We start from the raw sequence: 57,671 nt of genomic DNA, 5'->3' as shown, positions 1-57,671 counted from the left end.
TGGAACAGGCCAAGGGCTTGTCTCAAGTGAGCAAGGATGTGTGCCTGATGCATCATGAAAAACTCGATGGTCGTGGTTACCCACGGGGCCTGACTGGAGATGCATTGCCGCTGCATGGGCGTATGAGCTGTATCGTGGATATCTATGATGCCCTTACCGCCACCCGCTGCTATAAAGAGGCGATGAGCCCGGCTGCAGCCTTTAAAATTCTGCTCAGTCTGACGCCCTTTCATCTGGATGAGAGCCTGGTGTATGAGTTTATTCGTTGTATCGGTGTCTACCCGGTCGGTTCATTGGTGCAACTGTCCGATGGCCGGGTGGGCATAGTCTGGGAGTCCAAGAATAGAGATGCATTACATCCAGTAGTTAAGTGCTTCTATTCATTGAAGTTTAAGCGGTATACCGATGTGACCATGGTGGATCTGCAAAAGTCGGATCTCAACATAGACAGAGGTGTATCGCCCAGCTCTTTGGATGTCGACCCCAAGCCCTTCTATTGATCTGGCGGTAAACTGGGTAAACTGATGGGCCCGCCGAGTGGTGGGCCTTTTTGTTGAGTTTGTGGAGTGACCCCAATGCGCCGAATTTTACCTATCATGACCCTATTATTGTCGCTGGCCTTGCTGATCCCCGGGGTGACTCAACCTATTTTGACTGTCAGCGGCACGGTAGAAAAGGCCGAGCTGACCGAAGCCGGGTTGGACATGATCGCCGAAGCCGTCAGTGATGGTTCCGGGCGCGACAGTGCCAGGGGAATGCTGGCGATGATTAGCGGTATGTTGGGGCTTAACAACCTTCAAGGTGAAATGGAGGTGTTCAACAAGACCCGCAGTATCTGGGGCACAGTGACCGAGCTGCATCAACACGGCAATACCCTGGTGGCGGCGCTGGTGATGTTGTTTTCCGTGATAGTGCCGGCCTGCAAGCTGGGGCTGATGCTGCTGGCTCAGGCGCCGCTGTCCAGTAAGGTGCGGCAGGCCATCGACAGTATTACCGCTGCCATCGCCAAATGGTCCATGGCCGACGTATTTGTGGTGGCACTTATTATCACTTATATGGCCGGCAACGCCTCGGCCGGCATGGGCGATTTGGTTCACACCCACGCCAGCCTGGAGTCGGGCTTTTGGTTCTTCCTCGGTTATTGCCTGTTGGCTATTGCCGGCCAGTATTGGCTTAAATCCCGTCAGTCCTGACCCAGCACGCCGTCTGTCGCTATCGGTACTATCCAATAGCGGCAGGGGTTGTGGCGGCAGACCTCCGCCAGGGTTTGCAGCAGCGCCTGCTGTGACTCTTGCGGGTGCATCACCTCAAACTTGTAGAATTCCCGATAACCTTCCACCTGTTCCTTGAGATTGAAGTGGCTGTGCTCGCGGCTGAAGCCACAGATATTGATCAGGCTGAAGCCGGAGAGGTAGTCCAGCGACATCAGGGTGTCGACCACATCGTCTTTTAGATTGTGCTGCACTATCAGCACCAAGAGTTGTTTCATTGGCGTTTCTCCAGGGTTTGATACAGCAGCGGCAACAAATAGAGGGTGGTGATAGTGGAGGTGATCAGCCCGCCTATGACCACGATTGCCAGCGGCCTTTGAATTTCGGCGCCGGGCCCGGTGGCAAAGGCCAGCGGGATCAGGCCGAACATGGCGGTGGTGGCCGTCATCAGAATCGGCCGCAGTCGGCGGGCCGCACCTTGTTCGACCCGCTCACAGAGGCTGGCAAACAGATGCCGCGACTGTTCATAGTAACTGACCATCACCACGCCGTTGAGCACGGCTACCCCCAGCAGGGCGATAAAGCCCACTGAGGCCGGCACCGACAGGTATTCGCCCGAGATAAACAAGCTGAAGATACCGCCCATCATGGCAAAGGGGACGTTGGCCAGGATCAGCAAGGCTTTGGAGATATTGCCGAAGGTGGTGAACAGGATCAGGTTGATCAGCATCAGCGCCACGGGCACCACCAACAGCAGGTTACGGGTCGCCCGTTGCTGGTTCTCGAATTCGCCGCCGAAATTCAGGCTGTAACCGCTGGGCAGAGACAGCTCAGCGGCCAGCTTGCCCTGTAGTTCTTCAACAAAGCCGACGATATCGCGGCCGCTGACATTGGTGGTGACCACGGCAAAGCGGTTGCCTTGCTCGCGTTCAATCAGTATCGGCCCTTCGCGATAGCTTATTTGCGCCAGTTCACCAAGGGGCCTGAGGCTGGCATCCGGCATCACCAATAGCCTTTGCTCCAGTTGCGGCAGGCTGTTGATACCATCTGCTGCCTGGGCGATCAGCACGGGAGTTCGCTTCTTGCCCTGGATTATCTCAGTTATGGCCAGGCCTTCCAGTTGGCTCTTGAGATATCGACCAAATTCATCGGCACTCATGTTGTAACTGCGGGCCAAACCCTCCTTGAGACGGAGGTTGATAAAGGGGCTGCCTTCGGTCATGGCGGTTTTGACATCCTGGCTACCGCGAGTGGCGCTGGTCAGGTGTGCTGTCTCGCTGGCCAATCTTGAAAGCGTCTCAAGATCTTCACCGAAAATTTTAATCGCCACATCGCCTATGCTGCCGGTAAGCATCTCGGAGACCCGCATCTGGATAGGTTGGGTGAAGTTGAAATTGATCCCCGGAAACTTGAGCACTTCGGTGCGTATGGCATCAATAAGCTCCTCCTTGCTGGCAAAGCGCCACTCCTCCACGGGTTTAAGTTCCATGAATACATCTGTTTCATTCAGCCCCATGGGATCCAGCCCCAGCTCATCGGCGCCGGTGCGGGCGACCAACTGGCGTATCTCGGGTACAGTGGTCAGCAGGTGCTGCTCTATCTGAGTATCCAGTGCCAGCGAGGCCTGCAGCGAAATCGACGGGGACTTCTCCAACTGCAGAATAATGTCACCCTCATCCAGGGTCGGCATAAAGGTTTTACCCACCTGAGTAAACAGCCCCAGGCTCAGTACCAGTGCCACCAGTGCCGTGGCGCAAAAAGCCTTACCGTGCTGTAACACCCACTGCAGGCTGAGCAGGTAGCGGGCCTTGAGCCAGCCAATGGCCTTGGGTTCGTTGGCCGCTTTTTCATTGACCAGATAGGAGGCCAGCACAGGGATCACCGTCAGCGACAGTGCCAGTGCCGACAGCATGGCAAACACTATGGTGATAGCCACTGGGGTGAACAGTTTGCCTTCGAGGCCGCTGAGGGTCAGCAGCGGTGAGAAGACTATGATCACTATCAGGGTGCCGGAAACCACAGGCACGGCCACATCTTTGGTGGCGCGGTAGATGAGGTGCAGCCTGGGCAGGCGTTTGCCGCCGGCAATCTGGTTGACCATGTTCTCCACCACCACCACGGAGGAGTCCACCAACATGCCGATGGCGATCACCAGGCCGCCGAGACTCATCAGGTTGGCCGACAGATTGAAGTAACGCATCAGCATAAAGGTGGCCAGCGCCGCCAGCGGCAGCGACAGTGATACCACCAATGCAGCGCGCAAATTGCCGAGAAACAGCGCTAGCAGCAGAATAACCAATACCACGGCCTGAAACAGGGCATCTGAAATGGTGCCTATGGCTGTATCTATCAGGTTGGCCCTGTCGTAGAACACATTCAGCTGGCTGCCGGGAGGCAGAGTTTTTTCTATCTGGGCCAGCTTTTCCCGTACCAGTTTGATGACCTGATCGGTATTGGCATCCTTGAGGCCGACGATCAAGGCCTCTGTGGTTTCTTCACCATTACGGGTCACGGCGCCGTAGCGGCTGAGATGACCTATTTCGACTTTTGCAAGGTCTTGCAGGCGATAGCTGCCGCCCTGATTGGTGGCAATCACCAGTTGTTGCAGGGCCTCCAGCGAGTCGATGCGCCCTTCGGTGCGAACCGTCAGGTTATCTGTCCCGAGCGTGATGCGTCCGGCACCCGTGTTGCTGTTGTTGCTCTCAATACGGGCTATTAACTCTTCCTGGCTGATACCGGCCTGAGCCAGAGCGACGGGATCCGGGGTGATCTGCAGTGTCTTGGCAAAACCGCCGAGAATGTTGACATCGGCGACTCCGGGCACGGTACGCAGCAGCGGCCTGACTTCCCATTCCAGCAACTGACGGCGCTCCAGTAGCGACAGCGAGGGATTCTCCAGCGAAAACATAAAGATTTCACTGAGCGGGGTGCTCATGGGGGCAACGCCGCCTTCAAGATCGGCGGGCAACTTGTCCCATACCGCCGCCAAGCGTTCACTCACCTGCTGTCTGGCCCAGTAAATATCTGTGCCTTCGTTGAAGTCCAGGGTGATATCGGTAATTGCATACTTGCTGGTGGAACGCAGTATCGCCTGCTTGGGGATCCCCAGTAGCTCAGTCTCAACCGGTACTGTCACCTGGGCTTCTATCTCTTCGGCTGTCATGCCGGGAGCCTTGAGGATGATTTTCACCTGGGTCGGCGAGATATCCGGGAAGGCGTCCAGCGGCAGCCCCAACCAGGAATAGGCGCCGGCACCACAGAGCAGCAGCGCTGTTATCAGGGTAAACAGCCTTTGAGTCAGGGAGAAACGGATAATGGCACTGAGCATGCTATTCGCCCCCCAAACCCAGGAGTATGCCTTTGACGGCCGCCACTGAGTCGCTCAGCACCTCGGCACCGACCAGAGTTTCATTGGGTGCCAGGAAGTAGCTGTCGGCGCTGGCACCTATAACCTGCACGTCGGTTGGTCGCAGTTTATTTTGGCTGTGACTCAGCACCTGGCTGCCAGTGCCCCAGGAATAGAGACTCTGCTTGGGCACCACCAGGGCATTGATGGCCTGCAGCGGAATAACCTGCAACTGCTGCCCGGGTTGCAGGCCGCAGCTTGGGGGAACGGCCTGGCTCCAGGTATCGACAAAGCCCTGTTTGGCCAACTGGTCCTTGCGGCTTATCTGCAGTTGGCACTCTCCGGCCATCACGGCATTGACACTGTCTTTCTGGGCCAGGGGTAAACGCAGCTTAAGCCTGAGTTCGTCGGCGGGTAGTATCCCCAGCAGTGGGGCGCCGCTCATCAGCGGTTCACTGCTATCGCCATATTGCAGCAGTCCGGCCATGGGCGCGTGCAATATCAGAGTCTCGGGATTGTCCCCCGGCTTAAGCAATTCACTGAAATGCTGCAGGTGTTCATATTGCAGCAAAGCGTCGAAATACTGGCGGCTTATCTGCGACCAAGTTTCGGCACCTATGGCGCCGTTGGCCCGCAGCTTTTGGTTGCGATCATAGCGTTGCTTGGCGAGCTTGAATGCCGCTTCGGCGGCGGCAAATTGCAGTTGAAAGTGGGCAATTTCGGCGCCCTTAAGTTGCACCAGTGCTTGACCTTCATCGACCCATTCTCCTTCGGCCACCAACCAGCGTCGCTGTTGGATGGTTTCCGGTGCCGTGAGATAGAAGCTGCTGCCGGGCTGAGCCGCCAATATTGCCGGTACAGGGGCGGCCTCTATCTGTTGTACTTGGTTCACTGAGGTGAAGCTGAGTGTCAGCTTGCCGAGGTCAGCAACCGAAATTTCCTGCGCCCACAGCGGGGAGAAGAACAGGGTCGACACCAGTGTGCCAACCAGGGTTTTAGGGGTCATAGGGTAACTCCGAGCGCTTGCAGTTGTTGGGAATGCAGCTGGGCTTGTGCCAGCTGGTTGAGCGACAGCCTGGCTTGGGTATCCAGGGCCTCAAGGTGGCGCCGCAGCCAGGATTCATACTGGGCTGGGCCTTGTTCGGCCGTGGTCAGCAGGGTTTGGCTGAGCTGTTTGCTCAGCTGCACGGCTTGTTCCAGCCCTTGCTGCTGTTGTTGTAGTTGGGCTTGGCGCTGTTTGAGTTGTTGCAACTGCAGTTGGCTCTGCAGTAGCTGTTGTTGTTGCTGTTGCTCCAGTTGCAGTCTTTGTTGCTGCAACTCGCCAAGCTGTTGCTGGTTCAGGCCGTTGCCAACAGGCAAAGGGATCTCCAGTGCCAGACCCAGAGACTGTTCATCTTGTCCCAGAGTTGCAGTGTTTTTGGCCGTGACTGAAACCAACCAAGGAGTGTCATCTCCTTCGAGTTGGGTGTTTGTGGTGAGCTGTTGACGTTGCTGCTGCAGCGCCAGCAATTGCCACATGGGATGCCCGGCACCGGCATCATTCGGCAGTGGGGTGTCACTTTCATCCAGCGATGGCAGCTGTTGCAGCCCGGTCAGGCGCTTGAGTGCCTCATTGGCCTCTTGTCGCTGCTGCTCCAGTGGGAGCTTTGCGAGCGACAACTCCAGCAGTTCACGTTTTAATAGCAGTACCGCAGTTGCCGGCATTTCACCACTTCGGCTCAGGGCTTGTTGCCGCTGCAACAGTTGCTGCAGTACTTGTTGCTTGTGGCGCAGTTGCGCCAGTTCCTGCTCGGCTTGTGCCTGTTGCCACCAATACTGACGCAATAGTCCAGAGAGATAGAGGCGCTGTAATTGGCTCTGCAATTCCAGCATGCGTTCGTTAATGGGCTTGAGTTTGGCGTTCTGGCGCTGCATGGCCGGCGACTGAAAAGGCAGGTTGAGCGAGAGCTCCTGCTCATAGTTGTTGTGGCTTTCCAGGCTGCCAAGATGGCTCAAACTGATGCTTGGCAGCCCTGCCAGCCAGTCCGAGCTGTGATATATTGGAGCCAATTGTGCCGAAGAGGTGTGCAGCCTGTTTTGACTTAGGGACAAAAGGGCGTCTCTGTCTGTTTCCGGGGCCGCTCTCAGCTGAAACACCATTAACAGCAGGCTACAGCCCAGGTAGAGGGGGCGGATTTTCATGGGAGTTTCTCTTGGGGAAATATCTGCCGCCAGCCTGGCACTGATTTGGCTTGTCGTCTTCGGCAACATGTATCATATTTGGGCTTATGGGACATATGTACCATAATTTAACTGTATGTTTTTGAAGGTTATTAGTCGGGAGTTGTGCCAATGAAGGATCTGGTGATGATAGGGCTGCTCAGTGTGATCATGACGCTGAATTTGCTGGATGTGTTGTCAGATATGCAGCTCGGAGTGCCGACTTATCATATAGTGCAGGAGAGCATTCTGGTGGCTCTTTCTGCCTGTGGTGCCTTGTATATCAGTTTTGATCTGATCCGCCGTAGCCGCGAGATGCAGCTACTCAAGTCAAAGTTGGCCAATGCCGACGCCAGGATCTGCAACATCTCCAGCCGAATGCAAGCCGCCCGCCAGGAATACACTCAGGCGGTACAGCAACAATTTGAACTCTGGTCGCTGACCCGCAGTGAGCAGGAAGTGGCTTTATTACTGTTGAAAGGCTTGAGTTTCAAGGAGATTGCCAGTGTTCGCAGTACCAAGGAGAAGACGGTGCGACAGCAGGCCTCGGCAATTTACGCCAAGGCGGATGTCGATGGCCGCCATACCTTCTGTGCCTGGTTTATGGAAGATTTTATTCAGCCCGTTGCTAGCACCGATGCTTCACAGGCGGCCTAAGACACAATTGGCATCTGTCGTTTTGAAAGCGGTTTTATCCGCGTTTATTGAAGCCAATCCAGTGGCTGCTGAGCGAGTAGGATTAGGCATTTCCCCGGCAACTTTTCTTATTGCTACCAGACTATCGCTGTCACAGAGAGCAGGTCTTCTGCCATAAAAAGGTATAAAAAATTTTTTCTTAGTGCTTTGGGTTCTTTATTATCGAGAATCGATATTGGCACCCAGGCTCCACAGACACCAATAATAGCGGCATTATTTAACTGTGGAGGTGGCGGTGAAGCCTGGCTATATCTTGCTGTTTCTCTTACTGGTGGTACTGGCATCGACCCAGACCCAAGGCTTGTTGCGGGCCCTGATTGAACTCAGCGCCTTCGCAGGCTTTTGTTACCTGTTTTCAACCCTGCCAGAGAATATAACCAAGAGACGAACTGCCGATAAACAGCCAGAGGATCACGCCGAGAAGTAAGGGCTTACTACCACTTTGCTGTAGTTTCCTGAAGGTGATACCGCAGCCAATCAGGAACAAACACACCACCAGGGCACGCTTTGCCAGCGCAAATAGCTCCTGATAGATAAATTGGCCTTGCGGCAACAAACTGGTGATGGCGATAGCCAGGCAGTAAAACAGAATAAATCCGGGAATATTGAGTTTACCCTTGCCACCAAATAACAAGGCGCTGATAGCCGCCAGAGGCACTATCCACAAGGCACGTGCCAGTTTGATGGTGGTTGCTGTCTTAAGTGCTTCTTCACCATAGGCGGACGCGGCGCCCACCACGGAAGAGGTGTCATGAATGGCGATGGCGCTCCAAACCCCGAAGTCATGTTGACTTAATTGCAGCAGATGACCTATCACGGGAAAAACGAACAGCGCAACCGAGTTGAGTACAAAGACGCAGGCCAGTGCAATGGCGGTTTGTTCGTTGCGGGCATTGATAGCCGGTGCCACAGCTGCGATGGCGCTGCCACCACAGATGGCGGTGCCACTGGCAATCAAGTGACCGACTCGCCTATCCAACCCCAAAACCCGAGTCAACGCCGTGCCCGCCAGCAGGGTCAGCAATATTGATCCCAGGATTAACGGCAAATTGCCTACAGAGGCGTCGATCGCCTGTTGCAGCGGAATGCCAAAACCCAGGCCGACAATGGAGATGGCCAGCAGTTTTTTGGTCAGTTTCCCCAGATCCCAGTCCGATGGCAACCAGCCGAGATTAGCCAGCACAAATCCCACCAAGAGTGCCAGAGGTGAGGAGATGGCGGGGTGTAGGCAGGCGAGGGCAAGCAGGCAAAACAGCCACTTTTTCTGCAGTTGGCTCATGGATAAGAGATAGTAAAATTCCGGGAGCGTTAGTATAAGTGAGGCAAAATGCTAGGAAAACTAAAATTAACTTAATATCCAGCGTAAGTTTTGCTGAATCTCTGACTAAAACAACAGGACCAGGGAAGCCAGTTCCCCGATCCTGAGTCGATGTTATTTCTAGCACAAGTTTGCTGTGTCTTTTGCTGTGTTTAATAAGGCCAAGTGCCTATGACATTCTTCGGCGCTTAGACTTGTGATGACAACTGATACTCATGACCATCTTTGGTGGTAAAGCGCTTGCAGCACTTATTGCTGCGTGGCTGACCGCCATCATTGTGCAACAGGCTAATCCACTCACGTTTGAGCCTGTTGTCCTGACAGCGGCCATCGATGAGACAGCGTTCCAGCTGAATGTCTTCAATGGCGGCGCAGTCGCGGCTGCCGACACAGCCTTGGCGGTCGAAACTTAGCTCCAGGTGACAGTCGCGATCATCCTTGAGCAATATGGCTTCTGGTTCGCTGCGGTGGCCGCTTAGGGCAACAAACTGTTGTGGCTGTTTGAGGCCACACTGGCTGCCATCGGCAAAGCAGGCCAAGAGATGCTGATAGTAGACCACATAGCAAACCACCTCGGCATGTGAGCCGTTTGCCAGTGGGAATAGCCGGTCAAGCAGTTGCTTGGCATTGGCCATCTTGTCGGCGATATGGCGTTCACCGAGTGCTTCCACGGCAAAGACGGCTTCGGCGATGAAAGGGTTGTGCTCTTGATTGATTTTTTGCTGCATAGTGGAGATGTTCATCGTCTCGCCCTCGTGTTTTGCTTTCCTTGACCAGATGGCACCTTTGCCTCATGGCCGGACAATTCCTGTGAATTGCTTAATTTGTAGGCTAGCGGTTTTTTGATTACAATTTCACAATAAAAATTTTACAGTGTGAATTTTACAAAATGCGCCAAGACCAAAGCCTGATCCGTAAGTCACATTTTCTGGGAACTAAAATAAGAAACCTCAGAAAACGCAATCACTTAACTATGGAAGACTTGTCGGCACGCTGTGTCAGGGTCGATCCTGAGTCGGCGCCGTCAGTGTCATACCTGTCGATGATCGAAAGGGGCAAGCGTGTTCCCAGTGCAGGTATGCTGGCGGTCATAGCTGCAGTTTTTCAAAAAGAGGTGAGTTGGTTTCTGGACGATGCGCCGGAGGAGCAAGCTATCACCCCGGACAAGGGGCGACGCGGTGGTGTCAGTGGTATGCCGCTGGAGCCCGGCTTCCTGTTTTCCAATGATATTCTGCAGATAGCCATTCCCGAGATGCTGTCACAGACGGGGATCAGCGGCCGCCAGTTTGCCCACTTATTGATCCGCGCCCATCAGGAACACCATCAAAACCATTTCCCCGATCTGGAACGGGCCGCCGAAGAGGTGGGTAAGAAGCGTCTGCCCTTGTCGGTAGAAGAGATGCTGGATCTCGCCGCGGCGCAGGGACTGAAGATCCAATGGTTCGCCCGGCCGGCAAAACAGCTGACGGATGCCCAGGGGATATGTACCGGAGAGTTGGTGACCTCTTACATGGAGCCGCCGGGAACGCTATTTCTCAACGAGATCCTCAAGTCTCAACCAACCAGGCTCAAGTACGATTTGGCGGTGCATATAGGTCACTGTGTGCTGCATAACCGCGATGGGCTGAGCAATGTGTTGACCGTGGGCCGCAGTGGTTTCAGTGAAACCGATCCCCAGATCCAGAGTTCGTCTCTCAATGCCCAAGATATACTCCAGGCCTGGCGTGGCTTTGAGGCCAGTTTCTTTGCCGGGGCCTTGCTCTGCCCCAAGGTGGCATTCAGACAACTGCTGGACAGATACGGCTACGAGATAGATGCTCACCGATTGGCGGGGGTTTCTCCCTCGGTAGCGATGCGGCGTATGACAGTGGTTTCACCTTATCCTCACTGGCACTACTTCGACGCCTATGCTCCGGGCAAGCTAAAAGCAGTGTATCGCGGCAATGGTATCCCGCTACCCTGGGGTAATATGCGGGCGGTGGCCGATCCTTGTCAGCACTGGGCGGTATTTCGGATGATCACCGAGCCCAAGGAAGGCAGTTCGGCGCAGATATCCATTCTGGATGTGGAGCAACAACCCAGGATCTATTGTTGTGAATCGGTCAAGGTCAAAGACTTGGCCGGCAATCACCATGTGCTTTGTGCCGGGATAGATCTCAATCCTGCCATTGAGGCCCAAGGGGAAGATGCCTTGTCACTGGCGCAAGATCTTAAACAGGCTTGTGTCGAGCAGGGCGGAGAAGGCGCCATTCCCAGAAAGATAAAACAGCAACTGCTGACAGTAGCGCGGATCCTCAATATCAATTGGGTCGAGCGTGGGATTACCGGCGATGCCAGATTGATCTGCTCCAGAGGTGCGGTTTGCCCAAGACGCCCAACCTGTTATGGCGAACAGTCTGAGGTGAGCTTTCCCTGGCCCAAACAATAACCTTGGAACACTAGCAGAACTTTGGGTTGATAAAACAGACCATAGATAACTTATATTCACCTATTGTCTGTTTTGAGTGACGCAGTTACTAACGGGTTTAGCTCACTCGAATATAGCCATTACAAAGCCAATAGTGAGTAAAATAGCCATAATAAGCCTAAGGATGCTCTGTTGTTTCTGATAACGAATAATCACAGGATCCTGGCTGTTGGCCAGAGTGCCAGACTCCAGCGATTGTTTGACTCTTATCGCTATATTTGATGAATTTTTTTCATCTGTTTGAGCCAGTTCAGGATACTGAACCCGTATATGTTTCAATAGCTGCTGCCAACGCCAAAGCTGCAAGACAAAGAAGAGTCCTGCCAGAATAAACATCAGCCAGGCGATATGTGACAGCGCCCATTCTATCTGTGGTTCCATAAATACTCTTTTATTAGCCGAAAGATAGTTGCGGCTATGTTATACCAATCAGCAGCAAGATTCAGGAGTTGCATGTGTACTCAAGGTTTTGCGGGAATGAGGTTCAGTATTCCCAACGGCAGTTGCAAGGCTGCCGTTGGGGAACCTGAGGCTAAACCTTGAAGCGGGCGACTAAGGTATCCAACCTGTAGGCCAGATTATTGAGCGCGTCACTGGCCGCGGCGGCAGCTTCGGCGGTCTGGGCTGTGCGCTGGGTTATCTCATTGATCTCACTGACGTTACGATTAATATCTTCCACTACAGTGGATTGCTCCTCTGTGGCTGCCGCCACTTGGATATTCATATCGCTTATCTGGGCAATTTGCCCCGAGATACCGCTGAGCGCCTGGCTGGCTTCATCCACGGCCTGAACGCCTTCATGGGATCGATTGCGACTCAGCTCCATGGCACTGACGGCTCTGGCGGCTGCGGCCTGCAGCTTATCTATCATTACCTGCACCTCATCGGTTGAGGCGGCAGTGCGGGAAGCCAGGTTGCGAACTTCATCGGCCACAACTGCAAAACCACGGCCGGCTTCGCCGGCCCGAGCCGCCTCAATGGCGGCATTCAGTGCCAGCAGGTTGGTTTGCTCTGAGATGGCACGGATCACATCCAGAATGCTGCCTATCGACTTGGTATGGGTTGCCAGTGATTCGATCACCTCGCCGACCTGAGCCACATCCTGCGACAACTGGTTAATGGTATTGCGGGCACGGGTCACCACCTGTTGGCCGGTGGCCGATTCGCCGTCGGCATCTTTGGCTGTTACCGCCGCCTGGGCCGCATTGGCGGCAATCTCGTTAACGGTTGCCCCCATTTCGTTGATGGCGGTCACCACCATCATGGTGCGGTCTTTCTGATCCTGGCTGTCGCTCATGGTCTGCTGGGCCTGCGCCGAGACGTCCTTGGCCGATAACCCCAACTGTTCGCTGGTGGCGGCCACTTCGACCACAGAGTCCTGTATTTTGGAGATAAAGCTGTTGAAGCCCTTGGCCAGTTGGGCTATTTCATCTTCACCCTCGACCGGCAGACGTTGGCGCAAGTCGCCTTCGCCTTCGCCTATGTCGCGGAACATTTCTGCCACCTTGCTGATGGGGCGGCTAACAGAGCCGGCCACTATCACAGCCAGGAAGATGAAGCCGGCGGCAATCAATGCTGTCCATAACAGAATCTGGTAGGCGGCCTCTTGCAACAGGGCAAAGATTTCCCCTTGAGGAACCTGGGCTACCAGATACCAATCCATTGATGGAATATAGCTACTGGCAACCAGCATGTCGGTACCATTAACTTTGGTTTCGAGCAGCTGGAAGTCGCTTTTATCAAGCAGCTTGCTAAGATTGCCTGGGTAGAGATCCTGCAGGCTGCGCTTGCCTGTCAGGCTCTTGTCCGGATGCAGTTGGATCTTGCCCTGATTGTCGGTGAGGAACACATAGCCGCTTTGCTCTATCTTGAAGGAGTTGAGCAGGCGCACCATATCGTCGAGTGACTTGGCCAGCCCCACCAGGCCGCGACCGTTGGGCTGTTGATAGTTAATGAAGAGTTTGACCTCGCCGTTGGCTTCGGTGAACACATTCAACATGCGTTCCTGGCGGCTGTCTCTGTAGTTGAAAAACCAGCTGTCCTGCTGTTGATTGAGGATCCGCAAAAAGCCGTCCTGGGTGTAATAGGCCGCTGTTTCCCGATCGGCATAGGAAGCTTGCGCCAAGTGATACTGGCGAGTCATGTCCTTGAGTTGTGAGATGACCAAAGGGAGTTCGGCTTCGGGGCGTCCCTGTTCCAACCAGTGCCTGAGCATTTGACTGTGGGCCAGTTGCTCGGCGCCATTCATCAGCGTGCTGATTTCCAGATCTAATTTATTGCGGATCTGTAGCATTAAGCTGGGCAGTTCGGAGTCGAGCATACGTTGTTCAACGACCTTACGGGCACTGCGTTGACTGAGAACACCGACTAAAATCGTCGACATCAGTACCGCCAGAGTCACTGTCAGTAGAATCTTTTGTTTGATGGTGAGTTTGAGTTTCATAGCGACCGCCTATCCATATCCTTATAGTGTGGACAACAGCATTAACTGATTTAACGTTAATTACACTTGAGCATAGTAATTAACGCATTGGCAGGGATTTCCCCGTAAGTCTTTGTAGAGTATAGGCAGGCCAGCTGTTTTATGGGGCTGGATCTTATTGTAGAACCGGGATTATGACCAAAAAGCCTTAATGTATCAATAGGTGCTAATATTGCTTTTGCGTAAATAAAAAACGCGTCTTAAAAGACGCGTTCTTATGGCTTACAGTCACTAATTACATATTGGGATAGTTAGGGCCACCACCCCCTTCGGGGGTCACCCAGGTGATGTTCTGGCTGGGGTCCTTGATGTCACAGGTCTTGCAGTGAATGCAGTTCTGGCTGTTGATCACAAACTTGGGTTGCCCCTCGTCTTCAACCACCTCATAGACACCCGCAGGGCAATAGCGCTGCGCCGGTTCATCGTATTTCACCAGGTTGACTGCAATAGGGACATTGGCATCTTTCAAGCGCAAATGGCAGGGTTGGTCTTCCTCGTGGAAGGTATTGGACAGATAAACTGAAGAGAGCTTGTCGAAGCTAAGCTTGCCGTCCGGCTTGGGGTAGTTAATCTTGCTGTAGGCACTGGCTTCAGCCATCTGGGCATAGTCGGGATGCTCGTCTCTCAGGGTCACAGGGAACTTGCCGCCAAACCAGTTTTGATCGATGTAGTTAAAGGCGCCCCCCAGGAAGGTGCCGAACTTGTGCATGGCCGGGCCGAAGTTACGGGAACGGTAAAGCTCATCAAAGAGCCAGCTCTGTTCCAGCCGCTCCTGGAAGCAGTCGAGATCTTTTCCGCCTTCAACTCCGGCGATAAGGCCTTCTGCCAGGGTCTCGGCCGCCAGCATACCGCTCTTGATGGCGGTGTGAGTGCCCTTGATCTTGGCGAAGTTGAGTGTCCCGGCATCACAACCTATTACCAGACCACCGGGGAAGCTCATCTTGGGCAGAGAGTTTAGTCCCCCCTTGGTGATGGCGCGGGCACCATAGCTCAAACGCTCGCCGCCGCTTAAGGTCTTGGCGATGACAGGGTGGGTCTTGTAGCGCTGAAACTCATCAAAGGGGCTCAGATGCGGGTTCTTGTAGTTGAGGTCGATGATCAGCCCCACGGCAACCTGGTTGTCTTCCATATGGTAGAGGAAACCGCCGCCGCTGGCGCCTTCCTGTAGCGGCCAGCCGCCACTGTGAACCACTTTACCTTGTTGGTGTTGTTCGGCCGGGATCTTCCAAATCTCTTTGAAGCCTATGCCGTAATGTTGTGGTGTCTTGCCGTTATCCAGGTGGAATTTTTCTATCAGCTGCTTGCCCAGATGGCCACGGCAGCCTTCGGCAAACACAGTATATTTGGCGTGTAGCTCCATACCCGGCATATAGCTGTCTTTGGGCTGGCCATCGGCGCCTATGCCCATGTCGCCGATCAATATTCCCTTGACGCTGCCGTCTTCATTGAGCAGCAATTCGCTGGCAGCAAAACCGGGGAATATCTCCACTCCCAGGCCTTCGGCTTGCTCGGCCATCCAGCGGCAGAGATTACCGACGCTGATAATATAGTTGCCATGATTGTGCATGGTCTTGGGTACCAGGCTGTTGGGCAGATGTTTGCCATCTTCGGCCGACTTGAGCAGATAGATTTCATCTTCTGTAACCTGGGTATGCAGGGGGGCTCCCAGTTCTTTCCAGTCACCGAAGAGTTCTTCCAATACGCTGGGTTCAAAGACGGCACCGGAGAGAATATGCGCGCCGACTTCAGAGCCTTTTTCGACCACACAGACACTGATCTCTTTGCCGCTGTCTTTGGAGATCTGCATCAAACGGCAAGCCGTAGCCAGTCCGGCGGGGCCTGCACCAACGATAACAACATCGAATTCCATTGATTCGCGTTCCATCATGTCACCTCTATCCTTCAAAGTCCCCCGATGTAAACGGGTGTTTTATTTTTATCCAGCTCCAACCTTACCTGAAAATCTATTCAGGGCACAGTATTTGATCGGAAAGCAGCCGTTAGTTTTGATGAAATTTATGAGTGAAGCTTGTCACAAAAAGTCCACGCAGATTTGAACCAGATCGGGAAATCCATTTTTAGGGGTATGGTTCACCCCCCTTTTCGTCCTATAATTGGCGCAGACGGTTCTCCGAGCTTTTGGTCCTACGTCAGTGAAGATATGGTCCTTTAGCCGTGGCAATTTTGCCACCGGGGTGAGTAAAGAAATGCTCTCACCTCCCTGACTTGGAAAGGTGATCATGTCCCAATTACAAGACAATTTTGGTCGAAGATTTCACTATTTGCGGATGTCAGTTACTGACGTCTGTAACTTCAAATGCAGTTACTGCCTGCCGGATGGTTATCGCCCGGAGGGCAAGCCCTCTTTTCTGACGCTCAGCGAGATTGAGAATCTGGTTGCTGCCTTTGCCAAAGTAGGTACCCGCAAGGTACGGATCACAGGTGGCGAGCCTACGCTGCGCAAAGACTTTACCGATATCATTCGCGCAGTTGCCGACAACAGCGAAATTCACACTATCGCCACTACCACCAATGGTTATAGGCTCGAGAAGCACGCCAAAGAGTGGTACGACGCCGGACTGAGGCGGATCAACGTGTCTGTGGACAGCCTGGACCCCAGGATGTTTTATCAGATCACCGGCGAGAACAAGTTCGATGAGGTCATGCGCGGTATAGATACGGCGCTGGAAGCCGGCTTTGAGCGGGTCAAGATCAACGCTGTGCTGCTCAAGGATCTCAACGACAAGGACCTGCCACGTTTCCTGCATTGGATCAAACATACCCCCATAGATCTGCGTTTCATCGAGCTGATGGAAACCGGTTTGGGTCACGACTACTTCAAGGCGCATCACCTGGCTGGAGCCGATATCAAGGCCAGACTCGAGGCCGAAGGTTGGCAGTATGATCAGCCCGCGGCCGAAGATGGCCCGGCGCAAAACTTCAGCCACCCTGATTATCGTGGCCGTATTGGGCTGATCATGCCTTATGCCAAAAACTTCTGCGCCAGCTGTAACAGGTTGCGGGTTTCTGCCAAGGGTAAGCTGCACCTGTGTCTGTTCACCGAACATGGTGTCGATCTTCGGGATCTGCTTCAGAGTCCTGAACAGCAGGATGAGTTGATTGCCCGTTTGCATCAGCAGTTGCAACAGAAGAAAGAGACTCACTATCTGCACCAAGGCATTACCGGTGTAACCCAACATCTGGCCTCTATCGGCGGTTGAGGGTGGCGCTCGTTTGGGCGCCAGATACTTATCATCGCCATCTCGGTAGCATTCAGCAGCAGGAACTGACATGGGACATTGCATTCATACCCATTTTGAGCCCTTGAATATCGCCATTCTTACCCTTTCAGACAGCCGGGAGCTGCAAACAGATACCTCAGGGCGTTTTCTGGTACAGGCACTGCAGGAGGCTGGGCATAACTTGGTCGAGCGTAAGCTATGCCCGGATGATAAATACCAGATGCGCGCTATCGTCAGCCAATGGATAGCCGCGGCCAATGTCCAGGTGATCATCACCACCGGCGGCACCGGCTTTAGCGGCAGAGACAACACCCCGGAGGCGCTGCGGCCGTTGTTTGATGCTGAAATAGAAGGCTTTGGTGAACTCTTTCGCCACATCACTTACACTGAGCTGGGCACTTCTACTGTGCAGTCGCGGGCATTTGCCGGTATCGCCAATCAAACGGCGTTGTTTTGTTTGCCCGGTTCCACCGACGCATGTCGTACGGCCTGGAACAAGATCCTCAAAGAGCAGCTGGATGCCCGGCACCGGCCCTGTAACTTCGTATCCAATTTGAAAAAGGTTGCTATAGATGACTAATGCCTTTACCCATATCAATGCCGACGGCAACGCCCATATGGTGGATGTGACCGAAAAGTCGATCACTGAACGCGAAGCCCGTGCCGAGGCTTATATTGAGATGTCAGCCGAGACGCTGCAGATGATCATGAGTGGCAGCCACCATAAGGGCGATGTGTTTGCCACTGCCAGAATCGCCGGCATTATGGCCGCGAAGAAAACCTCAGAGCTGATCCCTCTGTGCCATCCCTTGATGTTGACCAAGGTCGAGGTGGATCTGCAGGCCGAGCCGGAGCAAAACCGGGTCAGGATCACCAGCCTGTGTAAGCTGGCTGGCAAAACCGGGGTTGAAATGGAAGCCTTGACGGCGGCCTCGGTTGCGGCGCTGACTATCTACGATATGTGTAAAGCGGTGCAGAAAGATATGGTGATTACCCAGGTAAGACTGCTGGAGAAACGCGGCGGTAAATCCGGTCATTTTAAGGTGTAACGATATGATTAAAGTGCTGTTTTTTGCTCAAGTACGCGAATTATTGGGAACGGCTGCCATTGAAGTCGAGAGCCAGCCGGGTTTGACGGCCGAGGCGCTGCGTGCCCAACTGGCGGCCACAGACGACAAGTGGGCCAGAGTGATGGCGTCCGACAAGCTGTTGGTAGCCGTCAACCAAACTCTCAGCCCTTGGCATACAGAGATCAAAGCGGGTGATGAGGTGGCCTTCTTCCCACCGGTAACCGGAGGTTGAGATGCAAAGCGATCGTATTTTGGTACAAACCGCCGACTTTGATGTCCCGGCCGAATATGCCCGCATCGCCGCCGATAACAGCGATGGCGCCGTGGTGACCTTTGTCGGCAAGGTACGCGACTTCAACGATGGCAGTGCGGTTACCGACCTGACGCTGGAACACTATCCCGGGATGACAGAAGCCGTTTTGGGGCAAATCGCCACTCAAGCCCGTGAGCGCTGGCCGCTGAATCAGCTGACCATCATTCACCGGGTTGGCACTATGCATCTTGGCGAGCAGATAGTGTTTATCGGTGTCAGCAGTGCCCACCGCAAGGCGGCGTTTGCGGCTTGTGAGTTTCTCATCGATTTCCTCAAGACCAAGGCACCATTCTGGAAGCTGGAGGCCGGTGACAGTGGCCAACACTGGGTTGAGGCCCGCGATGCCGACGAGCAGGCCGCCAAGGCCTGGGAAAAGTAACCGGAGCGTTTGATGGTGCTATTGGAGCGATTGCTGAATTCGACGACCAAGGCCGTGCTGACCGCACTGGCGCTGCTCGGTCTGTGTCTGCCGGCTGCGGCGGCGCAAAGCGTTCATGTGGCTGCGGCGGCCAATATCAAGTTTGCCCTGGATGATATCGCCGAGCGCTATCAGCAACAGACAGGACGCCAACTCAAGATCTCCTACGGTTCTTCCGGTAACTTTGTAGCGCAGATAAAGCATGGTGCGCCGTTCGAGCTGTTTCTCTCGGCCGACGAGCGTTATGTCGAGGCGCTGGCTGACGCCGGCATCACCCGTGACAAGGGTGTGGTCTACGCTTACGGGCGCTTGGCACTGGTGGCTCCCAAGAATTCGCCACTGAAACTGGATCAAGAATTACTGGGGCTGCAACAAGCACTGGCCGCCGGGCAGATCAAGCGCTTTGCCATCGCCAACCCGGATCATGCTCCCTATGGCGAGCGCGCCCGTGCGTTGCTCAAGCAAAAGGGTTTGTGGCAGGAGTTGCAGGCCAACCTCATCTATGGCGAAAACGTTTCCCAGGCGGCGCAGTTTGCCTTGAGTGGCTCGACTCAAGGCGGCATAGTTGCCTTGTCGCTGGCGGTAGCACCGCAGTTTCAGGCGAGAGGTCGCTATCTGGCGTTGCCGGTAGATTCCCATGCCCCGCTGACCCAGCGGATGGTGCTGCTTGAGAAAGCCGGCGACGATGCCAAAGCCTTTTACGACTATCTGCAGGGGCCGGAAGCGCGACAAGTGTTCAGCGCCTATGGCTTTGCCCTGCCCGAGGGAAGCTGAATGGATTGGCAGTCGCTATGGCTCTCGGTCAAACTGGCTGCCATCAGTGTCTTGGTGCTCTTGCCGCTTGCCATCTTGTTGAGCCGCTTGCTGGCCTACCGTGAGTTTCGCGGTAAGTCCTGGATAGAAGCGCTGATCATGGTGCCCCTGGTGTTGCCACCTACGGTGATCGGTTATTACCTCTTGGTAGGGCTTGGCAGTGAAAGCTGGCTGGGCCTATGGCTACAGCAAACCTTGGGGGTGCAGCTGGTATTTCATTTCTCCGGCCTGGTGGTCGCCTCGGTACTGGTCAATATTCCCTTTGCGGTGCAGCCTATTCAAAGGGCTTTTGAAGCTATTCCACAGGATGTGCGTGATGCCTGCGCCTGTTGTGGCATGAGTCGCACCAAGCAGCTATTCAAGGTGGAGTTGCCCTTGGTATGGCCGGGGATCCTGACGGCCCTGGTGCTGTGTTTCTCCCATGTACTCGGCGAGTTTGGTGTCGTCCTGATGATGGGGGGCTCCATCGCGGGAGAGACCAAGACGATTTCCATCGCCATCTATGACAGTGTCCAGGCATTTGACTTCGCCTCGGCCGGTACTATGTCGCTGGTACTCTTGCTGTTTGCCATCACCACATTGGCATTGACCACAGGGTTGTCGCGGCGGCTCGGGAGATTGAAATGACTCCGACAGATCTGCATGTCAGCGTCCATCAAACCAAGGGGATCCCACTGCAGGCAGACTTTGTTTGCCGAGCCGGTGAAGTCCTGGCCGTGGTGGGGCCCTCCGGTGGCGGCAAGACCACGCTGCTGAGGATGATTGCCGGTCTCAATAAGCCGCAATCCGGCAGCATCCGCTATGGTGATAAACCCTGGTTTTCCGAGACGGTGAACCTGAGCCCACAGCAGCGCCATCTGGGGTTTGTGCCGCAACACTTTGGCCTGTTTCCCAATCTGAGTGCGGTCGACAATGTTATCGCCGGGCTTGACCATCTGCCCAAGGCCGAACGCCGGGCCAGGGCGCTGGATTGGCTGGAGCGGGTTAATCTGCAAGGTTTGCCGGATCGTTTGCCTGAGCAGTTGTCCGGTGGTCAGAGACAGAGAGTGGCACTGGCCAGAGCGCTGGCGCGTGAGCCTTCGGTATTGCTGCTGGATGAGCCTTTTTCTGCCGTCGATCGCGAAACCCGTGAGCGCCTGTATCTGGAGCTGGCACGACTTAAATCGCAGCTGCATATTCCGGTGATCATGGTGACCCATGATCTCAACGAAGCCTTGTTGCTGGCCGACCGCATGGTGCTTATCAGCCAAGGGCAGTTGCTGCAACAGGGTGTGCCCCATGAAGTGTTGGCTAAACCTCGTAACGAGGCGGTTGCCCGGCAGATGGGTCTTAGAAACCTGTTTGACTCCGAAGTGGTGGCCCTGGAGCAGGAGCGGCAACTCACCTGGCTCAAGTTTGGCGAGCAACTGATTGCCTGTGACTATGATGCGCGCCTGAATCCGGGAGATAAGGTGCGTTGGGTCGTGCCTAATCAAGGCGTCAGATTCAACTCCATCAGCCGTGGCCGCCTGTGCCGCAGCTTCAACAAACTCAATGTCAGGCTCGAATCCCTACTGGTGATGGGCGAGTCTGTGCGCTTGCTGGCAGTAATCGAAGGCGTGGATCAGACTCTCAGCGCCGAAGTGCCGTTACATCTGGCACGTAAGCTGGAGTTGGTTGCCGGTATGCAGACTGAAGTAGCCCTCAAATCCGAACAAATTCATATTCTCGAACACTGATAACGACGGTCTTTATGCCTGTTGTCGGTTAGATGATCAAAACTTAATTTAGCTTCAATCCTGAGTTCAAGCGCTGAAATCTATACTGCAGCCATTGAAACAACCTCAGGAGAGAAACAAGATGCAAAAGTTGGCATATTTACTGGTATTATCCTCACTCTGCAGTGGTGCTGCTCTTGCGGCCTATACCGGGCCGGGAGTCGAAAATCGGGTCATTACAGCGTCTCAGGTCGAGCAGGCCAAGGACGATACCCTGGTTGAGCTGACAGGTTACCTGGTGAAGAGTCTGGGCGACGAAACTTATCTGTTCCGTGATGATTCCGGCGAGGTTAAAGTCGAAATCGACCATAAGCTGTGGCGCAATATCAATGCCGATGTGAAAGAAAGCACTCTGGTGAAACTGACCGGCGAGGTTGACAAGGAGTGGAACGGCAATGAAGTTGAAATTGAAAGTATCACTTTGATTGGTGACACTGCGAAATGAATCTTGGCTTGTATGAGTAGCTGGCCTTCGGTGCCAGCGCTCGGATGGAGGCAAAATGAGACGTTTATTGGCGGGGCTGGTGCTGTTTTCTTCGGTGGCAGTCGCGGCTCCCTCGCTGCTGGAATTGTTGAATGATAATGACCGTATTCAACCTATAGAGCTGATGCAGCGTATTGAGTCCCAGTTTCCCGGGGTGATCGTCGAGTTTGAAACCGATGTGGATAATGGGGTCCTGGTCTATGAAATTGACTTAATAAACCCGGATGATCACACTACCACTGAGCTGGATATACTCGCCGGTAGCGGCGAGATCCTCAAACGCAAAGTCGATCGTCTGGAGGCTGACGATATGGCCGAGTTGGCCGCGGTCAAACTCTTGGTGCAGAAAAAGCTCAGTTTTTCCCAACTGGTGGCAATGGCGATGCAAAACAGTAAGGCTCATCTGCTGGAGGCTCAGTTGGACAAAGATCTGGGGATTGCTTACCTGGAGCTGAAAGTAATGGATGAACGAGGCAAGCATAAGCTGGCGTTTGATATTGAAAAACAGCGGCCATTGCCTCTACTGAAATGGGACTGACAATGAAGATATTACTGGTCGAAGATGACGTAACCACTCAGGATTATATCGTCAAGGGCTTTCTGGAGCAGGGACACAACATTGAAACTGCGGCCGATGGCCATCAGGGGTTGCTGCTGGCGACCAGTAGTCAATACGACTTGGTGATCCTGGATCGTATGTTACCCGGGCTCGATGGTCTCAAGGTTTTGGCGGCACTTCGGGCCACCGGTAATCAAACCCCGGTGTTGATCCTCTCGGCACTCAGTCACGTTGACGAGAGGGTCAAGGGACTGCGAGCCGGTGGTGACGACTATATGACCAAGCCGTTCGCCTTCTCCGAGCTGCTGGTACGGGCTGAGAAACTGATGTTGCGTGGCCAGTCACTGCCGGCTAAAACAGAGCTCAAGGTGGGTTTATTGGAGATGGAGTTACTGACCCGTAAAGTGACCCTGGACGGCACTGAACTAATGCTGCAACCCAAGGAGTTCCAGCTGCTCAAGTACCTGATGGAACATGCCAATCAGGTGATCAGCCGCACCCTGCTGTTTGAAGCCGTATGGGACTACCACTTTGACCCCAGAACCAATGTTATTGATGTGCATATCGCCAAGCTGAGACGTAAGTTCGAAGAGTTGGGGCATGGCGAGCTGATTGAAACCATAAGAGGGGCTGGTTATCGTCTCCGCCAAAGCCATTAAGCCGTATCAGAGCAGCGTATGGCGTATCACCATCTTCTTCTCTGTGCTGGTGACTCTGATCATCGGCGCGTTACTGTTTGCCCTCTATCAACAGCTGGTAACCGAACAACAGTCTCAGGTTGAGAAGCATCTGGCATCGGAGGCGCAGCGTTACCAGCAACTGGCCTTGAGCGTAGATAAGCGCAGCTTTGCGGCGCAAATTCATGCCGCTGATCCGCAAACGGCACTGATTGCCTGGCAGGGTAGCCCGGATATGGTCGGGGCGTTGACCTTTATGCCGGACAATATGCCGCTGCTGCCGAAAACCCGCGATTTCCCCATCCTTACCGGTGGCCCGGATAAGCTGCATATTCTCACCGGCGGCGTGGTAATGACACGCTATGGCCCTGTGCTGATTGCCACCCGTACCGACCACTTGGCGACCTTGATCGAAAAGTTTCTCAGCGCGGCAGCCACCGCTGTGATGCTGACAGTGGTACTGACGCTGGCTATGGGGTATCTGTTTTCCAAGGCGCTGCTCAGGCGTCTGGTGCAATACAACCGCTTGAGTGAACGCATAGAGCGAGGTTACTACAACACCCGCTTGCCTGTGAGTCGCAACAGTGATGAATTCGATATGCTGGCGCGCCAATTCAACCGAGTGTTGGATACCCTGGAACGCAACCTTGCCGCCGTGCGCGGGGTGACAGACAATATCGCCCATGACCTGCGAACTCCTCTTTCGCACCTGAGGATAGGGTTGGAGCAGTTGCCGCAGTATCCGGCAGAGGAACTCCCTGAACGCAGCGCCATCTTGATCGAAAAGCTGGATCACTGCTTGGCGACCTTCAACGCCATGTTGTCGCTGACCCGTATTGAAGAAGGGCAACAACAACTGGAGCTGGAGAGCTTTAGCTTGCAGCAGATGTGTCACGATCTGCTGGATATGGCCGATGTATTGGCCGAGGCACAAGAGCAACAACTCAAGCTGGAAACCAGTGAGGATTGCCCTATCACAGGCGACAAGCACCTCTTGTTCCAGGCGCTGTTCAATCTGGTCGACAACGCCATTCGCTATGCAGGCGAGGGAGCCTGTATCACCATTTTGCAGCAAGCCAACCAAGTCATCATCAGCGACAATGGCCCCGGGATCCCGGAAGCGGAGCGTGAGCGGGTCTTCGAGCGGCTGGTGCGGCTGGATCCCAGCCGTCATAAGCAAGGCACCGGCTTGGGGCTTTCTATGGTCAAGGCGATTCTTTCGCGGCATAACGCCAGTATTTCGCTGCAGGATAACCACCCCGGCCTTAGGGTCATAGTCACATTTCAGGTTTAACCCATGTATTCAGTGATAGCCACAGAGCCCGACTTTATCCTGCTGGACAAGCGGCCCGGGGTTCATTTTCACAGCCAGCACGGTGAGGCAGGTTTAGTGGCCAGTGCCGAGCGAAAATTGGGTTATAAGCTCTATCCCGTACATAGGCTAGATACCTTGACCTCCGGCCTATTGCTGTTGGCCCGTTCATCCGAGGCGGCGGCTGAATTTACCCGCATGTTCAGTGAACACAAGGTGCAGAAATATTATTTGGCGTTGGCCAAGGGTAAACCGGGTAAGAAACAGGGTTGGATCATAGGTGATATGGCCAAGTCCCGCCGTAGCCAGTATAAACTGCTGCGTTCCACCGATAACCCGGCCGTTACCCAGTTCTTTTCCTGGTCGGTCGCCGAGGGGCTGCGCCTGTACCTGCTCAAGCCTCACAGCGGCAAGACCCATCAGCTGAGGGTAGCGCTTTCCAGCCTGGGAGTGCCGATTCTGGGGGATACTCTCTATGGCGGCAGCGCTGTTGATGCCGACCGTGGCTACCTGCACGCTTATGCGCTGGAGTTTGAATGGCACGGGCAAGTGCTCAGATACCTGAGTTTACCATCGCAGGGCGAGGCTTTTATGCAGTCGGGCGTTTTGAGTCAGTTGCAAAAGCTTAAGCAACCCTGGGATTTGCACTGGCCCAAGCGCAAATAAATACTGGTAGTTGACATTTAGGTTCACTCTCGGGGAAAGAGAAAAGGTTGCAAGCTGGGCATCATGCTGCCAAGTTAAATGGGTTGTCCCTTTAATTCCTCGCCAGGAGTCATACCATGGATACCAATAAACTCTTGCTCGTCATCATCGCCATTTTATTGCCGCCGGTGGCGGTATTTCTCAAAGCCGGTGCCGGTAAAGACCTGCTGATCAATATCATTCTCTGTCTGTTCTTCTGGTTCCCCGGATTGCTGCATGCACTCTGGGTGGTAACCAAGGACTGAGAACAAACGCTGAGACAGCGGCATTGGCTGGTCTTTGTTCGCGGCCAATCCGGGCTTTAGCTTCTTAAATGCAGTGGTTTGATTGCTAAATTTTTAGGGCCAGCTCCGTCAGTGAGGCGCTGGCCGCTTTGATGGAAGCCCGATGGCGCTCGTCGGCAAACTCCTGATATTCGCTGCGCACTTCATAAAACTGCTCCACCCCCAGATAGTGGCTCAGGGTCTTGATATGAGGACTCAGGTGATTCATTCCGGCGCGGATCCCCTCTTCGCCAAAGCCAAACTCGCCGCAGGAGTAAACCAAAACCAGTTTTTTGCCGCTGAGTATCGGCCGCAGCGGAAAATCGCCGCGCTTTAAGTCGAAGCTGAATGTGCGGTTGATGCGGATGACCTGATCAAACCAGGCCTTGAGTGCCGCCGGCATGCCATAGTTGTACATGGGGGTTGAGATCAGAATGATATCGGCCCGCTGCAGCTCGTCGATAAGGCAGTCCGACAGTGCCAGCAGCCGTTGCTGCTCTGTACTTTGGTGTTCCTCCGGAGTGAATACGGCGGCAATCCAATCTTGGGTGATGGCCGGCGGTACTTGGTCACCCAGATCACGATAGATGAATTCTGATAGATTATTTTGGGCTTGCCAGTGATCGCAAAATAGCTGCGCCAACGACTTGGAAATCGAATTATAGCTGGGCTTGTCATTGTCGGTTCTTCTCGCGCTGGCATCTATTCTTAAAAGGGTTTTCATCACTTTCTCCGTTTGTTTGCTCAGGGCATAACTATCTGGAATACCGCTCGAGTTGACAAAGGGTCATTCCTCACTTATAGATGAGTAAAATTCACTTATTTGATCGCAATGTTTGCCCATTTACCCACACTGAATAACTTGAGAGTGTTCGAAGCCGCCGCCAGGCATCTGAGCTTCAAGCTGGCTGCGGAGGAGTTGAGCCTGACTCCGACTGCCGTTTCCCATCAGATAAGAAATCTCGAGACTCAGCTGGACACCCGCTTGTTTATCCGCCAGACCCGGGCGGTATCACTGACACCGGCCGGAGCCGAGTTGGCAGAATCCTGCCGCCAGGCCTTGCTCGGTATAGCCCAGGGGATTGAACGTTTGGGAGTGACACCAAACCAGCTGAGAGTTTCCACCACCCATGGCTTTGCCGCCCTATGGCTGGCGCAGCGATTGCCGGACTTTCAGCAGCATTTCCCCGATATTCGGGTGTCGGTCAGCAGCAATGAGGGGCTGCAGCCTAGCGACCCTCTGGGTGAGACAGATCTCTGCATACGCTACGGCAAAGCGGCAGAAGGCGAAGAGGTGTTATTTAGCGAGACCTTCGGCATTTACGCCAGTCCCGGTTATCTCAAGAGCAAGCAACCTCAGGTGACGCTGTTGCAGACCCGTTGGCAGAATCCGGCTCTCGACGGGCTCGATTGGCTGCAATGGCAACAGACCTATCACGAGTTCAAGGGTGCCAGATTGCTGGAGTTTACCCAGGAGGATCACCTGGTGCAGGCCGCTCTGGCCGGTGAAGGCCTGGCGCTTGCCAGTTCTGTGCTGGTGGCCTCTTTGGTGGAGCGGGGTTGGTTGAAACCTTGCTTGCCGGGCAAGGTGTTGCCTGGACTCAGTTATCGGCTGCTGCCGGCTCCCGGCCGCGAGCAGAGCCACAGAGTCAGGGTGTTTCTCGAATGGCTCAGGCAGCAGGCACTCAGCGGGGAGCCAGATAGGTCACAGGATTGAGATAAAACGCCTTCTTGTATCCCTGGGGCGCGTCATCCATCAACCAAGGCATGGGCATCAGGCTGACTATGCTGTAGTGCAGATGGGGCGGCTTGCCTTTGGCATTGCCCGAGTCGCCGACTGTGCCCAGTTTGCTGCCCTGAGGTAGATATAGACCGTTCGGCTCCAGGCTGTCCAGATGGGCGAAATAATGCAACTTCCAGCCTGGCCCCAAGGCCAGCACCACCTTGCCGCCGAGACGCCACTCCCCTTGATAGAGGCGCAACATGGGCGTCGGGGCCTGCACTTGAGTGCCGCGGGCGGCGAAGATGTCTATGCCCTTGTGTACCCCTGAGGTGCCCCAGGGATAATACCAGAAACTGTCTTTATGCCAGTCTTTGGCGCTGGCTTGGTGAACCGGCACCTGTGGGGTTTCCGGGATCAGGGCACCGACAAAGATCAGCAGTAGCAGCAGGATAAAGCCATAACGTTTCTTCATTGCCGACACCTTCCTTAGCTTCAAAATTGAAAGCAGATCGTTATTCGCGCTATCGAGCTTTGGTTCATCACGAACCGAACAAGATAGCGCTTAGATGCAAAACCTATCCTGGTTCTGGAGCTTTACACTTGGCTTGCGTCCGGGAATTCTATCACCGTTCAGAGAGCAAAAAAGCCATAGACAGCAGCAACAGCAAGAGTAAACGCATGGGTTAATTTCTTCTTCCCAGAATGCTCAGGATCCGCAGGAACAGGTTGATGATATCCATATAAAGCGCGGCGGCGCTGTCGATGGCGTTGTCGACCGTCTTTTCCTTGGCGTTGGCTCGGCCCCAGTCATAGCCAATGTAGCCGCAGAAGATCAATACCACTATCCAGTCGGTAATGCCGTGATGGCTCTTGAAGATAAATAGTTCCACCAGTTCGACAATGATCACCAACAGCAGGGCTATGGCCAGGGCGCCGGCTATGCGGGCAAAAAAGGCGGGAAATAGGGTGCCCAATATCATCATTGCCAGAGTCACGATAGTCGTTATCCGCAGTGCCTCCAACACCAGAGTTGGGTCATAGCTGCTGACCACCAGGTTAATTATCAGGCCGAAGGGAACAACGACCAGGTTGTAGCCGAGAAAGCTGACGGCAGGCATCTTTGACGTTTCAAACAGATAGACGCCTGCCATACAGCAGACGAAGTAGCCGATAAAGAACAACCAGATTGGAATCGTGGCGATGATTTCGGGATCGATATTCAACACCATCAGATAGTTGATCACAAAACCCCAGATCAGGGTCAGACCAACGACCAGGTTATATTTACCGGCACTGATCTGGCCCTTGTCGGTGCCATAGTTGCGTCGCAGGCTATTGTCCATAGCGGGAAATTTCCTAGTTGTAGATTTCAGGCAAAATGAAAGCGCCACACGATATAGAAAAATATCAGGCTCAACAAGCCGCTATCACCCAAAACTCTGTACGACATTTTCCAACCATCAAGCACTTGCTGCAATAGTGACTTATGTTGCCAATATGTTTGTTTTGGCGTTATTTTGTAACTTAATGATTTTGAAATAAAAGTATTTATTTTGCTTCATCTGTCCTTGTTTAAATTCAGACTTTCTTACTAGCCTTAACTGGAGAGATTTAATGCGTTACTCAATTGGAGCACTGGTTCTGGGCGCCGTGCTTGGCCTGACCGGGTGTAACTCAGATAGCGACAGTGGCACTCAAGCCGCAGCCGAGAGTTATACTCTGGTGGTCATGCCCGATACCCAGAAGTACTCCCGCTATAATCCCGAGCGCTACAATGCTCAAACTCAATGGATTGCCGATAACTACCAGCAACAAAATATCGTTTTTACGGCGCATCTGGGGGATGTGGTTGACCTGCCTGACTCAGAGCAGGAATGGCTCAATGCCCGCGCGGCCATGAGCATTTTGGAGGCCAATCCAGCCACCCCATACAGCATATTGGCGGGTAACCATGATGTGCTGGCTTACCGTCAGTCCGGGGTTGATATCAACAGCAACCTCGACAGCGACAGAAGCCTGGCGGCAGAGCCTTTCCTCAAGCATTTCCCGGCGTCTTTGCAGCAAAATAACTTTGCCAGTTTCCAGGGGGCGGATGCCACCGGCTTCAACAGTTATCACCTCTTCAAGGGCGGTGAGCGCGAGTATCTGTTGCTGGCGCTCGATTGGCGTACCTCGGCGGCCAGTATCGCCTGGGCACAGTCGGTATTGGATGCTCACCCGGAAACACCAACCATACTCACTACCCATCAGTTATTAAATGTGGCCGATGATGGCAATAGCGCCATATTTACCGACAATGGCGCCATGCTGTGGGACAAGTTGATCAAAGACAATGACCAGATCTTCCTCACCTTTAACGGCCATCACCATGGTGAGGCCAAGATGGTGGCCAAGAACCGCTATGGCCGCGATGTGGTCATGATCTTGGTGGACTATCAATCGGGATTCTGGGGTGGCAACGGTATGCTGCAACTGGTGAGTTTCGATGAAGCCAACAAGCGGTTGCAGTTCCGTTCATTCTCACCTTGGGTAGCCGCCATTCCGGATGCAGAGAGGCAGCCGCAGGATGTGCTGCAACGCTGGGAGTTTGAACAGCCGCTGGACTTTGAAAAACGTTTTGCCAAGCTGAATCAGGAAGTGGAAACCGAAGGCCCGGGTAAGCTTGAAGGAACACTCGCTTACTGGATATTCGATGCTGAGCACAAGTTAACCAGCACAGATCCGACCAAGGTGCAGTTTATGGATCTATCCGGGCGCGGCAATACCTTGAGCCTCAAGGCCAAGGGGAGCAGCAGTGGCACTCAGGAGCAATTGTTTGAACTGCTCGATGAAGCTCCTGGCTTTGGCCACGCCACTGGGGCGGCTCGTTTCAAGGGCGGCAATACCCAGGGCGGCTATTATCTCTCCAGCCAGGCACCGACGCTGGTTTCTGCCGATGGTCAGGCGGGTGTTCTGCCGCAGTACACCATAGAGATGATAGTGCGCCTGGCACCAGAATGGCAGGCATCGGAAAATGCCTGGGGCGCAGTCTTTGCTCATAAACCCAGCCAGAGCCAGGTGTGTGAACACCATAAGCTGGATTGTGGCGGCGGCGATCCTTCGCTGGCGTTGACTGCTTCCAGTCTCAAGGAGTTCCAGTGGATCTCCACCTCCAGCAATGGCGTGGGGCCTAGTAATTGGTCATGGGAAGTGGACAGGGATTATTGGTATCACGTGGCTATAGTCAATGACGGCCAATACGCCACCATGTATGTGGATAACTCCAGGGTAATGCGTACCGCCGAAGCCGAGCAGCATGGGCTGGTGAGTATTCCCGGCGGTGAATGGATGGTGGGGGCCTCCAGTTGGGACGGTGAGGTGGCCGATCTGTTCCGCGGTGATATTGCCGAGATCCGGATTGTCGACAGGGTATTGCCTGAGTCTGACTGGCTTAACGCCAAGTAAAAATACTGAAAATTAAAGAGGCTGCCCAGGCAGCCTCTTGTTATATCTGTTCAACCGCAGACGGGACAGTTGGAGATCTGCGGCAGCTTCATCTCGCGAAACTCCATGGTCATGGCATCGAACATCAGCAAACGACCATAGAGTGGTTTGCCAATACCACTGATCACCTTGATGGCTTCTACTGCTTGCAGGCAGCCCATCATACCAACTACCGGCGCTAAAATGCCCGACTCGACACAGCTGAGCTGCTGCTCGCCGAACAGGCTGCTGAAACAGTGATAACAAGGCATTTGTTGCTGATAGCCGAAGACGGAGATCACCCCTTCCATACGGATGGCAGCGGCAGACACTAAGGGCACCTTATGCCGAAAACAGCTGCGATTGAGCTGTTCGCGCACCGCAACATTGTCGGTGCAGTCCAGCACCAGATGGTGCTCGGCAACCAGTTGATCCAATTCGGGATCATCCAACACCCCATTGATGGCATTTATCTGCACATGGGGATTGAGCGCACTCAGGCTCTCTTTGGCCGATTCCACCTTGGGCTGGCCTATATTGTCATCCTGGTGCAGTACCTGGCGCTGCAGATTGGACAGTTCGACAGTATCGAAGTCCACCAGGGTCAACTTGCCGACCCCGGCTACAGTCAGATACTGACCGGCAGCGCAGCCTAGGCCACCGGCACCTATCATTAGCACCTTGGCCTGTTTGAGCTTCTCCTGCCCTTCAATGTCCATTGCCTTGATGGAGATCTGCCGGCTGTAGCGCAACATCTCGGCATCTGTGAGTATCTCGTCGCTCATATCGGCCTCAGCACAGCACGCTGTTAAAGGGTTCAACCGTGACTCTGGTACCAGCAGGTGTGTCGCCCTGCATCTGCTCCAGAATAATAAAACAGTTAGCCAGGCTCATGGAGGTCAGCATGCCTGAACCCTGTGAGCCGGTGACCGCCACTTCCAGTTCTCCATCCTGGTTGCGGCTCAGAATACCGCGCTGGTATTCCACCCGTCCTGGCTGTTTACGTATAGGGGCGGTCAATTTAGCATCCAATAGTAGCGGGGTTGGTTGTGGCAGCCCCTGCAGTTTATGCAGTAAAGGCCACACCAGCTTGTAGAAAGTCACCATGGATGAAACCGGGTTGCCCGGCAGACCGCAGAACACTGCCTTGCCTATGTGGCCGAGGGCAAAGGGTTTGCCCGGCTTGATCGCCAGTTTCCAGAAGCTTATTTTGCCTTCCTCATCGAGGATCTGCTTGGTGAAGTCGGCCTCACCGACCGAGACACCACCTGAGGTGATCACCATATCTGCGCTGGCTGAGGCGTTGCGAAACGCCTGACGGATAGCCTCAGGATCATCCGCAATCACCCCAAGATCCTGCCACTCGACACCGGCGCGGCTGAGCAGGCCCTGAATCGAGTAGCGGTTGGAGTCGTAGATCTGCCCGGGCGCCAACTCTGAACCCACTGGGCGCAATTCATCACCTGTGGAGAAGAAAGCGATTTTAACCTTGCGGATCACTCTAAGGCTGCTGATCCCTATGGTGGCCATCACCCCCATTTCGGCGGCACCTATCAGAGTGCCAGCCCTGAGGACCTTGGTGCCGGCCAGCAGCTCTTCGCCGCGGCCACGCACATTGTCTCCGGCCTGTTTGCAGGGCTCTATGGTGATCTGCTCGCCATTGGCCTCGGTTTTTTCCTGCATCTGTACTGTATCAAAGCCCGCAGGCACTGGAGCGCCAGTCATGATGCGAACACAGCCGCCGGGTTGATACTGGCCTTCAAAAGGGTGGCCGGCAAAGGAGCTACCCAGTAATTTCAGGCTGGCCTTCTCGGGCAGGTCGGCATAACGATAGGCGTAGCCGTCCATCGCCGAGTTATCGAACGGGGGCAAGTCTATGCTGCTGGCCAAGTCTTCTGCCAGTACCCGCCCCAGAGAATCCGACAGTTGCACGGTTTCGGTATCTTCCAACGGGGTGACCTGCTCGAGTAGCAGGGGCAGAGCGAGATCCGGGTGCATCAGCCCTGGATGGGCACAGACGTCTTGCGGCTTGGACATAGAGCAACCTTATTTGAGCTATTACTGAACCTGGTTGGCTATTATGCCACGCTGAAAGTGGATGACTATGATCTGCATGCCAGTTTTCGTGCACTGGGCGTAGACTTTTCCTTTTACAGTCAGCGGATTGCGGCAAATAGCAAATGATAATTCAAGTTAAATGAAAAGTGTTTTCATTATAAATCATTGCGTTAGGTAAAGATTCTTGCATTTGTTGTGTCCCTTGATAACAATAGCGCCCATGAGACAGATACCCGAAATGAGAGGCAAGGATATGTTGGCACAAGCCATGATTGATAAGTTGAACGAGCAGATCAATATGGAGTTTTTTTCCTCCAACCTGTATCTGCAGATGAGCGCTTGGTGTGAAGACAAGGGCTTTGAAGGCGCGGCCAAGTTCCTGCGGGATCATGCTGATGAAGAGATGCAGCATATGCGTCGCCTGTTCACCTATGTCAGTGAAACAGGTGGCATGCCTCTGCTGGGAGCCATTGAAGCGCCCAAAGCCGACTTTGAATCCCTGCTGTCCCTGTTCGAGTACACTTACGAGCACGAACAGCTGATCACCAGCAAGATCAATGCATTGGCTCATACCGCCTTCACGACTCAAGACTATTCCACCTTCAATTTCCTGCAATGGTATGTGGCCGAGCAGCACGAAGAAGAGAAGCTGTTCAAGTCGATAGTCGATAAGATCCGTCTGGTGGGCGAGGATGGCAAGGCGCTGTTCCTGGTGGACAAGGATCTGATGCAATTGGCGAGCGAAGGTGGCGAGACAGTAATGAACGCACAGATGGCTTAAGGCTATCCAGCGATGACAAGAGCAGCCTCAAGGCTGCTTTTTTATGCCAGAAGTTGACGGATGAAAGTTTCACCCTGAGCTAGGATTGGCGTCAGGCTCTTGGCCGGCAGTGGTCTTGAAAGTAGATAGCCCTGGCCAAAATCACAGCCCATGGACTTGAGCAAGATCCATTGCGCGCGGGTCTCTATGCCCTCTGCCACCAGTTGCAAGTCCAGGCTCTTGCCCATCATGACTATTGCCCGCACCAGGCTGGCATCTGCCTCATTCACCAAGGCATTATCGACAAAACTCTTGTCGATTTTGATCACAGAGATAGGGAACTTGCGCAGATAGCTCAACGAGGAGAAGCCGGTTCCAAAATCATCCATATGAATCGTCACCCCGAGTTGGCGAATGCTGTTGAGCACTTCCAGACAATGGGGACTGTCATCCAGCAACATGGATTCGGTGATCTCTATATGCAGTCTCTCTGGCGCTATGGCGTGACGTTTGATGGCGTCAGTCAGCAAGGAGTCGAAGCGTACCCCACTGACATTGATACATTGGCGGCTGGAGACATTGATTGCCATATCCAGCTCAATTCCCTTGGCATGCCATTGGCTTAGGTCTTTCAGTGCTTGTTCCAGTACCCATTCGCCTATAGGTTCTATCAGGCCGCTGTTCTCTGCGATAGGAATGAATTTCTCCGGCGAAACCCAGCCATATTCGGGGTCATTCCAACGTATCAAAGCTTCGACAGAAGTGATTTGGCCGGTTTCCATTGAGACTATGGGCTGATAATGCAAGCAAAACGCTTGATGTAACACGGCGCTTCTGAGACGTTGCTCCAACTGCAAGCGCTCCAGCATGCTGGCGTTCATGCTGGGAGTGAAATACTGGTAGTTGTCGCGGCCGTTGTCTTTGGCGCTGTACATGGCGGTTTCTGTGTTGCGGGTCAGGGCATCTATATCATCGCCGTCCTCGGGATAGACACCTATACCAAAGCTGACCGAGATCAAGGTGTCCTGACCATCGATATCGAAGCTATTGCTGAATAGGGCTTTTACTCTGTCGGCTACGGCTGTCAGGGCGGCATCATTCTTATAGTGCGGCAGGATCACGGCAAATTCATCGCCCCCTAGGCGGGCGACAAATTTTTGTTCATCCGGGAGTGATTCCAATCTTCTTGCCACTTGTTGTAACAGTAGATCACCGCGTTTGTGGCCCAGTACATCATTGATATATTTGAATCTGTCGAGATCGATCAATAGAATCGCCAGCTTGTGACCATGGATACGGGCCTGTAACAGCTCGTGGTGCAGTCGCTCGTTGAACATCTTACGATTGGGCAGCTTGGTCAGAATATCGAAATGGGCCTGATACCAGATGTCTTGTTCATACTTTTTCCGATGGCTGATATCGACAAACAAACCTATGTGTTTGAGTATGTTATTGTTATCGTCTCGCACCAAGGTGATAGCCAGATACTCAGGATAAATTTCACCGTCTTTGCGCTTATTCCAGATCTCACCTTCCCATTTGTTATTGGTCAGCAGGCTGTCCCACATCTCCCTGAAGAAGGCATCATCGTGGCGACAGGAGTTGAGTATTGAAGGATTCTTGCCCTTGACCTCTTTCAGCTTGTAACCGGTAATACGGCTGAATGCCGGGTTGACCAATTCAATACGGTTATTGGCATCCGTGATGACAATCCCTTCGCCTGAGTAGTCGAATACCGCCGCGGCCTGTTTCAACTGTTGATAGGATTTTTGCCTTTCATTAAGCATTTGACCCAGTGCCTTGGCCATATCGGCCAATTCATCCTTGCCCTCGACCTTGATATCCAGATCCAGGTTGGGATCTTTACTCATCAAGCGCATGTTGTCGGCTATGGCGTAGATGCGCCTGAGTAGGTTGTGACTCAGGGCCCTGCCCAGGAGCAATAGCAGGCCGATAGTGATGGCGGCTGAAAGGAGATAGAGGGCGATAAGGCGCAGCGACTGGGCGCGCTGAGCGTTGGAAAGATTGAGAATATCATCGGAAACACTGTCGGCTATGGCATCCATTTGGCGGATCCTTTCACTGGCCAACTGCCACCAGACTTCGGGAGTCACAGGGGGCTTGGGTTGGGTCAGGGCCTTCAGAGCATTGAGCATTTGCTCGTCGGAAATCTGTACCAGGGAGTCTATCTCTTTCACCTTGGCCCCCCGGCTTTGCATGGATGCTATCAGCTGCATCTTGTGGCGATATTCGTTGAGTTTGTCCCTGATTTGGGCAATCGCCTGTTGTTGTGTACTAGAGAGCACCCAGTTTGAGCTTAGTTTATTGAGGATCTGTTCCAGGGACTCAAGTTTGATATAGAAGTCTTGTTGGTATCTGCTTTCTCCCCGAAGAAGAAAGTTTTTAAATTCATGCAATAGGCCGCCATAACCCAGCTGGGAGCTGAACTTGTGCGCCTGACGCGTTATGGCATCTTGTTGGCGCAGTTGTTCCCTGACGTTATTCAATGCCTGGCTCTTATTGTCCTGCAGCATAGCTTCCAGGCGTTGTTTGTGTTCCGCTATGGCACTGGCGCGGAACAGATCTATGCTCTGATCTTGCTCTGTTATTAATGCCAACAGCTGTTCATAACTGTCGGTATCAAACTGACGTTTCAGCAGCATGCCGTTGATTAGGCCGCGCTCACGCACCGCCAACTCCTGAATCCGCAACAGTGCAGCCAGATCGGCATAGGCTCTGGCCTGTTGCACATTGCTCGACAGGGATTGCAGATTGGCAATACCCAACAGGAGTTCGTAGTTGAAGTCGGAATAGAAATTCAGTGCGTCGCTTTCATTGCGACTTAAGAGTTCGCGCCGGTTATTTTCCAGCGCCTGCTTGCCGAGCCGCAGAGCTTCCAGCTTGGTTTGTAGTAGGTGCTGGGCTGCAGAAGACAGTTGTTCAGTAAGTTGCAATAAGTGGGGAGAGTTTTGCAGGGCGGTTATCTGTGCCGATACTCGCTGCTGCTGCATCTGGAGACTATCGGCAAAGCACTTACCATCGCAGGCGATATAAGCGGCGCTGAGACCCCGTTCCTGCTGCAATTCATAGATGAGATCGGCCAGACGACGTCCTACCTCGACGGCATGATAACTTTGGTTGGCCAAACGATAGTTATGCAGCAGTTCAAATAAACGTACACAACCCAGTAGGCTGAGAACCAAAACAGGCACTAAGGCAAACAAGAGTAATTTGCGCTTTAGGCTCAGTTGGCTTAACACCTATGGCTCTCCTCGAAATCCTAACTGATAAAGACCTGCCTGTAAGCTATTGGGATACAGGCAATAACTCTCGATAAGTAACACATTGCCTATCAGGGGGCGACCCGTTATTCAAGGATTTCTAATCTAGGTCACGAAAATAAACCTTAAAAAGAGGAGGGTTAATGTAAGCCTTGTTGTAACCTAGTTTGCCGGTTTGTTTAAAACAAAAGCGGCTATGTAGCCGCTTTTGATCAAATAGTTAGGGAGTGCTGGTTTATTAGCCTGCGTTGGCCAGCAGAGATTCGCGATAACTGACAATATCCTCGATGGAGAGAACCGGCAGGTTGTGTTGGGCGCCAAAAGCAATGATTTGTGGCAGTCTGGCCATGGTGCCATCCGGGTTGGTTACTTCGCACAGCACTCCGGCGGGTTTTAGGCCAGCCAGTTGCATCAAGTCCACAGTGCCCTCGGTGTGACCGCGGCGGGTCATCACACCACCGGGTTGAGCCCGCAGCGGATAGACGTGCCCAGGGCGGGCCAGGTCTTCCGGTTTGGCGTTGTCGGCAATGGCGGTCTTGATAGTGGTCACCCGGTCGGCAGCGGAAACCCCGGTCGTGACTCCGACTTTGGCCTCAATGCTTACGGTAAAGGCGGTGCCGAATTGGCTGGAGTTGTTTTCCACCATGGGCGGCAACTGCAGGGCCTTGATTTTCTCGTCGGTAAGGCAGAGACAGACAATGCCGCTGCATTCGCGGATCAGCATCGCCATCTGGGCGTTGGTCAAGCTCTCGGCGGCAAAGATTAGATCGCCTTCGTTTTCTCTGTCTTCATCGTCGACCACCAAAACACCGCGGCCTTGACGCAATGCTTCGAGGGCGGTTTCGACTCTTTTAATTGGGGTGCCAAAAGGCGCTAATAATGACTGATTCATGGTAAAAATCCTTAAATTACGGCTTGGGTTTTCCAGAATCAGGGCAAAGAAAGGAATAGCGGTGTCTCTGCCATTGGCAGAGACATATCACTAAGCGGATCGCCTGGCGGCAATCTGATTCTCTTTCATCCGGACTGAGCCATCTAAATGGCAACACCGTCGGCTCTGGATTAGTCACGCTAGGATGTGATGACACCAGATCTGCTGACCCCGCCAAAATCTGGCGGGCGCTCGCGGGCTTTCATGTCGCTGACACGATTTACCGCCGGTGGGGAATTTCACCCCGCCCTGAGAATTTACCCGTCATTTGTATATAACAGGCGGCAACAGCATGCGCTTGTAATATACAAATGACAAGCGGACAGGGTCACATTTTCTGCCGGCAACTTTGATATCAAGGCTTAGGTGACAGGGCTTGCCGTTGGCGCCGGTCGGCGTCACTATATGCAGGCGGCCTGTAGTCGAGGGAGTAGGCCGCAGATATTAACGCTTTAAGGAAGAGTGATGAGTCGAGCAGGATCCCTGATGTTGGTTTTAGGCACAGCCTTGTGGCTGTGCGGATGCAGTGGAATGAATTCAGAAAATAAGCTGGTGGCACCGGTTGCCGAAAAACGTCCCCACACCATGAGCCTTCACGGTGTGACCAGGACAGACGACTATTATTGGCTGCGTGACGATGAGCGTCAGGCCCCGGACGTTATCGACTATCTGGAACGGGAAAACGCCTATACCGCCGCACGTCTTAAGCCTTGGGAGCCGCTGAAACAGAAACTGTTTAAAGAGCTGATCTCCAGGCTGGAGCAGGATGAGAGCAGTGTGCCATATCGCTGGCATAACCATTGGTATTACCGCCGTTTCGAGGCCGGGCTGGAGTATCCGGTGATCGCCAGAAGCCGTGAGCTCAATGGTGAAGAGCAGTTGCTGCTTGATGTTAACCTGCGTGCCGAGGGGCAGGAGTTTTACGCCCTGGGCGGAGTGTCTGTCAGCCCGGATGAGCAGATACTGGCCTTCGCCGAGGATACCCTCAGCCGCCGTATTTACAGCGTCTATTTTAAAGATCTTGCCACCGGGGAACTGCTTGCCGACAAGCTGACGGGCGTTGATGGACGGGTGGTCTGGAGCAATGACAACCGTTATGTGTTCTATATCGCCAAAGACCCACAGACTCTGCTGGGATACCAGGTTTTCCGGCACAAGCTGGGAAGCCCCCAGAGCGAGGATCTGCTGGTTTATGAAGAGCAGGACGATACCTTCTATATCTCCCTCGGCAAGAGTCTGGATGAATCCCTGATTGTATTGCACCACGAGAGCACCACGACCAGTGAAGTTTCCCTGCTCGATGCCAACGCCCCGCTCGGCGAGTTCCGGGCGTTTCTGCCACGGGAAGAGGGCCACGAATACAGCATCGCCAAGCGTGGAGATGAATTCTTCATCCTCAGCAACTGGAAGGCGACCAATTTCAGGCTGATGAAAACCACGGCTGCCGATGCCGGCGATAAGCGCAAGTGGCAGCAGGTGCTGGCCCATGATCCCGAGGTGCGCCTCGAAGATCTGTTATTGCTGGACGATTATCTGATAGTACAGAGCCGCAGCCAGGGGCTGAGCCATATCAAGGTCTATCCCCATACAGATCTCAGCCGCGGCTATGAATTGGCCTTTGATGACCCGGCCTATGTGGTTGGTCTGGATATCAATCCCAGCCAGCACAGTCGCGAACTGAGGTTATATTACTCGAGCCCGACTACCCCCGAGAGTATTTACAGTTATCAACTGGATAAGCCGGGTGAGCGTAAACTGCTCAAACAGGAAAAGGTATTGGGGGATTTCGAGCCCGGCAACTATCAGGCCGAGCGCTTGTTGATCCCGGCACGTGATGGTGCCCAGGTGCCCGTGACTTTGGTGTATCGCAAGGACAAGTTCCGTAAAGACGGTAGTAACCCACTGTATCAATACGGTTATGGTGCTTACGGCCATATCATAGAGCCGGATTTCGATGCCTCTGTTCTCAGCCTGCTGGATCGCGGCGTGGTTTATGCCATTGCCCATGTCCGGGGTGGAGAGATGCTCGGCAGGCCTTGGTACGATGATGGCAGGCTGTTTAATAAACGAAACAGTTTCAATGACTTTGAGGACACTACCCGAGCACTTTTGGACCTGGGTTATGCCGCACCCGGCAAAGTGGTTGCCGCCGGAGGCAGTGCCGGTGGTTTATTGATGGGTGCCGTGGTCAATCAGGCTCCGGATCTTTACCTGGCGGTGGCCGCCCATGTGCCCTTTGTGGATATAGTCACCACCATGCTCGATGAGTCGATTCCACTGACGACCAATGAATATGATGAGTGGGGCAACCCCAATGACAAGCCCTACTTTGACTACATGCTGAGCTACTCGCCTTATGACAACATTCGCCATCAGGCCTACCCGCATCTGTTGGTGACCACAGGGCTGCACGATTCTCAGGTGCAGTATTTTGAGCCAGCCAAGTGGGTGGCCAAACTCAGGGATTATAAGACGGACGACAATCTGCTGCTGTTACAGACGGATATGGAGGCCGGCCATGGCGGCAAGAGCGGACGTTTCCGGCAATTTGAAGATACCGCGCTGGAATATGCCTTCTTCCTCGGCCTGTTGGGACTGGAATGAGTGGTGATAACTGGCAGCTGTATATCCTGCGCTGCGCCGGGGGCGAGCTGTACACAGGGATCACCAAGGATGTGACCCGGCGCCTGCAGGAGCATCAGAGTGGCGGCCCCAAAGCCGCCAAATATCTGCGTGGTCGCGGGCCTTTGCAACTCGTTTATCGTGAAGAGATTAGTGGCCACGGTGATGCCCTGCGGCGGGAGATGGCGGTAAAAAAGCTGAGTAAGCGCGCCAAACTGAGTTTGATTGCCAAGTCCGCAGTTATGCCGGGGTGAGTGACCTTAAAAAAGAAAAAGGAGCAGGAGCGCCAATGGCCGGGCCATTACAGCGGGCGCTTCCTGCGGTCGGGAAGAGGGTCCCCAAGGAGGGGGTGATGGCTCATCGGCGATGGCCCATCAGCAAGATAGTGACAAAGAGCCGCGGCCGGCGAGTTCCACAACGCCAGTCGACGGCTGTTTCGCTACTCAGCTAGATAAAGCAGAAAACATGCCAAAGCAATAACACATTGTTTATATTTGTTATTCTTGCGCCCACCTTGCAGTAAGTGTCCGCACTAGTGTCCTCTTTTCTTAAAAAGTGACCGATTTGGCTATTCAGGTGTCCGCTGGACACTCAAACCGGCTCTTAAAGTGGTCCATTTAAAGGTGGGTTATTGAGGCAAACAGGAAACCAGGCGCATGCTTGATGTCACACTCTCAAACAGATAGAAAACTCGGTAGGTTATTGTTTCCGAGCGGACGAATTGATTTTCGAGCCTTTTTGGGAAAAGTATTGGTCTTGGATTTGGTTCTTGGCATCAAGGCGCTTAACTGTGCTTTTTGGTTAACTGACACAAAGAGTCCGCCTTTCTCTTGGTTTCGCCCTGTGTATCCTTGATAACAAAGTTGATTAAGAATACAATCTATGGCCGATTTTTGTGCCCTGAGCCGGAGAATTCTCGTCAGGGGCGAGTTCGAAAGCGGGCTGGCGCTGAATTAAGCCTTAAACTTACTCAGCTGTCCCTAGGCTCAGGTCGTAATGAGTAACGGAATTAACCGATGACAACAAATACTGAAAACCAGGGCAACTCTCTGGATATCGTAAAGTGGGTAGTAGCTATACTACTGGTGGCTGCAGCGATTGTTGGCAACCAGATGTACAACGACAGTGAAATCTTCACTCTGCCAATCCGCGCAGCGGGTGTGGTTGTCGTATTTGCTATTGCAGGTTTTATAGCCCTGCAAACGATTAAGGGTAAGCAAGCCTTGGCCTTTGCCCGTGAGTCACAAATCGAAGTGCGCAAAGTTGTATGGCCTACTCGCCAAGAGGCGTTGAATACCACCTTTATCGTACTGGCTGCGACAGGTATCCTGGCCTTGATCCTTTGGGGATTGGATGCGGTATTGCTGCGCATTGTCAACTTTATTACTGGCGTATAGGCACTAGAATGACTGAAGCTAAAGAAGCTAAGAAAAGATGGTATGTGGTTCAGGCTTTTTCCGGTTATGAAGGCCGTGTATGTAAGTCTTTGCTTGAACACATCAAGATGCATGGTATGGAAGAGTTCTTCGGCGAAGTACTGGTTCCTACCGAAGAAGTCGTGGAAATGCGTGCCGGCCAACGCCGCAAGAGTGAGCGTAAGTTTTTCCCCGGTTATGTGCTGGTACAGATGGAAATGAACGATCAAAGCTGGCACTTGGTGAAGAGTATTCCTCGAGTGATGGGCTTTATTGGTGGCACATCTGATCGCCCAGCACCTATTTCTGATAAGGAAGCCGAGGCTATCCTGCGTCGCTTGCAGGAGACGACTGATTCTCCGACTCATCGCGTTATGTTCGAACCCGGCGAAGTGGTTCGGGTTACCGATGGTCCATTTGCCGACTTCAACGGTACGGTTGAGGAAGTGGATTATGACAAGAACCGCGTTAAGGTGTCTGTGATGATCTTCGGCCGCTCAACTCCGGTTGAGTTGGACTTTAATCAGGTTGAAAAATCCTGATTAAATAAAATACAAAATCCGTTTGGCAACGGGTGCGGATTTCTATATAATCCGCACCCGTTGTTTTCGGGGAGCTTAAGGCATGTTGCCTGAGCGTTTGAACCCAAACTGAGGAAATGTCAGATGGCAAAGAAAATTGAAGCTTACATCAAGCTGCAAGTAGCAGCCGGTGCTGCAAACCCGTCTCCACCAGTTGGTCCAGCTCTGGGTCAGAAAGGTGTGAACATCATGGAATTCTGTAAAGCATTCAACGCTCGTACTGAAAAGTTCGAAAAAGGTATGCCAATTCCAGTAGTGATCACTGTTTACAATGATCGCTCATTCACTTTCGAAACCAAGACTCCACCTGCAGCCTTCTTGCTGAAGAAAGCCGCTGGCCTGAAGTCAGGTTCTGCCCGTCCTAACACTGAGAAAGTGGGTACTATCAAGCGTAGCCAGGTTCAGGAAATTGCTGAAACCAAGGCAACCGATATGACTGGTGCTGACATTGAAGCGATGATTCGCTCAATCGAAGGTACTGCGCGTTCCATGGGTTTGGTAGTAGAGGACTAATATAATGGCAAAGCTGACTAAGCGCATGCGCACCATCCGCGAGAAAGTGGACGTAACCAAAGCATACGACATCAACGAAGCTGTAGCTCTGCTGAAAGAACTGGCTACTGCCAAGTTCGTTGAGAGCGTAGACGTTGCCGTTAACCTGGGTGTTGATCCTCGTAAATCAGACCAAAACGTTCGTGGTGCCACTGTGCTGCCACACGGTACCGGTCGTGAAGTACGTGTTGCTGTATTCACTCAAGGTGCCAATGCCGAAGCTGCGAAAGAAGCTGGTGCTGAACTGGTAGGTATGGAAGATCTGGCTGAGCAGGTGAAAGCCGGCGAAATGAACTTCGACGTAGTTATCGCATCTCCTGATGCAATGCGCGTTGTTGGTATGCTGGGTCAAATCCTGGGCCCACGCGGCCTGATGCCTAACCCTAAAACCGGTACTGTAACTCCTAACGTTGCCGAAGCTGTTAAGAACGCCAAGGCAGGTCAGGTTCGTTACCGTAACGACAAGAACGGCATCATCCACACTACTATCGGTAAAGTGGACTTCGAAACTGTTCAACTGAAAGAAAACCTGGAAGCACTGCTGTCTGCACTGAGAAAGGCTAAGCCTGCTGCAGCCAAAGGTCAGTATGTGAAGAAGGTAAGCATCTCCACCACTATGGGTGCAGGTGTAGCTGTCGACCAGAACACTCTGGACGCTGCTAGCTAATTTTACAAAGTGCGCGTGTTAGCCTATAATGCGCGCACTTTTGTGGGTTGGAACCTATGACGGGTGTTTTCACTCTGATGGGTTTCCGTCCAAGACCGCAGGTGTTGACCGTCTGGAATACTTAATTTCCTGCGTAGACGGTGTCAGGCCCCAGATAGATTTATTTCTGCTGGATTATCTGCACCGTAAGTAACTGAGTACGTTTGTATTCAGTATGGTAAACACTGGGGGGAACCCCCAGGTAGAATCCAGGAGTAAAGCCAATGGCATTAAGACTCGAAGACAAAAAAGCGATTGTTGCTGAAGTCAACGAAGCTGCCAAAGGTGCGCTTTCTGCAGTTGTCGCCGATTCACGCGGTGTAACTGTAGGTGCTATGACAGTTCTGCGTAAGACTGCTCGCGCAAACGGTGTGTATGTACGTGTAGTACGTAACACTCTGGCTCGCCGCGCAGTAGAAGGCACTGCTTTTGAGTGTCTGACAGAGGTGTTCTCTGGCCCAACTTTGATTGCTTTCTCTAACGAGCACCCAGGTGCTGCAGCTCGTCTGTTAAAAGACTTTGCTAAAGAGCAAGCCGCTTTCGAAGTTAAAGGTGCAGCTTTTGAAGGGGAATTCATCCCTGCAGCTGACATTGATCGTTTGGCAAAACTGCCAACTTACGAAGAAGCACTGGCACAGCTGATGATGACTATGAAAGAAGCATCTGCTGGCAAGTTCGTTCGTACTCTGGCCGCTCTGCGCGATCAAAAACAAGAAGCCGCTTAATCTCAAGCTGGCTGCTTAACAGAATTGAATTCAGAACAATAGGAAACATTTGTTATGTCTATCACTAAAGACCAAATCCTTGAAGCCTTTGCAGCTATGTCTGTAATGGAAGTTGTTGAACTGATCGAAGCTATGGAAGAGAAGTTCGGCGTATCTGCTGCTGCTGCAGTAGTTGCTGGCGGCGCTGGTGAAGCTGCTGCTGCTGAAGAGAAAACCGAGTTCGACGTAGTTATGACTTCTCACGGTGACAACAAAGTTGCTGTGATCAAGGCTGTACGTGGTGCCACAGGTCTGGGTCTGAAAGAAGCCAAAGCTATGGCTGAATCTGCTCCAGTAGCTGTTAAAGAAGGCGTCTCTAAAGAAGAAGCTGAAGCTCTGAAGAAAGATCTTGAAGAAGCTGGTGCTCAAGTAGAGATCAAGTAAGTCATACTGACTTACAATCACCCAAGCCAATTGGGTGGAGGCTGGCGGTTTTTTGACCGTCGGCCTTTTTTGCGCTGTAAGCGTTGGCGATTTTTTTCACCGTTTGTCGCCAGATTTTGCAGTCCCTAGCAGTGATTATTGGTTAGGTTCTTGCCATCAACGGTGATGGGCAAACGTGCTGGATTAACTGTGTTGATCCAGTCTTGGTCACATCTCGCAAGCAGAGGAAACCCATGGTTTACTCCTATTCTGAAAAGAAGCGTATTCGCAAAGACTTCGGTAAGCGTCCACAGGTATTGGACATCCCTTACTTGTTGTCTATTCAGTTAGACTCTTTTAAGAAGTTCACCGATCAAGATCCTACCGGTGAGCGTGGCCTAGAGGCCGCCTTCCGTAGCGTTTTTCCCATCAAGAGCTTTTCTGGTAATTCAGAACTGCAGTACGTCAGCTATAAGCTGGGCGAGCCTGTTTTTGATGTGAAAGAGTGTCAAATCCGCGGTGTGACATACTCCGCTCCACTGCGTGTTAAGCTGCGCATGGTGCTGTATGATCGTGAAGCTGCCGCCGGCACTGTAAAAGATATAAAAGAACAAGAAGTCTACATGGGGGATATCCCTCTGATGACTGAAAACGGTACCTTTGTCATCAATGGTACTGAGCGTGTTATCGTATCTCAGTTGCACCGTAGCCCAGGTGTGTTCTTCGACCACGACCGTGGTAAGACACACTCCTCAGGTAAAGTGCTGTATAACGCGCGTATTATTCCTTACCGCGGTTCATGGCTCGACTTCGAGTTCGACCCTAAAGATGCGTTGTTTGTACGTATTGACCGTCGCCGTAAGCTGCCTGCCAGCATCATTCTGCGTGCCCTGGAATATTCTACTCAGGATATCCTCGACATCTTCTTCGAGCGTATTGACTTCAAGATCAAGAAAGATTCTCTGGTCATGACACTGGTTCCTGAGCGTCTGCGTGGTGAAACTGCCAGCTATGACATCAAGGACTCTGAAGGCACTGTGCTGGTAGAGAAGGGCCGTCGTATCACTGCCCGTCATATCCGCCAACTGGAAAAAACCAACACCACTGAACTGGAAGTACCGGTTGAGTATATTGTTGGTAAAGTGGCGGCTCAGGACTATATCGATCCTGACACAGGTGAAGTACTGGTTACCGCCAACAACGAGATCAGCCTGGAAGACCTGGCCAATCTGTCACTGGCCGGTATCAAAGAGGTCAGCACCCTGTACATCAACGAGCTGGATCACGGTGCTTACATTTCTGACACCCTGCGTATTGACTCAACCACCAACCGTTTGGAAGCGCTGGTTGAAATCTATCGCATGATGCGTCCTGGCGAGCCACCAACCAAGGATGCCGCCGAAGCTCTGTTCCAGAATCTGTTCTTCAGCGAAGAGCGCTATGATCTGTCTAAAGTGGGCCGGATGAAGTTCAACCGTCGTCTTGAAATCGACGAGAACGAAGGTACCGGTGTACTGACCAAAGAAGACATAGTTGCCGTAATGAAGAAGATCATCGAAATCCGTAACGGTTTTGATGAAGTCGATGATATCGACCACCTGGGTAACCGTCGTATCCGTAGCGTTGGCGAAATGGCCGAGAACCAGTTCCGTGTCGGTCTGGTACGTGTTGAGCGCGCAGTACGTGAACGTCTGTCTCTGGGCGATCTGAACGAGCTGATGCCTCAGGATCTGATCAACGCCAAGCCAATCTCTGCAGCAGTGAAGGAGTTCTTCGGTTCTTCTCAGCTGTCGCAGTTTATGGATCAGAACAACCCACTGTCAGAAGTGACTCACAAGCGCCGTATTTCGGCTCTTGGTCCTGGCGGTCTGACCCGTGAGCGTGCCGGCTTCGAAGTTCGAGACGTGCACCCAACTCACTATGGTCGTCTGTGTCCAATTGAGACCCCTGAAGGTCCAAACATTGGTCTGATCAACTCACTGTCTACCTTTGCCCGTACCAACTCATACGGCTTCCTGGAAACACCTTACCGCAAGGTGATCGACAGTGTGGTTACTGATGAAGTGGAATATCTGTCAGCCATCGAAGAAGGCCGCTATGTGATTGCACAGGCCAACATCGAGCTCGACAACGAAGGTCGCATTGTGGAAGAGCAGGTTGCCTGTCGCCACAAGGGTGAATCCACCTTTATGCGCGCTTCCGATATCCAGTATATGGACGTATCTCCACAGCAGATCATCTCTGTGGCGGCATCTTTGATCCCATTCCTTGAGCACGACGACGCTAACCGTGCATTGATGGGTGCAAACATGCAACGTCAGGCAGTACCAACACTCAAGTCAGAGAAGCCTCTGGTGGGTACAGGTATTGAACGTACACTGGCTGTTGACTCAGGCGTGGTTGTGGCTGCCAAGCGTGGCGGTGTGATCGACTATGTTGATGCCAGCCGCATCGTGGTTAAGGTTAACGAAGATGAGCTGCGCCCAGGCGAAGCCGGTATCGATATCTACAACCTGACCAAGTACACCCGCTCCAACCAGAACACCTGCATCAACCAGCGTCCATGCTGTAGCGTAGGTGAGCCTGTGGTGCGTGGTGACGTGCTGGCCGATGGTCCGTCAACCGACTTGGGCGACCTGGCTCTGGGTCAGAACATGCGCGTGGCGTTCATGCCATGGAACGGTTACAACTTTGAGGATTCCATCCTTATTTCCGAGCGCGTAGCGCAGGAAGACCGTTTCACGACTATCCACATTCAGGAACTGTCCTGTATCGCTCGTGACACCAAGCTGGGTAGCGAAGAGATCACTGCCGATATCCCTAACGTAGGTGAGTCTGCACTGAGCAAGCTGGATGAATCCGGTATCGTTTACATCGGCGCCGAAGTTAAAGGCGGTGACATTCTGGTTGGTAAGGTAACGCCTAAGGGTGAAACTCAGCTGACTCCGGAAGAGAAACTGCTGCGGGCTATTTTCGGTGAGAAAGCGTCTGACGTTAAAGACAGCTCTCTGCGTGTACCTAACTCAGTGAAGGGTACCGTTATCGACGTGCAAGTCTTCACCCGTGATGGTGTTGAAAAAGACAAGCGCGCCATCGAAATCGAAGAGATGCACATTGCTCAAGCCCGTAAGGACTTGACAGAAGAGTTCAAGATCCTTGAAGAAGGTGTTCTGAGCCGTGCCCGTAACTTGCTGCTGAGCGCTGGTTTCAGTGAAGCCAAACTGGCTGAACTGCCACGCAAAGACGTATTGGTTCAGGTTATCGACGATGAAGCCAAGCAAACCGAATTGGAACAGCTGGCTGAACAGCACGAAGAGCTGAAAGCCGACTTTGACAAGAAGTTCGAAATCAAGCGTCGCAAGATCACCCAAGGTGATGATCTGGCTCCAGGCGTACTGAAGATCGTTAAGGTTTACCTGGCAGTTAAGCGTACCATCCAGCCTGGTGACAAGATGGCGGGTCGTCACGGTAACAAGGGTGTGATCTCCAAGATCTGTCCTATCGAAGATATGCCATACGACGAGCAGGGTAACCCTGTCGACATCGTACTGAACCCTCTGGGTGTACCTTCGCGGATGAACATAGGTCAGGTACTGGAAGTTCACTTGGGTGCTGCGGCTAAAGGTATTGGTAATCGCATCAATGCCATGCTGGAAGAACAGCGTGAGCTGGCCGAACTGCGTGGCTACATCAAACAGGTCTATGAACTGGGCGATGAAGTGAAGCAGCGCGTGGATATCGATTCATTTACCGATGATGAAGTTCTGCGTCTGGCCAAACACCTGAAGGATGGTCTGCCAACGGCAACCCCAGCCTTCGACGGTGCCAAAGAGAAAGAGATCAAGCAGATGCTTGAGCTTGCAGGTCTGCCGACTTCTGGTCAGCTGAATCTGTTTGATGGTCGTACCGGTAACCAGTTCGAGCGTCCTGTGACCGTAGGTTACATGTACATGCTCAAACTGAACCACTTGGTTGATGACAAGATGCACGCCCGTTCTACCGGTTCGTACAGCTTGGTTACTCAGCAGCCTCTGGGCGGTAAAGCTCAGTTCGGTGGTCAGCGTTTCGGTGAGATGGAAGTGTGGGCCCTGGAGGCATACGGTGCTGCGTATACTCTGCAGGAAATGCTCACAGTGAAATCGGATGACGTTAACGGTCGTACTCAGATGTACAAGAACATCGTTGACGGTAACCATCAGATGCAGCCAGGAATGCCAGAGTCCTTCAACGTATTGCTGAAGGAGATCCGTTCTCTCGGTATCAACATCGAGTTGGATCAAGAGTAAGACGCGGGTTAAAGCCTGCGTTTGGCAACGAATTGGTGCTCCGCGAGAGCGGGGCACCGGGTTTAACTCCTTCAGGAGAGAAACGTGAAAGACTTATTAAAGTTTCTGAAACAGCAAAGCAAGACTGAAGAATTTGAAGGCATCAAGATCGGCCTGGCGTCGCCTGATCTGATCCGTTCTTGGTCATTTGGTGAAGTTAAGAAGCCTGAAACCATCAACTACCGTACATTCAAGCCTGAGCGTGAAGGCCTGTTCTGTGCCCGTATCTTTGGCCCGGTCAAAGACTACGAGTGTCTGTGCGGTAAGTACAAGCGTCTCAAGCACCGCGGTGTGATCTGTGAGAAGTGTGGCGTTGAAGTGACCCAGACCAAAGTACGTCGTGAGCGTATGGGCCACATCGAACTGGCCAGCCCAGTTGCCCACATCTGGTTCCTCAAGTCACTGCCATCCCGTATCGGTCTGATGCTGGACATGACTCTGCGTGATATTGAGCGAGTACTCTACTTCGAATCTTATGTGGTTATCGAGCCAGGCATGACCAGCCTGGAGCGCGGTCAAATGCTGACCGAAGAAACCTACCTGGATGCGCTGGAAGAGTATGGTGACGAGTTTGAAGCCAAGATGGGTGCCGAAGCGGTTCTGGAACTGCTGCGCGCTATCGATCTGGAGAAAGAAGTTGAGCAGATGCGCGAAGAGCTGCCATCTATTAACTCTGAGACCCGTCGCAAGAAAGTCACCAAGCGTTTGAAGCTGGTTGAGGCCTTCTACCATTCAGGCAACAAGCCAGAGTGGATGATCCTCAAGGTGCTGCCGGTTCTGCCACCTGATCTGCGTCCTCTGGTTCCACTGGACGGCGGTCGTTTCGCGACTTCAGATCTGAACGATCTGTATCGCCGCGTGATCAACCGTAACAACCGTTTGAAGCGTCTGCTGGATCTGGCCGCTCCGGATATCATAGTTCGCAACGAAAAGCGTATGCTGCAGGAATCTGTTGATGCCCTGCTGGATAACGGTCGTCGCGGTCGTGCCATTACCGGTTCCAACAAGCGTCCTCTGAAGTCCTTGGCCGATATGATCAAGGGTAAGCAAGGTCGTTTCCGTCAGAACCTGCTGGGTAAGCGTGTTGACTACTCAGGCCGTTCGGTAATTACCGTGGGCCCAACTCTGCGTCTGCACCAGTGTGGTCTGCCGAAGAAAATGGCGCTGGAACTGTTCAAACCATTCATTTACGGCAAGCTGGAAGGTCGTGGCCTGGCCACTACCATCAAAGCCGCCAAGAAGATGGTTGAGCGTGAAGTTGCCGAGGTTTGGGACGTACTGGATGAAGTGATCCGCGAACACCCTGTGATGCTGAACCGTGCACCAACACTGCACCGTTTGGGTATCCAGGCGTTCGAACCTGTACTGATCGAAGGTAAAGCGATTCAACTGCACCCACTGGTGTGTGCGGCCTATAACGCCGACTTCGACGGTGACCAAATGGCGGTACACGTGCCTCTGACGCTGGAAGCCCAGCTGGAAGCCCGTGCGTTGATGATGTCAACCAATAACATTCTGTCACCTGCCAACGGTGAGCCGGTTATCACTCCTTCTCAGGACGTGGTACTGGGTCTGTACTACATGAGCCGTGAGCGCGTAAATGGCCGCGGTGAAGGTATGGCCTTTGAGTCTGTTGCCGAAGCCGAGAAAGCCTATCGCACAGGTGCCGCCGAGCTGCACGCCCGGGTTAAAGTTCGTATCACCGAAACTCATATCGATGAGAACGGTGAGCGCACCCAGCAGCGTCGCATTGTCGACACCACAGTAGGTCGTGCTCTGTTGTCATTGATCCTGCCAGCCGGTATGTCTTTTGATCTGGTTAACCAGAACATGGGCAAGAAGCAGATCTCCCGTTTGCTGAACACCTGCTACCGTCAGCTGGGTCTGAAAGATACCGTTATCTTTGCTGACCAACTGATGTACACAGGTTTCCAATACGCCACTATCTCAGGTGCCTCTGTCGGTATCAACGATATGGAAATCCCGGAAGCCAAGTACAAGCTGGTTGCCGACGCAGAAGCCGAAGTTTTGGAAATCCAGGAACAGTTCCAGTCTGGTCTGGTAACTGCCGGTGAGCGTTACAACAAGGTTATCGATATCTGGGCCAGCGCCAACGAGAAAGTCTCCAAGGCGATGATGGAAAACCTGTCTTCCGAAGTGGTTATCAACCGCGACGGTGAAGAAGAGAAACAGGCTTCTTTCAACAGCATCTACATGATGGCCGACTCAGGCGCTCGTGGTAGTGCCGCTCAGATCCGTCAGTTGGCGGGTATGCGTGGTCTGATGGCCAAGCCAGACGGCTCTATCATCGAAACGCCCATCGTGGCGAACTTCCGTGAAGGTCTGAACGTACTGCAGTACTTTATTTCAACCCACGGTGCTCGTAAGGGTCTGGCGGATACCGCACTTAAGACAGCAAACTCAGGTTACCTGACTCGTCGTCTGGTGGATGTTGCCCAGGATCTGGTCGTTATCGAAGATGACTGTGGTACTCACGAAGGTCTGATCATGAAACCGCTGATTGAAGGTGGTGACGTGGTTGAGCCACTGCGTGAGCGCGTACTGGGTCGTGTTGTTGCCGAGGATGTTTACTATCCTGGTTCCGACGAAGTCCTGGCGCCACGTAACACTTTGCTGGATGAGGCATGGTGTGACAAGCTGGAAGAGTACAGCGTTGACGAAGTTAAAGTTCGCTCTGTGATCTCCTGTGATACCGACTTCGGTGTTTGTGCCAAGTGTTATGGTCGCGACCTGGCCCGTGGTCACCTGATCAACCAAGGTGAAGCAATCGGTGTTGTTGCTGCTCAGTCAATCGGTGAGCCTGGTACACAGCTGACGATGCGTACCTTCCACATCGGTGGTGCGGCATCCAGGGCTTCTGCAGAAAACAACGTTCAGGTGAAGAACGCCGGTAACCTGAAGCTGCATAACGCCAAGTTCGTTAAGAACAGCGATGGCAAGTTGGTTATCGTATCGCGCTCGTCTGAGCTGGCGATTATCGATGAACTGGGCCGTGAGAAAGAGCGCTACAAAGTGCCTTACGGTACTGTGCTCGAAACGCTGGAAGGCGCTGAAGTTAACGCTGGCCAGACCATCGCTAACTGGGATCCACATACTCACCCAATCATCACTGAAGTGGCGGGTTATGTGAAGTTTGAGCAGATGATTGACGGTGTCACCATCTCGCGTCAAACCGACGAGCTGACCGGTCTGTCTTCCATCGTGGTATTGGATGTGGCCCAGCGCCCAAGCGCCGGCAAAGAAATGCGTCCAATGATCCGCTTGGTGGATGAAAACGGTAATGACCTGACTATTCCTGGTACCGACGTACCTGCGCAGTACTTCCTGCCCAGCAATGCGATCGTAAACCTGGAAGATAATGCTCAGATCAGCGTCGGTGATGCACTGGCTCGTATTCCTCAGGAATCGTCCAAGACACGCGATATTACCGGTGGTCTGCCAAGGGTTGCTGACCTGTTCGAAGCCCGTAAGCCGAAAGAGCCTGCGATTCTGGCTGAGATCAGCGGTACCATCTCCTTCGGTAAAGAGACCAAAGGTAAGCGTCGTCTGGTTATTACTCCTGCCGAGGGCGGTAACCCATACGAAGAGATGATCCCCAAGTGGCGTAACCTGAACGTGTTCGAAGGTGAAAAAGTCGAACGCGGTGAAGTGATCGCCGATGGTCCAGAGTCTGCTCACGATATTCTGCGTCTGCGCGGTATCCACAACGTAGCCAACTACATTGTGAATGAAGTACAGGACGTATATCGTCTGCAGGGTGTGAAGATTAACGACAAGCACATCGAGGTGATCATTCGCCAGATGCTGCGTAAGTGTCTGATCACTGAAGCCGGTGATTCTGAGTTCCTCGAAGGGGAGCAGGTTGAGGTGTCCCGCGTCAAGATCGCTAACCGCGAACTGGAAGAGCAGGGCAAGATTCCGGCCAAGTTCGAACGTGAACTGCTGGGTATCACCAAAGCCTCTCTGGCGACTGAGTCCTTCATCTCTGCGGCCTCGTTCCAGGAAACCACTCGCGTACTGACCGAAGCGGCAGTAGGTGGTAAGAGTGATAACCTGCGCGGTCTGAAAGAGAACGTGATCGTAGGTCGTTTGATCCCGGCTGGTACGGGTTATGCTTACCACAACAACCGTAACCAGGCTCGCGGTGAAGTAGCGACTGAAGCACCTAGCATCAGCGCCAGCGAAGCCGAACAGAACCTGGCCGATCTGTTGAACCTGGCTGGCAGTCAGGAATAAGTAGCATAGATGTTACAAAAGGCGCCGAAAGGCGCCTTTTTCATTGGAATACGCTGCAAAAGTTGGCTATTTCTTGACAGCCAAGCCTTACCTTTCTAAAATTCCGCGTCCCACTATTGTGGGATTAGATTTTTCACACCTTATTGTTGAGTTGAAATCAACTGATTCGGAGCTATACATGGCAACTGTAAACCAGTTGGTACGTAAGCCTCGCGCACCTAAAGTCGAAAAGACTAACGTGCCTGCGTTGAACGCGTGCCCACAAAAGCGTGGTGTTTGTACTCGTGTGTACACCACTACTCCAAAAAAACCTAACTCTGCACTACGTAAAGTAGCTCGTGTGCGTCTGACCAACGGTTTCGAAGTATCTTCGTACATCGGCGGTGAAGGCCACAACCTGCAGGAACACAGTGTAATCCTGATCCGTGGTGGTCGTGTTAAAGACTTACCTGGTGTGCGTTATCACACTGTTCGTGGCGCCCTGGACTGTGCTGGTGTGACTTCACGTCGCCAAGCTCGTTCTAAGTACGGTGCTAAGCGTCCTAAGTCTTAATGGTTTTCCGTTAAGTAAGGCCAAGCTAAATATAAATTCCAGTTTTGGAAATACCTGAAGCATACGGAGAATAGTTATGCCAAGACGTCGCGTAGTAGGACAACGTAAAATCCTACCTGATCCAAAGTTTCAAAGTGAGTTGCTGGCTAAGTTCATCAACGTCATTATGCAGGACGGCAAAAAGTCGACTGCTGAAAAAATTATCTACAAAGCACTGGATGTTGTCGCCGATAAGAAAGGCGAAGAGCATCTGGTTATCCTTGAAGCAGCCCTGGAAAACGTTCGCCCAGCGGTAGAGGTTAAGTCTCGCCGTGTTGGTGGTTCTACTTACCAGGTTCCATGTGAAGTTCGTCCAGTTCGTCGTAACGCACTGGCGATGCGCTGGTTGGTTGAAGCTGCTCGTAAGCGTGGTGAAAAATCTATGGCTCTGCGCCTGGCAGGTGAACTGCTGGACGCTTCCGAAAACAAAGGTACTGCCGTTAAGAAGCGCGAAGACGTGCATCGTATGGCAGAAGCCAACAAAGCGTTTGCTCATTACCGTTGGTAATATCGGGCGCGGGCTTGCCCGCGCTTTCTCTGACATTGCTAAGATTTTTATCTTAGTCAAGAGGGTATAATCGTGGCTCGTACAACTCCAATTGAGCGTTATCGCAACATAGGTATTTGTGCTCACGTTGACGCAGGTAAAACCACTACCACAGAGCGAGTCCTGTTCTATACAGGGGTAAACCACAAGATGGGTGAAACCCATGACGGTGCGTCTACCACTGACTGGATGGTTCAGGAGCAGGAGCGGGGTATTACTATTACCTCAGCGGCTGTTACCACGTTCTGGCGCGGTATGGATGCCCAGTTTACTGAGCATCGTATCAATATCATCGATACCCCAGGTCACGTCGATTTTACTATTGAGGTAGAGCGTTCTCTGCGCGTACTTGACGGTGCTGTAGTGGTCTTTTGTGGTTCTTCTGGTGTGGAACCTCAGTCTGAGACCGTATGGCGTCAGGCCGACAAGTATCATGTCCCCCGTCTGGTGTTCGTCAATAAGATGGACCGTGCCGGTGCCGACTTTGATCGCGTAGTAGGACAGATCCGTAACCGTCTCGGTGCAACTTGTGTGCCTATTCAATTGAATATTGGTGCAGAAGAAAACTTTAGCGGGGTTATCGATCTCATCAAGATGAAAGCCATCAACTGGAATGAAGAAGACCAGGGCCTGACTTTCACTCACGAAGAGATCCCAGAGCATTTGCTTGCCAAGGCAACCGAAATGCGCGAATACCTGGTAGAGAGTGCCGCAGAGGCTTCTGATGAGCTGATGGACAAATACCTTGAAGAAGGTGAGCTCACAGAAGAAGAGATCAAAAAAGCGCTTCGTCAACGTACTATCAACAACGAAATTGTGCTGGCTACCTGTGGTAGTGCCTTTAAAAATAAAGGCGTACAGGCAGTTCTCGATGCTGTTGTTGAATACCTTCCTGCTCCGGTTGATGTTCCTGCGATTAAGGGCATCGATGACAGAGAACAGGAAGTTGAGCGTGTTTCTGATGACAATGCACCTTTCTCTGCGTTGGCATTCAAAATCGCAACAGACCCATTTGTGGGTACTTTGACCTTTATCCGGGTTTACTCAGGTGTCCTGGAGTCAGGTTCAGCCGTTTACAACTCTGTAAAAGAGAAGCGTGAGCGTATCGGCCGTATCGTGCAGATGCACGCCAACGACCGTAAAGAACTGAAAGAAGTGCGCGCAGGTGATATAGCTGCTGCTATCGGCCTGAAAGATGTGACAACCGGTGACACCCTGTGTGACCCAGACCATAAGGTAATTCTGGAGCGGATGGAATTTCCCGAGCCGGTCATTACCATTGCTGTGGAACCTCGTTCCAAAGCCGACCAGGAAAAGATGGGCATTGCGCTGCAGAAGCTGGCAATGGAAGATCCTTCTTTCCGGGTTGAGACTGATGAGGAGTCGGGTCAGACTCTGATTTCAGGTATGGGTGAGCTACACTTGGACATTATCATCGACCGTATGCGCCGTGAGTTCAGCGTTGAATGTAACGTTGGTAAACCTCAGGTGGCTTATCGTGAAACTATCCGCAGTGCTGTGGAAGTGGAAGGTAAGTTTGTGCGTCAGTCTGGTGGTCGTGGTCAATTCGGTCATGTCTGGCTGAAACTGGAGCCTCGTGAAGAGGGTGCCGGTTATGAGTTTGTCAACGAAATCGTTGGTGGTGTCGTTCCTAGGGAATACATCCCTGCGGTTGACAAAGGGATCCAAGAACAGATGAAGAACGGTGTTGTCGCCGGCTTCCCTGTATTGGACGTGAAGGTCACTCTGTTCGATGGTTCATATCATGATGTGGACTCGAACGAAATGGCGTTCAAAGTTGCAGGTTCTATGGGCTTCAAGAAGGGGGCGCTGCAAGCTAACCCTGTGTTGCTCGAGCCTTGCATGAAGGTTGAAGTGACAACCCCAGAAGACTACATGGGTGACGTAGTAGGTGATCTGAACCGTCGTCGTGGTCTTATCGAAGGTATGGATGACGGCGTCGCCGGTATCAAGATTATTCGAGCTGTGGTACCTTTGGCTGAAATGTTTGGTTATGCAACAGATTTGCGCTCAGCGACTCAGGGCCGGGCTTCATACTCCATGGAGTTTTTGAAGTACTCTGAAGCGCCGCAAAACGTTGCTAAAGCAGTTATCGAAGCTCGTACCTGATTTAGGTAACGGCATTAACTGTTATTTTGATTGATGGTGTCCGGCAAAGCCGGACTCTTCTGAAAAGAAAGGAATATATCGTGTCTAAAGCTAAATTTGAACGTTCCAAGCCCCACGTTAACGTGGGCACCATTGGTCACGTTGACCATGGTAAAACCACTCTGACTGCTGCTATCTCAACTGTACTGTCTAAGACTTACGGTGGTGAGGCTCGTGACTTCGCAGCGATCGATAACGCTCCAGAAGAGCGTGAGCGCGGTATTACCATCAATACCTCTCACATCGAGTATGACACTCCAACTCGTCACTACGCTCACGTAGACTGCCCAGGTCACGCTGACTATGTTAAAAACATGATCACCGGTGCTGCCCAGATGGACGGCGCAATCCTGGTAGTAGCTTCTACTGACGGCCCAATGCCACAGACTCGTGAGCACATCCTGCTGTCTCGTCAGGTAGGTGTACCTTTCATCATCGTATTCATGAACAAGTGTGACATGGTAGACGATGAAGAGCTGCTGGAACTGGTAGAGATGGAAGTTCGTGAACTGCTGTCTGAGTACGATTTCCCAGGTGATGACCTGCCAGTAATTCAGGGCTCAGCTCTGAAAGCTCTGGAAGGCGACGCTCAGTGGGAAGCCAAGATCATCGAACTGGCTGAAGCACTGGATTCTTACATCCCTGAGCCAGAGCGTGATATCGATAAGCCATTCCTGCTGCCTATCGAAGACGTATTCTCAATCTCTGGTCGCGGTACTGTAGTAACAGGTCGTGTAGAGCGCGGTATCATCAAAGTTGGTGACGAAGTAGAAATCGTGGGTATCCACGACACTACCAAGACTACCTGTACTGGTGTAGAAATGTTCCGTAAGCTGCTGGACGAAGGTCGTGCCGGTGAGAACTGCGGTATCCTGCTGCGTGGTACCAAGCGTGATGAAGTAGAGCGTGGTCAAGTACTGGCTAAGCCTGGTTCAATCACTCCACACACCAAGTTCGAATCAGAAGTTTACGTACTGTCTAAAGAAGAAGGTGGTCGTCACACTCCATTCTTTAAAGGCTACCGTCCACAGTTCTACTTCCGTACAACTGACGTGACCGGTACTATCGAACTGCCAGAAGGCGTAGAGATGGTAATGCCAGGCGACAACATCAAGATGGTTGTTACTCTGATCTGCCCAATCGCGATGGACGAAGGTCTGCGCTTCGCAATCCGTGAAGGTGGCCGTACAGTTGGTGCTGGTGTTGTAGCCAAGATCATCGCTTAATTGCG

At 52.8% G+C, this 57,671-nt stretch carries 51 protein-coding genes and 2 riboswitches (1 of these 53 running past the window's edge); of the genes, 35 read left to right on the top strand and 16 right to left on the bottom strand.

The features are described 5' to 3' along the window. On the top strand, positions 1–500 hold the end of the coding sequence (locus ACMHXH_RS12100; RefSeq protein ID WP_335911648.1) for an HD-GYP domain-containing protein. The gene continues 682 nt to the left of window position 1, outside the view; only the last 500 of its 1,182 coding nucleotides appear in the window; the start codon falls outside the window, past its left edge; the stop codon is at positions 498–500. A 75-nt stretch (positions 501–575) separates the two neighbouring features. Next, complete coding sequence (locus ACMHXH_RS12095; protein ID WP_335911649.1) at positions 576–1,193, top strand: paraquat-inducible protein A; 618 nt, start codon at positions 576–578, stop codon at positions 1,191–1,193. Here the strand turns inward: ACMHXH_RS12095 and ACMHXH_RS12090 are convergent. From ACMHXH_RS12090 to ACMHXH_RS12075, 4 genes are read right to left on the bottom strand one after another with little or no spacing between them, the layout of a single operon-like run. Continuing rightward, the gene (locus ACMHXH_RS12090; RefSeq protein ID WP_025009174.1) at positions 1,184–1,489 is read right to left on the bottom strand and encodes a DUF3240 family protein; all 306 of its coding nucleotides are present in this window, start codon (positions 1,487–1,489) and stop codon (positions 1,184–1,186) included. The genes ACMHXH_RS12095 and ACMHXH_RS12090 overlap by 10 nt on opposite strands. Next, complete coding sequence (locus ACMHXH_RS12085) at positions 1,486–4,539, bottom strand: efflux RND transporter permease subunit (RefSeq protein WP_335911650.1); 3,054 nt, start codon at positions 4,537–4,539, stop codon at positions 1,486–1,488. Before ACMHXH_RS12085 ends, ACMHXH_RS12090 begins: the two co-directional genes overlap by 4 nt. Position 4,540: 1 nt before the next feature. After that, entirely contained in the window at positions 4,541–5,563 is a 1,023-nt protein-coding gene (locus ACMHXH_RS12080) for a hypothetical protein (RefSeq protein ID WP_335911651.1), read from the bottom strand. After that, on the bottom strand, positions 5,560–6,738 hold the full coding sequence (locus tag ACMHXH_RS12075) for a TolC family protein (protein WP_071476328.1): 1,179 nt from the start codon (positions 6,736–6,738) through the stop codon (positions 5,560–5,562). Before ACMHXH_RS12075 ends, ACMHXH_RS12080 begins: the two co-directional genes overlap by 4 nt. Before the next feature lie 150 nt (positions 6,739–6,888). On the opposite strand from ACMHXH_RS12075, the gene ACMHXH_RS12070 reads away from it, so the two are divergent. After that, on the top strand, positions 6,889–7,413 hold the full coding sequence (locus tag ACMHXH_RS12070; RefSeq protein ID WP_039034606.1) for a helix-turn-helix transcriptional regulator: 525 nt from the start codon (positions 6,889–6,891) through the stop codon (positions 7,411–7,413). Positions 7,414–7,807: 394 nt separating this feature from the next. On the opposite strand, the gene ACMHXH_RS12065 is transcribed toward ACMHXH_RS12070, so the two are convergent. Further along, the gene (locus ACMHXH_RS12065; protein ID WP_071476329.1) at positions 7,808–8,731 is read right to left on the bottom strand and encodes a YeiH family protein; all 924 of its coding nucleotides are present in this window, start codon (positions 8,729–8,731) and stop codon (positions 7,808–7,810) included. Positions 8,732–8,958: 227 nt separating this feature from the next. Next, on the bottom strand, positions 8,959–9,513 hold the full coding sequence (locus tag ACMHXH_RS12060) for a hypothetical protein (protein ID WP_039034607.1): 555 nt from the start codon (positions 9,511–9,513) through the stop codon (positions 8,959–8,961). A 146-nt stretch (positions 9,514–9,659) separates the two neighbouring features. Here ACMHXH_RS12060 and ACMHXH_RS12055 point away from each other — a divergent pair, with 146 nt between their 5' ends. After that, on the top strand, positions 9,660–11,198 hold the full coding sequence (locus ACMHXH_RS12055; protein WP_335911652.1) for a DUF3612 domain-containing protein: 1,539 nt from the start codon (positions 9,660–9,662) through the stop codon (positions 11,196–11,198). A 102-nt stretch (positions 11,199–11,300) separates the two neighbouring features. Here ACMHXH_RS12055 and ACMHXH_RS12050 read toward each other — a convergent pair whose 3' ends face one another. From ACMHXH_RS12050 to ACMHXH_RS12040, 3 genes are all read right to left on the bottom strand, one after another. Further along, on the bottom strand, positions 11,301–11,618 hold the full coding sequence (locus ACMHXH_RS12050) for a hypothetical protein (protein ID WP_319619115.1): 318 nt from the start codon (positions 11,616–11,618) through the stop codon (positions 11,301–11,303). Between the two features lie 151 nt (positions 11,619–11,769). Further along, positions 11,770–13,680 carry a methyl-accepting chemotaxis protein gene (locus ACMHXH_RS12045; protein ID WP_335911654.1) on the bottom strand — a complete coding sequence of 637 codons (1,911 nt, stop codon included), beginning with the start codon at positions 13,678–13,680 and terminating at the stop codon, positions 11,770–11,772. A gap of 274 nt (positions 13,681–13,954) precedes the next feature. Then, the gene (locus ACMHXH_RS12040) at positions 13,955–15,604 is read right to left on the bottom strand and encodes an electron transfer flavoprotein-ubiquinone oxidoreductase (protein WP_039034647.1); all 1,650 of its coding nucleotides are present in this window, start codon (positions 15,602–15,604) and stop codon (positions 13,955–13,957) included. A gap of 232 nt (positions 15,605–15,836) precedes the next feature. Next, a riboswitch (molybdenum cofactor riboswitch) is annotated at positions 15,837–15,972 on the top strand. Between ACMHXH_RS12040 and moaA the strand changes: the two genes are divergently transcribed. The 14 genes from moaA to ACMHXH_RS11970 all read left to right on the top strand — a co-directional run bounded on the left by moaA (position 15,960) and on the right by ACMHXH_RS11970 (position 25,314). After that, complete coding sequence (moaA, locus tag ACMHXH_RS12035; RefSeq protein ID WP_039034610.1) at positions 15,960–16,940, top strand: GTP 3',8-cyclase MoaA; 981 nt, start codon at positions 15,960–15,962, stop codon at positions 16,938–16,940. It overlaps the preceding riboswitch by 13 nt. A gap of 70 nt (positions 16,941–17,010) precedes the next feature. Beyond that, positions 17,011–17,541: a molybdenum cofactor biosynthesis protein B gene (moaB, locus tag ACMHXH_RS12030; RefSeq protein ID WP_335911656.1), complete on the top strand. Its 531-nt coding sequence runs from the start codon at positions 17,011–17,013 to the stop codon at positions 17,539–17,541. Continuing rightward, positions 17,534–18,010 (top strand): cyclic pyranopterin monophosphate synthase MoaC, encoded by a 477-nt coding sequence (moaC, locus tag ACMHXH_RS12025; protein WP_025889198.1) that lies wholly within the window; start codon positions 17,534–17,536, stop codon positions 18,008–18,010. The genes moaB and moaC overlap by 8 nt, the downstream gene beginning before the upstream one ends. Positions 18,011–18,014: 4 nt before the next feature. Further along, positions 18,015–18,263: a molybdopterin synthase sulfur carrier subunit gene (gene moaD / locus ACMHXH_RS12020; protein WP_025889200.1), complete on the top strand. Its 249-nt coding sequence runs from the start codon at positions 18,015–18,017 to the stop codon at positions 18,261–18,263. A gap of 1 nt (position 18,264) precedes the next feature. Then, positions 18,265–18,723, top strand: coding sequence for a molybdopterin synthase catalytic subunit MoaE (moaE, locus tag ACMHXH_RS12015; RefSeq protein WP_039034613.1), 459 nt, complete (start codon positions 18,265–18,267; stop codon positions 18,721–18,723). A 12-nt stretch (positions 18,724–18,735) separates the two neighbouring features. Beyond that, positions 18,736–19,536, top strand: a complete 801-nt coding sequence (modA, locus tag ACMHXH_RS12010) for a molybdate ABC transporter substrate-binding protein (protein ID WP_039034614.1) — start codon at positions 18,736–18,738, stop codon at positions 19,534–19,536. Further along, positions 19,537–20,202, top strand: coding sequence for a molybdate ABC transporter permease subunit (modB, locus tag ACMHXH_RS12005; protein WP_039034615.1), 666 nt, complete (start codon positions 19,537–19,539; stop codon positions 20,200–20,202). Continuing rightward, positions 20,199–21,293, top strand: coding sequence for an ABC transporter ATP-binding protein (locus ACMHXH_RS12000; protein WP_052248137.1), 1,095 nt, complete (start codon positions 20,199–20,201; stop codon positions 21,291–21,293). The genes modB and ACMHXH_RS12000 overlap by 4 nt, the downstream gene beginning before the upstream one ends. Before the next feature lie 121 nt (positions 21,294–21,414). Continuing rightward, entirely contained in the window at positions 21,415–21,777 is a 363-nt protein-coding gene (locus ACMHXH_RS11995) for a YgiW/YdeI family stress tolerance OB fold protein (protein ID WP_039034616.1), read from the top strand. Between the two features lie 55 nt (positions 21,778–21,832). Beyond that, entirely contained in the window at positions 21,833–22,354 is a 522-nt protein-coding gene (locus ACMHXH_RS11990) for a PepSY domain-containing protein (RefSeq protein WP_039034617.1), read from the top strand. Between the two features lie 2 nt (positions 22,355–22,356). Continuing rightward, complete coding sequence (locus ACMHXH_RS11985) at positions 22,357–23,034, top strand: response regulator transcription factor (RefSeq protein WP_039034618.1); 678 nt, start codon at positions 22,357–22,359, stop codon at positions 23,032–23,034. A gap of 49 nt (positions 23,035–23,083) precedes the next feature. Beyond that, positions 23,084–24,346: a sensor histidine kinase gene (locus tag ACMHXH_RS11980; RefSeq protein WP_039034649.1), complete on the top strand. Its 1,263-nt coding sequence runs from the start codon at positions 23,084–23,086 to the stop codon at positions 24,344–24,346. A 3-nt stretch (positions 24,347–24,349) separates the two neighbouring features. Then, a complete protein-coding gene (locus ACMHXH_RS11975; RefSeq protein ID WP_039034619.1) occupies positions 24,350–25,030 on the top strand; it encodes a TIGR01621 family pseudouridine synthase in 681 nt (226 codons plus the stop codon). Between the two features lie 116 nt (positions 25,031–25,146). Next, positions 25,147–25,314, top strand: a complete 168-nt coding sequence (locus tag ACMHXH_RS11970) for a YqaE/Pmp3 family membrane protein (RefSeq protein ID WP_039034620.1) — start codon at positions 25,147–25,149, stop codon at positions 25,312–25,314. A gap of 85 nt (positions 25,315–25,399) precedes the next feature. Here ACMHXH_RS11970 and ACMHXH_RS11965 read toward each other — a convergent pair whose 3' ends face one another. Beyond that, the gene (locus ACMHXH_RS11965; protein WP_039034621.1) at positions 25,400–26,056 is read right to left on the bottom strand and encodes an FMN-dependent NADH-azoreductase; all 657 of its coding nucleotides are present in this window, start codon (positions 26,054–26,056) and stop codon (positions 25,400–25,402) included. A 108-nt stretch (positions 26,057–26,164) separates the two neighbouring features. Between ACMHXH_RS11965 and ACMHXH_RS11960 the strand changes: the two genes are divergently transcribed. Beyond that, on the top strand, positions 26,165–27,049 hold the full coding sequence (locus ACMHXH_RS11960) for a LysR substrate-binding domain-containing protein (protein ID WP_335911658.1): 885 nt from the start codon (positions 26,165–26,167) through the stop codon (positions 27,047–27,049). Here ACMHXH_RS11960 and ACMHXH_RS11955 read toward each other — a convergent pair. Both ACMHXH_RS11955 and ACMHXH_RS11950 read right to left on the bottom strand, forming a co-directional pair. After that, on the bottom strand, positions 27,018–27,527 hold the full coding sequence (locus ACMHXH_RS11955; protein ID WP_101095073.1) for a M23 family metallopeptidase: 510 nt from the start codon (positions 27,525–27,527) through the stop codon (positions 27,018–27,020). The two genes, ACMHXH_RS11960 and ACMHXH_RS11955, sit on opposite strands and share 32 nt — an antisense overlap. Before the next feature lie 211 nt (positions 27,528–27,738). Beyond that, positions 27,739–28,398, bottom strand: coding sequence for a Bax inhibitor-1 family protein (locus ACMHXH_RS11950; protein ID WP_162206937.1), 660 nt, complete (start codon positions 28,396–28,398; stop codon positions 27,739–27,741). A 271-nt stretch (positions 28,399–28,669) separates the two neighbouring features. On the opposite strand from ACMHXH_RS11950, the gene ACMHXH_RS11945 reads away from it, so the two are divergent. Then, positions 28,670–30,499, top strand: a complete 1,830-nt coding sequence (locus ACMHXH_RS11945) for a LamG-like jellyroll fold domain-containing protein (RefSeq protein ID WP_144362044.1) — start codon at positions 28,670–28,672, stop codon at positions 30,497–30,499. Positions 30,500–30,549: 50 nt separating this feature from the next. Here the strand turns inward: ACMHXH_RS11945 and moeB are convergent, their stop codons facing one another. Together moeB and moeA are read right to left on the bottom strand one after the other, a co-directional pair. Then, positions 30,550–31,302: a molybdopterin-synthase adenylyltransferase MoeB gene (gene moeB, locus ACMHXH_RS11940; protein WP_144362045.1), complete on the bottom strand. Its 753-nt coding sequence runs from the start codon at positions 31,300–31,302 to the stop codon at positions 30,550–30,552. A 7-nt stretch (positions 31,303–31,309) separates the two neighbouring features. Further along, positions 31,310–32,554: a molybdopterin molybdotransferase MoeA gene (moeA, locus tag ACMHXH_RS11935; RefSeq protein ID WP_039034625.1), complete on the bottom strand. Its 1,245-nt coding sequence runs from the start codon at positions 32,552–32,554 to the stop codon at positions 31,310–31,312. A 274-nt stretch (positions 32,555–32,828) separates the two neighbouring features. On the opposite strand from moeA, the gene ftnA reads away from it, so the two are divergent. After that, the gene (gene ftnA / locus ACMHXH_RS11930; RefSeq protein ID WP_039034651.1) at positions 32,829–33,356 is read left to right on the top strand and encodes a non-heme ferritin; all 528 of its coding nucleotides are present in this window, start codon (positions 32,829–32,831) and stop codon (positions 33,354–33,356) included. Positions 33,357–33,397: 41 nt separating this feature from the next. Here ftnA and ACMHXH_RS11925 read toward each other — a convergent pair whose 3' ends face one another. After that, positions 33,398–36,595: an EAL domain-containing protein gene (locus ACMHXH_RS11925; protein ID WP_335911661.1), complete on the bottom strand. Its 3,198-nt coding sequence runs from the start codon at positions 36,593–36,595 to the stop codon at positions 33,398–33,400. Positions 36,596–36,854: 259 nt separating this feature from the next. Continuing rightward, the gene (gene ribB, locus ACMHXH_RS11920) at positions 36,855–37,508 is read right to left on the bottom strand and encodes a 3,4-dihydroxy-2-butanone-4-phosphate synthase (protein WP_039034627.1); all 654 of its coding nucleotides are present in this window, start codon (positions 37,506–37,508) and stop codon (positions 36,855–36,857) included. Positions 37,509–37,621: 113 nt separating this feature from the next. Then, positions 37,622–37,808, bottom strand: a riboswitch (FMN riboswitch). A 204-nt stretch (positions 37,809–38,012) separates the two neighbouring features. Between ribB and ACMHXH_RS11915 the strand changes: the two genes are divergently transcribed. The 14 genes from ACMHXH_RS11915 (at position 38,013) to tuf (ending at position 57,666) form a co-directional block, all read left to right on the top strand. Then, positions 38,013–40,151: a S9 family peptidase gene (locus ACMHXH_RS11915; RefSeq protein ID WP_412514596.1), complete on the top strand. Its 2,139-nt coding sequence runs from the start codon at positions 38,013–38,015 to the stop codon at positions 40,149–40,151. Continuing rightward, positions 40,148–40,423, top strand: a complete 276-nt coding sequence (locus tag ACMHXH_RS11910) for a GIY-YIG nuclease family protein (RefSeq protein WP_144362047.1) — start codon at positions 40,148–40,150, stop codon at positions 40,421–40,423. The genes ACMHXH_RS11915 and ACMHXH_RS11910 overlap by 4 nt, the downstream gene beginning before the upstream one ends. Before the next feature lie 762 nt (positions 40,424–41,185). Next, on the top strand, positions 41,186–41,566 hold the full coding sequence (gene secE / locus ACMHXH_RS11905; RefSeq protein ID WP_039034630.1) for a preprotein translocase subunit SecE: 381 nt from the start codon (positions 41,186–41,188) through the stop codon (positions 41,564–41,566). An 8-nt stretch (positions 41,567–41,574) separates the two neighbouring features. Next, positions 41,575–42,126 carry a transcription termination/antitermination protein NusG gene (gene nusG, locus ACMHXH_RS11900; protein ID WP_025012047.1) on the top strand — a complete coding sequence of 184 codons (552 nt, stop codon included), beginning with the start codon at positions 41,575–41,577 and terminating at the stop codon, positions 42,124–42,126. A 123-nt stretch (positions 42,127–42,249) separates the two neighbouring features. Continuing rightward, a complete protein-coding gene (rplK, locus tag ACMHXH_RS11895; RefSeq protein WP_039034631.1) occupies positions 42,250–42,678 on the top strand; it encodes a 50S ribosomal protein L11 in 429 nt (142 codons plus the stop codon). Between the two features lie 4 nt (positions 42,679–42,682). Beyond that, positions 42,683–43,384 (top strand): 50S ribosomal protein L1, encoded by a 702-nt coding sequence (gene rplA / locus ACMHXH_RS11890; protein ID WP_039034632.1) that lies wholly within the window; start codon positions 42,683–42,685, stop codon positions 43,382–43,384. 263 nt (positions 43,385–43,647) lie between these two features. Then, positions 43,648–44,148: a 50S ribosomal protein L10 gene (gene rplJ / locus ACMHXH_RS11885; protein WP_039034633.1), complete on the top strand. Its 501-nt coding sequence runs from the start codon at positions 43,648–43,650 to the stop codon at positions 44,146–44,148. 54 nt (positions 44,149–44,202) lie between these two features. Next, the gene (gene rplL / locus ACMHXH_RS11880) at positions 44,203–44,571 is read left to right on the top strand and encodes a 50S ribosomal protein L7/L12 (protein ID WP_039034634.1); all 369 of its coding nucleotides are present in this window, start codon (positions 44,203–44,205) and stop codon (positions 44,569–44,571) included. 233 nt (positions 44,572–44,804) lie between these two features. Next, positions 44,805–48,836 carry a DNA-directed RNA polymerase subunit beta gene (gene rpoB / locus ACMHXH_RS11875; RefSeq protein WP_071476345.1) on the top strand — a complete coding sequence of 1,344 codons (4,032 nt, stop codon included), beginning with the start codon at positions 44,805–44,807 and terminating at the stop codon, positions 48,834–48,836. Between the two features lie 84 nt (positions 48,837–48,920). Further along, on the top strand, positions 48,921–53,132 hold the full coding sequence (rpoC, locus tag ACMHXH_RS11870; protein WP_039034636.1) for a DNA-directed RNA polymerase subunit beta': 4,212 nt from the start codon (positions 48,921–48,923) through the stop codon (positions 53,130–53,132). 178 nt (positions 53,133–53,310) lie between these two features. Next, positions 53,311–53,685 carry a 30S ribosomal protein S12 gene (gene rpsL / locus ACMHXH_RS11865; protein WP_039034652.1) on the top strand — a complete coding sequence of 125 codons (375 nt, stop codon included), beginning with the start codon at positions 53,311–53,313 and terminating at the stop codon, positions 53,683–53,685. A 76-nt stretch (positions 53,686–53,761) separates the two neighbouring features. Then, a complete protein-coding gene (rpsG, locus tag ACMHXH_RS11860) occupies positions 53,762–54,232 on the top strand; it encodes a 30S ribosomal protein S7 (RefSeq protein WP_025012041.1) in 471 nt (156 codons plus the stop codon). A gap of 72 nt (positions 54,233–54,304) precedes the next feature. After that, a complete protein-coding gene (gene fusA / locus ACMHXH_RS11855) occupies positions 54,305–56,401 on the top strand; it encodes an elongation factor G (protein ID WP_039034637.1) in 2,097 nt (698 codons plus the stop codon). 80 nt (positions 56,402–56,481) lie between these two features. Beyond that, complete coding sequence (tuf, locus tag ACMHXH_RS11850; RefSeq protein ID WP_251767294.1) at positions 56,482–57,666, top strand: elongation factor Tu; 1,185 nt, start codon at positions 56,482–56,484, stop codon at positions 57,664–57,666. Positions 57,667–57,671: the final 5 nt, after the last annotated feature.

The sequence above is a fragment of the Shewanella sp. BJSY2023SW001 genome, assembly GCF_047314685.1.
Taxonomy (GTDB): domain Bacteria; phylum Pseudomonadota; class Gammaproteobacteria; order Enterobacterales; family Shewanellaceae; genus Shewanella; species Shewanella indica.
Note: the sequence above shows the minus strand (reverse complement) of the source record. Positions and strands in the feature narration are given on the sequence as shown.

Bases quoted from the DNA above. Each gene is read 5' to 3' on its own strand.
- ACMHXH_RS12095 (WP_335911649.1), top strand. From the start codon at position 576: ATGCGCCGAATTTTACCTATCATGACCCTATTATTGTCGCTGGCCTTG.
- ACMHXH_RS12090 (WP_025009174.1), bottom strand. From the start codon at position 1,489: ATGAAACAACTCTTGGTGCTGATAGTGCAGCACAATCTAAAAGACGAT.
- ACMHXH_RS12085 (WP_335911650.1), bottom strand. From the start codon at position 4,539: ATGCTCAGTGCCATTATCCGTTTCTCCCTGACTCAAAGGCTGTTTACC.
- ACMHXH_RS12080 (WP_335911651.1), bottom strand. From the start codon at position 5,563: ATGACCCCTAAAACCCTGGTTGGCACACTGGTGTCGACCCTGTTCTTC.
- ACMHXH_RS12075 (WP_071476328.1), bottom strand. From the start codon at position 6,738: ATGAAAATCCGCCCCCTCTACCTGGGCTGTAGCCTGCTGTTAATGGTG.
- ACMHXH_RS12070 (WP_039034606.1), top strand. From the start codon at position 6,889: ATGAAGGATCTGGTGATGATAGGGCTGCTCAGTGTGATCATGACGCTG.
- ACMHXH_RS12065 (WP_071476329.1), bottom strand. From the start codon at position 8,731: ATGAGCCAACTGCAGAAAAAGTGGCTGTTTTGCCTGCTTGCCCTCGCC.
- ACMHXH_RS12060 (WP_039034607.1), bottom strand. From the start codon at position 9,513: ATGAACATCTCCACTATGCAGCAAAAAATCAATCAAGAGCACAACCCT.
- ACMHXH_RS12055 (WP_335911652.1), top strand. From the start codon at position 9,660: ATGCGCCAAGACCAAAGCCTGATCCGTAAGTCACATTTTCTGGGAACT.
- ACMHXH_RS12050 (WP_319619115.1), bottom strand. From the start codon at position 11,618: ATGGAACCACAGATAGAATGGGCGCTGTCACATATCGCCTGGCTGATG.
- ACMHXH_RS12045 (WP_335911654.1), bottom strand. From the start codon at position 13,680: ATGAAACTCAAACTCACCATCAAACAAAAGATTCTACTGACAGTGACT.
- ACMHXH_RS12040 (WP_039034647.1), bottom strand. From the start codon at position 15,604: ATGGAACGCGAATCAATGGAATTCGATGTTGTTATCGTTGGTGCAGGC.
- moaA (WP_039034610.1), top strand. From the start codon at position 15,960: ATGTCCCAATTACAAGACAATTTTGGTCGAAGATTTCACTATTTGCGG.
- moaB (WP_335911656.1), top strand. From the start codon at position 17,011: ATGGGACATTGCATTCATACCCATTTTGAGCCCTTGAATATCGCCATT.
- moaC (WP_025889198.1), top strand. From the start codon at position 17,534: ATGACTAATGCCTTTACCCATATCAATGCCGACGGCAACGCCCATATG.
- moaD (WP_025889200.1), top strand. From the start codon at position 18,015: ATGATTAAAGTGCTGTTTTTTGCTCAAGTACGCGAATTATTGGGAACG.
- moaE (WP_039034613.1), top strand. From the start codon at position 18,265: ATGCAAAGCGATCGTATTTTGGTACAAACCGCCGACTTTGATGTCCCG.
- modA (WP_039034614.1), top strand. From the start codon at position 18,736: ATGGTGCTATTGGAGCGATTGCTGAATTCGACGACCAAGGCCGTGCTG.
- modB (WP_039034615.1), top strand. From the start codon at position 19,537: ATGGATTGGCAGTCGCTATGGCTCTCGGTCAAACTGGCTGCCATCAGT.
- ACMHXH_RS12000 (WP_052248137.1), top strand. From the start codon at position 20,199: ATGACTCCGACAGATCTGCATGTCAGCGTCCATCAAACCAAGGGGATC.
- ACMHXH_RS11995 (WP_039034616.1), top strand. From the start codon at position 21,415: ATGCAAAAGTTGGCATATTTACTGGTATTATCCTCACTCTGCAGTGGT.
- ACMHXH_RS11990 (WP_039034617.1), top strand. From the start codon at position 21,833: ATGAGACGTTTATTGGCGGGGCTGGTGCTGTTTTCTTCGGTGGCAGTC.
- ACMHXH_RS11985 (WP_039034618.1), top strand. From the start codon at position 22,357: ATGAAGATATTACTGGTCGAAGATGACGTAACCACTCAGGATTATATC.
- ACMHXH_RS11975 (WP_039034619.1), top strand. From the start codon at position 24,350: ATGTATTCAGTGATAGCCACAGAGCCCGACTTTATCCTGCTGGACAAG.
- ACMHXH_RS11970 (WP_039034620.1), top strand. From the start codon at position 25,147: ATGGATACCAATAAACTCTTGCTCGTCATCATCGCCATTTTATTGCCG.
- ACMHXH_RS11965 (WP_039034621.1), bottom strand. From the start codon at position 26,056: ATGAAAACCCTTTTAAGAATAGATGCCAGCGCGAGAAGAACCGACAAT.
- ACMHXH_RS11960 (WP_335911658.1), top strand. From the start codon at position 26,165: ATGTTTGCCCATTTACCCACACTGAATAACTTGAGAGTGTTCGAAGCC.
- ACMHXH_RS11955 (WP_101095073.1), bottom strand. From the start codon at position 27,527: ATGAAGAAACGTTATGGCTTTATCCTGCTGCTACTGCTGATCTTTGTC.
- ACMHXH_RS11950 (WP_162206937.1), bottom strand. From the start codon at position 28,398: ATGGACAATAGCCTGCGACGCAACTATGGCACCGACAAGGGCCAGATC.
- ACMHXH_RS11945 (WP_144362044.1), top strand. From the start codon at position 28,670: ATGCGTTACTCAATTGGAGCACTGGTTCTGGGCGCCGTGCTTGGCCTG.
- moeB (WP_144362045.1), bottom strand. From the start codon at position 31,302: ATGAGCGACGAGATACTCACAGATGCCGAGATGTTGCGCTACAGCCGG.
- moeA (WP_039034625.1), bottom strand. From the start codon at position 32,554: ATGTCCAAGCCGCAAGACGTCTGTGCCCATCCAGGGCTGATGCACCCG.
- ftnA (WP_039034651.1), top strand. From the start codon at position 32,829: ATGTTGGCACAAGCCATGATTGATAAGTTGAACGAGCAGATCAATATG.
- ribB (WP_039034627.1), bottom strand. From the start codon at position 37,508: ATGAATCAGTCATTATTAGCGCCTTTTGGCACCCCAATTAAAAGAGTC.
- ACMHXH_RS11915 (WP_412514596.1), top strand. From the start codon at position 38,013: ATGAGTCGAGCAGGATCCCTGATGTTGGTTTTAGGCACAGCCTTGTGG.
- ACMHXH_RS11910 (WP_144362047.1), top strand. From the start codon at position 40,148: ATGAGTGGTGATAACTGGCAGCTGTATATCCTGCGCTGCGCCGGGGGC.
- secE (WP_039034630.1), top strand. From the start codon at position 41,186: ATGACAACAAATACTGAAAACCAGGGCAACTCTCTGGATATCGTAAAG.
- nusG (WP_025012047.1), top strand. From the start codon at position 41,575: ATGACTGAAGCTAAAGAAGCTAAGAAAAGATGGTATGTGGTTCAGGCT.
- rplK (WP_039034631.1), top strand. From the start codon at position 42,250: ATGGCAAAGAAAATTGAAGCTTACATCAAGCTGCAAGTAGCAGCCGGT.
- rplA (WP_039034632.1), top strand. From the start codon at position 42,683: ATGGCAAAGCTGACTAAGCGCATGCGCACCATCCGCGAGAAAGTGGAC.
- rplJ (WP_039034633.1), top strand. From the start codon at position 43,648: ATGGCATTAAGACTCGAAGACAAAAAAGCGATTGTTGCTGAAGTCAAC.
- rplL (WP_039034634.1), top strand. From the start codon at position 44,203: ATGTCTATCACTAAAGACCAAATCCTTGAAGCCTTTGCAGCTATGTCT.
- rpoB (WP_071476345.1), top strand. From the start codon at position 44,805: ATGGTTTACTCCTATTCTGAAAAGAAGCGTATTCGCAAAGACTTCGGT.
- rpsL (WP_039034652.1), top strand. From the start codon at position 53,311: ATGGCAACTGTAAACCAGTTGGTACGTAAGCCTCGCGCACCTAAAGTC.
- rpsG (WP_025012041.1), top strand. From the start codon at position 53,762: ATGCCAAGACGTCGCGTAGTAGGACAACGTAAAATCCTACCTGATCCA.